Source organism: Actinoplanes sp. NPDC051343 (genome assembly GCF_044455125.1).
GTDB lineage: Bacteria > Actinomycetota > Actinomycetes > Mycobacteriales > Micromonosporaceae > Actinoplanes.
Genome location: NZ_JBITEL010000001.1, coordinates 343,768 through 400,586 on the forward strand (window position 1 = coordinate 343,768; position 56,819 = coordinate 400,586).

Here is a 56,819-nt window from a genome sequence, read left to right on the forward strand (position 1 = left end):
GGTGATGTCCGCGCCGGGCGCGGTGATGTCGGGCTTGATCGCATAGTCCAGCCGCCGGCTCGGCACCACCCGGGGGCCCTGGCTGGAGAAGTCGCTCAGCTTGTCGGTGCGCTTGTTGACGCTCCCCACGGTGAGGGCACTCGCGGCGGTTCCCGGCGAGCCGATCGTCTCCGGTGCACCGTCGTTGCCGGCGGCCACGACGAACAGCACCCTCTTCTTCGCCGTCAGATCGTTCACGGCGGCCTCCACGGGATCCCCGATCTCGTCCGGAGTCCCGCCGAGGCTCATGTTGATGACCTTGGCGCCGGAGTCAGCGGCCCATGCCATCCCGGCCAGGATCGCGTCATCGGCACAGCCGGCGGGCGTACACACCTTGGCCGCCACGAGCTGGGCGCCCTTCGCCACTCCCACGTATCGGCCGTTCGACGCGGTGCCCCGGCCCGCGATCGTGCTCGCCACATGCGTACCGTGGCCGTCCTCGTCCCGGACCCCGGACGCCGAACCGGTGAAGTCCTTGGCGGCCACGACGACGCCCTTGAGATCCGGGTGGATCATGTCGATCCCGGTGTCCACCACAGCGACCTTGGCGCCCTTGCCGGTATATCCGTGCGCCCACGCGACGGGGGCGCCCACCTGCGGCACGCTGACGTCGAGGCTCACATGGCGTTTGCCGATCAGCCATACCTTGTCGACGGACGGCGTACGCGCTTCGGACGGCGCCGTGAACGCCGTCCAGAAGTGTCCCTGGTCGCGCTTGGACTGGCGGACCGCCGTGATGCCCAGGGACGGAATCGTGCGTACCGCGCGGCTGCCGGTCAGCGCGTGCGGCGCCTTCCCGCCGCCGGCCGCGGTCAGCAGGGGCAATTCCCTGGTGTGCGCGTCGTCATAACCCCATTGCCGCAGCAACAGCACGTCGAACAGTCGCGGATCAAGCTGGTGCCGGGCGAGCAGGGGCAGGGCGTCGGCGGGAATCACCTTCAGACCGGTCTTCGTCCGGCTGATCGTGTAGGCGATGTGCTCGCGGCCTTTCCGCTTGAGCATCGAGACGGCGTAGGTGCCGTTGCCGGTGGGCGTCATGGTCGCCCGGTCGCCGGTGATCAGAGTGACGGTGAATGTATTTCCCGGCCGGGAGACCGGGGCACTCAAGGAGCGTGGCCGCACGCCGGCAACCGGCCCGGCAGAATGAGCCGGTGTGGCCGGCAACAAGGCCATGACGGTGAACAAAGCCGCCGCGACCGAACCGACGCGCCGAGCGAGCCGCTGTGGTGGTGATGACATGCAGGCCTCACAGATCTGGTCAGTGCCGGCTTGACACCGGCTACGGCCCAGGAGACGCATCGATCGGCCTGCTTGGTTGTCGGTCGAATATGGTTGGCATCGGACAGCGGCATTCATCCGGATAATCCCGATATGCCATTGCGTCGTCGTGCTACCGATCCCGGGATCTGGCCATTCGTGCATCAAGACGTACGCCTTCGAACGAAATGCAGCGTGGGCGTGCGACGCCCGGACAACATGAGCAAATGAGGCACGCTGACACCGGTGAATCCCCATTGGACTTGTTGGGGACGGTACGAACGAGTAATCCGGCGATGACTCCTCGTGACCGGTGACGTACATCGAGAAGGCGAAGGCCGCGTTCCGCAGCGGGCAGAACGAGTTGGTCGAGCAGTTGAGCCGGTCGGAGATCGCGCGCGCCCGATCGACCGGCGACGTACCGGCCGAAGTCGCCGCAGTGTGCATGCTCGCCCGAGCCTGCGTCCGCAGACGCGACTTCTTCGCCGCCGGGCAACTCGCGAGCCGAGGCCGGCGATTGGCGGAATCCCGGCCGGATCGGAAGCTTCTGCCGGCGCCACTGCACATTCAGGCCGCGGTGGCGCGGATGTCCGGAAATCTCAACGCCGCCCGGACTCTGTACCGCGAAAGCATCCACCTCAACGGATCGATCGGCGACGCCCGCATGGCCGTCCTGGAACGGCACAACCTCGCCTACGTCGAACTGCATCTCGGTGACATCGCCGCGGCGCACGAACTGTTCACCACCGCGCGTACGCAAGCAATCGAGCTCGGCTACACCGACAGTCTGGCCGAGATGGCCCTCGGCGCGGCCGTCATCAGCTGCGCCGAGGGCGACCCGGCGCGGGCGGCCAGCCTCCTCGCCGCCGCCGACATGGGATACGCCACTCACGGACAGATTCCGGACCCGGACGACGCGGCGGAACGCCGGCAACTCGTCGAGACGGTCATGCATGTCATGAGCCGCGACGCATTCGACTCGGCGTACGCGGCCGGCGCCGCCACCAGCCTTTCGAAGGCACTACGCGACTGGGCGCGCTGATCGAGTGACCGGACCACTGAGCCGTGCGGGACCTTCCCCCGCTCGGGGGACTTCATCAGGTTCGCCGATTCCTAGCATCGATCGCATGATCCTCAACGAGCTACACCGCCTCGGCACGGACTCCGCACAGCTTCTTGTGGGATTCCCTTTGGGGCTGGCCGCTTTGACGGTCTCGGTCGTCGGCCTCGCGGTCGGAACAAGCCTGGCCGTCGTCGGGATCGGTATCCCGATCCTCGTCGCGACGCTCTATGCCGCACGAGGGTTCGCGACTGTCGAGCGTCGCCGGATCAGCGCCGTGCTGGGCCGGGCCTTCACCGACCCGCCCTATCGCCGGCCGCAGGCGGACGCCGGAGCGGCGCGACGTCTGCTTGTCGGGCTCACCGACCCGCAGAGCTGGCGGGACGTGGTGTACAGCGTGCTGAGGGCAGTGCCGGCCACCGCAGGCTTCGCCATCATGGTGACGTGGTGGCTGGGCGCCCTCGCCGGGCTGACCGCGCCGCTGTGGCACCGCTGGCTTCCCGGCGACGCGTACACGATCGGGAGTCTGCTCGTCGATGGCGGCGGTTCGGCACAGGTGGCGGTCGACGTGGCCGTCGGCGTGGTTCTCCTGGTCACCCTGGTCCCGGTCGTGCGTGGCCTCGCCGTCCTAGACGCGTCCGTGGCGTCAATGCTGACGCGTGCTGACGAGCCGCACGCCTCATGAACATTGATCGTCTCCGCCGTGCGGCAATCTATACTTTCGGCATGCCCGGCCGCGGACACTTCGGATCGCGGCGCGTACGCCTCGCCGTCGATCGGCTGCGGGCGGTGCCCGCCGGACACCGCGATCTTGGGATCGCCGCGGTGGTGGCGATCCTGTCGTTCACGCCTGGCTTCGCCGATAAGGGTACGGCGCTGGGCTGGCCGACCGCACAGCGACCGTTCGACCTGCTCGCGGCCGGTCTCGTCGCGGCGCACGCGCTGCCGCTGGCGATTCGCAGCCGCGCCCCGGGACTGTGCCTCGTGCTGGTGTCGTCGGCGTTCTTCACGTACCAGGCGCTGGGCTACCGGCCGACCCTCGCGACGGCCGCCCTCTACGTGGCCCTGTACAGCGCCGGCATGCTGCAGGCCGGCCCCCGCGCGGCGACCGTCGCGCTGTGGACGGCCGGTTACGTCGCCGCCTGCACGTGGATGATCCATGCCAGTTCGCCGTTCCCGCCAAGGGATTTCGCGTTGTTCTTCGCGCTCCCGGCGGGATGCTGGGTGCTCGGTGCGTGGTCGCGCAGCCGTCTGCGAAACCAGGCCCGCCTGCACCGCCACCGGATCGACGCGGAGCTGACCGAGGAACGCGAGCGCATCGCGCGAGAGCTCCACGACGTCGTCACCCATCACGTGACCGCCATGGTGATGCAGGCCGACGCGGCGCAATATCTTCCGGCCGACGACCGCGCGAAGGTCAGCGACGGACTCGTCGCGATCGGCACCACCGGACGGCATGCGCTGGCCGACCTCCGGGAACTCCTGGGCGTACTCAGCCCGGGACACGATGCGCGGCCGGCCCCGACCGAACCAGCGGTCGGCGACCTGAGCGACCTGGTGGAGCAGACCCGGGCCGCGGGGCAGCCGGTCGAGTTCGTCCGGGACGATCCGCCGCCCGCGGTGGCCGGCCTGGCCGAGCTGGCCACCTACCGCGTCGTGCAGGAGGGGCTGACCAACGCGCTCAAGCACGCTCCGGGCCGGCCGACCCTGGTACGGCTGTGTGCCGTCTCCCCGGAGGAGGTCCTCGTCGAGGTGATCACCGACGGCAACGCCGGCGACACGCCGGTACTCCGGGGCCCTCGGCCGCCGTCGTCGGGGCGAGGGCTGGGTGGGTTACGCCGGCGGGTCGCGCTGGCCGGCGGGCGCTTCGAGGCGTCCGGCGGCGAGGACGGCAGCTTCCGGCTCGTCGCCCGCTTCCCGAAGCGAACGGGGTCGTGATGGGCGGCCCGTCCCCTGTCCGGATCCTCGTCTGCGAAGACCAGCCGCTGGTCCGTGCCGGCTATGTGACGATCCTGTCCGCACAGCCGGACTTCGAGGTGGTGGGTGCGGCCGTCGACGGCATCGAGGCGGTCGAGCTCGCGGGCCGCCTCACGCCGGACCTCATCGTCATGGACATCCGGATGCCGCGTCTGAACGGGATCGAGGCGACGCGCCGGCTGGCCGGGCCGGACTCTCCACGCGGTGCCAGAGTGCTGGTCGTCACGACGTTCAACCTCGACCAGTACGTCTACGAGGCGCTGCGGGCCGGCGCCAGCGGATTCCTGCTCAAGGACACCCCGCCGCCCGACCTGATCGCCGCGATCCGCACGATCGCGGCCGGCAACGCGTTGCTGGCACCCGAGGTGACCCGCCGGCTGATCGGCCACTTCGGCGAGCGAATCCGGCAGGGCGAGGCCCAGTCGAAGCGACGAGCCGAGACGCTGGCCCGGCTCACCGACCGCGAACTCGAGGTGCTGCGGATGCTCGCCACCGGCCGGTCCAACGCGGAGATCGCCGAGACGATGTTCCTCGGCACCGAGACGGTGAAGACGTACGTGTCCCGGGTCCTGACGAAGCTGCACCTGCGCGATCGCGTGCAGGCGGTCGTGCTCGCCTACCGCATCGGGCTGGCGCTGCCCGACGACTGATGACACCGGCCGCCGGGCGCTTGCCGCTGGTGGCTACGACGCCGGAACGGGCTCATCGAACATCGCGCAGGCGGCGGTGAGCGACGCGGTTCCCTCGGCCGTAGCCATCGCGTCCTTGATCGGGTTCGAGCCGGGCGACTGGGCATTGAGCTCGGTGTCGGTCGTGGTGTCGATGATCAGCGTGCGGTGTCCGTCGGCGGACCCGAACATGTAGCTGTCGTGGCCGAAGGTGCTGCCGGTGTGCCCCCAGACCGTGCCGCAGGGAGTGTCGGTGCGCAGGATGCCCAAGCCGTAGTCGATGCCGGTGCCGGCCCCTGCTGAGACGGTGGTCTTCATGGCGGCCAGTTGCGCGGGCGGCAGCAGGCGGCCGCCGAGGAGCGCCGACAGGAAGCGGCTCAGCTCGGGTGCGGTGGAGACGACCGCACCGGCCGTGCCGGCGAAGCTGCCCAGCGCCCAGGTCGACACGTCGGTGTAGTGGATCGTCGGCTGGGTCGGCGGTCCGGTGAAGGTGCCCATGTAGCCGTGTGCGTAGCCGGGGCCGGTATCCGACGCGGCGCCGGTGACGAGGTAGGTGTGGCGCAGGCCGAGCGGGCGGGCGATCCGGTCGCGGATCAGATCGGCGGGTGTCCGGCCGGTGACCCGCTGCAGGATCATGCCGACCACGATGTAGTTGGTGTCGGAGTACGCCCAACCGGTGCCCGGCGCGAATGTCAGAGGGTGTTTGAGGGCGGCCGCGACCAGTTGCTCCGGCCGGTAGTGCGCCCGGGGGTGGGCGATCACGGCGGTCATGAATGCCGGGTCGGTGTAGCTGTAGAGGCCGCTGGTGTGCTGCAACAGCATTCGCAACGTGATCGCGTTGCCGCCGGACGAGGCGGGAATCGTGCCGGGCAACAACTTCCGCACCGAGTCGTCGAGGTGCAGTTTGCCCTCGGCGACCAGTTGCAGGGCGATGGTCGCGATCATCGTCTTGGTGTTGCTGCCGATCTCGAATTGGTCGTTGCTTCGCAGGGGCCGACCGGTGGCCCGGTCGGCTCGGCCGGCTGCCGCCTGGGTGACCCGTCGGCCGTCGTCGGCCCGGGAGAGCTGTCCGACCGCACCGGCCTTGACCACCGCGTCGGCCGCGTTCCGCAATGCCGGTCTGGAGGCCGGGACGATGACGGCGGATTCGGAGGTCGCGGCGGATACGGGGACGGCGGCCGCGCCGATCAGCCCGAGCACGGCCGCGATGCAGGCGGGAAACGTCCACATCGCCCGCCGGCGAGGCGTGGGAACAATCGCGTCAGAAGTCATGATCAGAGTCTGGCCGGGAGAGCGTCGTCGGGCAGCCATGCCAGCATCCCAATCACGTCGGTAGCAGGCTCTACCTATTCGGGAAGCCGGTTGCCGTTCCGGTCGTACGCGGTCAGCTCGGTCAGGTGCGTCGGCTGCCGGCCTGCCGAGAAGTCGAACCAGAAGATCTTGGCCTTCTCGTCCTTCCCGAACCCGCTCCAAGCCGTCAGGTGCGCCTCGACCGTAGCGCCGGTCGCGTTGTCCCGGGCGGTGATCCGGGCCGGATCGCCCTTGTAGTACCCGAAAGTCGGGGTGGTCCGGCCGTCGAGCACCGTTCCCGCCCGTACCGCGTGGAAGCCCTCCGCCATCCGGCTGTGGCCGGTGTCGCTGCTGATGATGTCAGTGGAGAAATCGTTGATGTACCCGGTGGTCGTGCGCCCGAGTACGAGCGTCAGGTTCGCGTTCAGATGAAAGGAATCCACCGTCTCGGCGTAGATGATCCACTGCTTGCCGTCGAGCCACTGGCCGGTCTCCACGACCCGGCCGAGAATGCCGGGCGCCGACGAGTTGAGCGCAGACGGCACCGGATAGGACGAATCGATTCCCGACGGCGCCGGATAGGCCGCCGCGTCGGTCGTGGAACCGGCCGGCCTCATCATCGCCCCGCCGACCACGAGCACCGCGACCACCGCCACACCCGACGCAACGCCCCTCCCGGCCCACCGCCGGCGGCGCATGCGGCCACCGGCGGCCATCACGTAGCCGAGGTCCAGCGAGACCGGCTCGAAGTCCGGCGGCGAATCCAGTGCGGAATTGAGCTCATCCAAGTCGGTCATCGCTGTACCCCTAGTTCTGTCTCTATCTGCTGCGTCGGCGTGAGCGCACCGACGGCTGTCCTCAATTTCGCCAAAGCGCGGGAGTTCAGGCTCTTCACGGTGCCGAGCGGCATGCCCAGGTCGCGGGCGACGTCGGTCTCGCTCGCGTCGAACAGATGCCGCAGCACGACTACCGCACGTTCCTGCGGCGACAGCGCCCCCAGCGCACCGATCAGCCACCGGCGCCGGGCCACGTCGTCGGCCACATCACGCGGCGCCTGCTGCTCGGGCATGAACTCGGTCGCATATTCCCGGAACGGCCGCCGCCACTGGTCGTTGACCAGATTGGCGAGCGTCGCACGAGCGTACGAATAGGGGTCCCCGTGCCTGATGCGTCCCCAGGCCGCATAGACCCGCACCAGGACCGCCTGGGCGGCCTCCTCCGCCTGATACCGGTCACCGGTCAGCAGGTAGGCGGCCCGTTGCAGCCGCGCCGAGCTCGCCTTGGCGAACTCGACGAACTCCTCGTCACCGCGAGCCATAGGCACCCTCTCCCGACGTCATGCGGGTCAAGACGGGCGAGGACCCAAAAAAGTTGCGCTTACCGTTCAACAAACGCCCAGCCACACACCGAAGCGGCCGCCCGGTCGGCGGCCGCTTCGTGGTTTTCCTCAGCGATGGGACTTGAGCCAGTTCTTCACCGCAGTCACGACCTGCTGATCGGGCGAACCGAAGTCGGGGTGGAACTTCGAGGTGACGTTCATGGTGTGCGCCATGCCCGGATAGGTGATCAGCGTGTGATCCTGGTTGCCGGCCGCGGCGAGGGCGGCGTCGGCGACGATCGCTACGCGGGCCGGAGTCTGGATGTCGTCCTCACCGTTGAGCAACAGCACCGGGCCGGAGAACTTGGGTAGCGCCTGCGACACGTCCGGGAACCGCGCGATGTCCTTGGCGTAGCTGACCACGTACGGGGTCAGGCCCGGAATGTTGGGGTAGTCGTCGATGTCGGTGGCCTTGCGCAGCACCGGGCCGGCCTCGGCGTCGATGGCGATCTGACCGTCGTGGTCGGTGTCGGTGCCGGCCCGCACCTTCTTGCCGTCGAGCAGGACGGAGCGGAACTGGTCGGCGGTCTCCTTCGGCTGGCGGAGAAGGCCGTTGGCCGCCTCGGTGGCGGTCAGCCGACCGTCGCCGTTGACGTCGAATTCATCGTGCAGCTCCACCAGCAGGCGGCCGTAGATCTGGAAGGTCAGCAACTGTTTGACCGGCTGACCGACGACGCCCATCGCGATCACGCCGGCCGGCTGCGGGATCCCGAACTTCTTCGGGGCGGCGGACAGGTTGGCGGCCACGTTGGTGCCTTCGCTGTGGCCGAGGAGGAAGATCTTCGACGGGTCCACCTTCGGCGACCGGGCTCCGAAACGGATCACCGAGGCGGCGTCCTTCTGGATCTGGTCGTACGGGTTCTTCGGGTTCAGCTGGGCCGGATCGGTGCTCTCCACCGGCCCGACGTCGGTCACACCGCGCTTGTTGAAGCGCAGCGTCGCGTAACCTTCCCGGCCGGCCGCCTGTGCGAGCGGAACGAACGTCGAGCCCTTACCCTCCGGCATGGTCTGATCCATGTCGTTGAGTCCGCTGCCGTGCAGGAAGACGACGAGCGGCAGACGGCCTTCGGCGTTGCTCGGGTAGGTGAGCTCGGCCTTGGTGACCCAGCCCTTGCCGAAGTCGATCCGCACCTGCTCGCGGGTGATGCCCTCCCAGCCGGATCTCGCGGCGGCTGTGGCGGTCTTGACGTCGCCGGTGCGGGCGGTGCCGGTGACATCGGCATTGGCGACTCCCACGCCCGCGGCGAGGATGGCGGCGGTGGTGAGGCCGATCGTCAGCTTGCGGTAGTTGTTCGTGGTCATGCCGAAAACGCTATTTTCTGCCGCGGCGAGGATCCATCCCGGCAGCTACCCATCTACGGGTACAGCTGCCTGTACCCGTTCGGCGTTCCTATGGCCAGGCGAAGGGCGTCAGCTCGCCGGGATGGGCTTGCCGAGCATGGTGCAGACCGCCGCGTCGACGACGCGCTGATCCGCTACCGCGATGGCGTCGGTCTTGGCCCCGAACTGGGTGGTGGTGACGACCGAGACCGTCTTCTGCCCGGTCGCGTCGGTGTAGTTCTGGCTGCCGAAACCGGGGATGCCGCCGGTGTGACCCCAGACCGTCCCGCACCGGTTGGTGTACGTCATCAGGCCGAGACCGTAGCGTACGGTCCCCTGGCTGGTGGGATCCACGACGGTGGTGCGCATCTGAGCGAGTTGCGCCTTGGGCAGCAGCCGGCCGGACAGCAGCGCGGACAAGAAACGATCCCAGTCGCGCGGCGTGGCGATCATCGCACCGGCCGCCCACGTGTAAGTGGGGTCGTACCCGGTGACGTCGACGTGTCCGGGCCGGGCCGGGCCGTAGAACTGGGTGCCGGCGGGCGTGCCGAACTTCTTCAGGATCGGCGCGACGTTGGCGGCATCGGGCTCGTAGCCGTGGGCGAGGTGGTCTCCGTCGCGGGACCGGCCGTCGGTCGCCAGATAGGCGTCGTTGAGGCCCAGCGGGCGCAGGATGCGGCTCCGCAGCAGGTGGCTGACACTGTCGCCGGTGACCCGCTCGAGGATCAGCCCGACCGCCACGTAGTTGGTGTTGCTGTACGAATAATTCGTCCCCGGGGCGAACAGGACCGGATACTTCGCGGCGGTCGCGAGCAACTGCCGAGGTGCCCAGGCGCGCTGTACCTTGCCGGTGACCGCGTTGAGCACATCCGTATCAAAGCGGCCCCTCTCAAGGTCGAAGAAGTAGTCGGGCAAGCCGCTGGTGTGGTTGAGCAGCATCCGCACCGTGACCTTCTGACCGTTGGCGACGGCACCGGGCAACCACTTTTCCACCGGATCGGTCAACTTCAGACGGTGTTCGGCGACCAGCTGCAACGCGACCGTGGCCACCATCGTCTTGGTGTTGGAACCCATCCGGAACTGGTCATCGGCCGACAGACGGTGATCCGCCCGCGTCCAGTCCGCCTGTTTGGCGACAGTCACCGGCGGCCGCCGGCCGTCGTCGATGCGGATGACGACCCCGGGCGCCCCCGCGTCGACGTCGCGCTGAGCCAGCGCGTCCAGCGCCGCGCCCGGTACGACATGGCCGGCCGGCGCCGTCGACGTGCCCGCCGCGGAACCAGGTGTACGGTCTGCGGCCGCGCATGCGCCCAACCCCAGCAACCCGGTCAGAGCCACCGCAGCGGTAGCCGCCCTGACCGTCTTCGTCACGCGCTTGTACGAGCTCATGTCCCTGCTCCCTACTCATCGTCGGGCTACGGTCGGCGGGTCGCTCACTCGTAACCACGAATCCGAGACTAGGAAGCAGCGAGCCGTGTGAAGTCCCCCGCCAGCGGGGCCTCGACCGCCCGGCATTTAGCTCGCACGGGGGAACCGCCGACGGGCGCCGGCTCTCGGCCTATCGACGTTCGAGGGCAGCGAGCCAGGCCGGCACCGGGGATCCGGTTCGTACGTGAATGCTGTCCGGCTCGATCCGGCGGACGTGCCAATTCGGCCGGAAGGTCTCGATGATTTCGGCTTCGGTCAGCTTGTAGGGCGTGGTCGGTGTCGTAATCCGGTCGTTGAAGCCGAGCAGAAAGTATTTGCCGCCGGTCGGTACCGTAGCGCTGAGGACGGCCTGGAACACTCCGCGGTCCCGGGGATGGAGATTGTGGAACAGGCCGCAGTCGAGCACCGTCTCGTACTGTTCATCCAGCTGGTCCAGTTCGAAGACCGAACCGACGACGAAGCGGGCGGCCAGGCCCCGCTCGGCTGCCTTCCGGCCGGCGATCTCGATAGCGTTCCGCGACAGGTCAATCCCGGTGGCGGGAAAGCCAAGGGAAGCAGCCAGCAGGGCGTGTTCGCCGGTTCCGCAGCCAACGTCGAGCACGCGCCCGGTGAGCAGGCCCTGGTCCGCTAGGCGGCGGAGGGCCGGCTGGGCGCGCCCGATGTCCCACGGCGGTGGTGGACCCGCATAGTCGTCGGCAACCGTCGAACCGTTGGCATCGTCAGGCACGTACGGACTCCGAATTGCCATGAGCTCGCGACCGGCGCCGCGACCCGTCGGGGCCTGCGCGGCGCCGGTCGGCGTCTCTACGGATGGAATACGTTGAAGTAGTCAGGCGGGAGTTTGTTCAGCCAGGTGTGAGTCACCGCGGTCCAGCCGACCCGGGAGATGTCGGCCTTGCCGTCGCCGTCCATGTCGGCGAATTGGATGTCCGCGGGTGGCAGGCCGCTGTCCGGAGCGATGCGGCCGATGTCGCGGAACGTCCCGCTCGCGCCCCGGGGCCCGTCGTTGATCCACGCCCGCGCGCCGCCGGCGGCGGTGATCAGAATCCGGTCGGCGCGCTTGTCGCCGTTCAGGTCGGCGTACCGGATCTGGCGTGGGCTGGCCAGGGCATCACCGATGTGGATCGGCGGGGCCCAGTTGAGATAGTCGATTTTGTCCGGGCCGTTCTCGTCCGGCGCGTCGGGGTTGGTCCAGGTCGTGAAGTCCCGGTTGGCCCACATGCTCGTCGAGTCGTCGGGCCCGATGAGGATGTAGTCGTCGCGTCCTCCGCCGGTGACGTCGGCGAAACGGATCCTCGAATTCGGATCGATGTCGAGCGGCACGCCCGGCTTGCCGTCCTTCGACCCTTGCGCGTACACGTTGGCGTCCCCGGCGTAGGTCTTCATGCACATCCGTTGCCCGGACGGTGCGTCAGCCTTCCACGTATGCACCTTCACCCGGCCCTTGAGATCGATGACCATGCAGTCCGGGAAGCCGTCCCCGTCGACGTCGCCGAAGCGCAGGGCGTTGCCGACCGCGCCCGCGGCCGGGACGTAGGAGTTCTGCCCCTCGACGAAGGGCGTCCATGTCGACGTACCCGAGGGCCCGCTGTTCCACCAGAATCGGAAGTGCTGGCTCGGGTCGACGGTGACCAGCTCCGCCTTGCCGTCCTTGTTGATGTCGACGAGCCAGTGGCTCTCGTTGTTCGGATGATTCTCGGCCTGGATGACGCCGTGGTCCTCCCAGTTGGGCCCGAACTTGTTCGCTGCGGTGCCGCCGGCGCCGTCGTCCTTGAGCCCGCACGGGTTCGATGCCGCGTTGGCGGCCTGCGGGTTCGGTGGCGCGATCCACCCGGCGTCCAATGCTCGGGTGGCTGCTTTGACGAACGCGTCGGAGATCTTCGCGTAGCCCTGATCAGTGGGATGGATACCGTCCGGGCCGACGTCGGAGGGCTGCAGCCCTGTGGTGTCGGCGTAGACCACGGACAGGCCGTCGGTGACCAGGCGGTCGACCAGCCCGGGAATCTGGGCGGTGAACGTCTTCGCCTGGGCGTCGACCTGCTGCCAGTCCTTGAGCGGGGCGTGGAACGGCTGCATGCCGGCCACCAGCACAGTGACTCCCGGAGAATCGGCGCTGACCTGCCGGATGAGGCTCTCCAGCCGGGCCGGCGCCCCCGCCACGTCCACTGAATTGATCATGTCGTTGCCGCCCGCGATCAGCGTGATCAGGTTCGGCTGATAGGCCGGCACGGCGCATTTCGCCTTGCCGGCGATGTCGGAGAGGATGAAACCCGGCCAGCCTTCGACCTCCCGATCCGTCATCGTGCCGACTCGGACCGAACCGACCCAGTCCACCGTCTCGGGGTCATCGGTCGGGTTGTCCCGGTTGATCAGATCGGTCAGGCCGTTGCCGGCCATCTCCCGATAGCCGTTGCCGTCCGAACTACCCTGGCCGTACGTCGTCGACGACCCGAGACCCATCACCCGCAGTTGGTTGGTCGGCCCGACTCCGCTGATGCGCTGAATCCACGGCGCGACGTCCTCGACCGGCACCGCCAACTCCAAGCCCTCGTCGTCGTCGAATCCGACGTAGACCGCGAAGATCCGTCTTCCCGCCTTGATACCGCCCCCGGAGTCTCCAGGCTGAGGGCCGCCCTGCTGGATGTCGTCCAGGGACATCCGCTCGTTGGGGAGGTTCGGCTCGCGGGTGTTGCGTACCCGCAGTGTCGCTACCTGCAGGGTTGGTTGCGGCTGGGGCCCGCCCGTCGCCCAGCCGCGCAGGGCGACGTCCGCGCCCACGGCCGGCACACCCAGGCCGTAACTCTCCACCCAGTTGGGTTGGCTCACCGGCGCCGTCAGTTGCACCAGCGCGACGTCATGGTCAGGCTCGTAATAGATCGCTTGCACCGTATGCACTTCGCCCTGTCCGCCTCGCCGGTTACCGGCGAGGACAAGCGAGTTGGCCGGCGAGCCGCCCGTGAGGGTGAAGCAGTGCTGAGCGGTCAGCACCCACTGCCGACCGATCAGCGTGCCGCCGCACTCGAAATCCGGGGGTGCGCCGATCTGCCCGGTCGTCTCGACATAGATCTGCACCTGGCCGTCGAGCGTGGCCGAGTTGCGCCCGCCCACGATGGCCCGCGCCGGCGTCACGGTGCCGAACACCAGGGTGATGACGGTCAGGCAGACGGCGAGCACACGTCTCCGGATGCCGGCCGGAGCCGTCCGCCACGGTGAATTGCCTACGCCGGTGCGCCGGTTGTGCCCGGCCCCCGTTTCCGTATCCATGCGGCCGACGCTCCCAGCCGGTCTCTACTGGTGCGAGGAAGTCAGAGCTTCGGGCACGGGATCGTCCCGTAAGGACAGCCGAAGGGGTCGGCGACGTCCGGTCGCGTTGCCTCAGGCACCGGCGACGGCGGTGACGCCGGCGCGGGTCCCGACGTAGGCGCGGCCGCCGGACAGGGTGGGCGACGCGAAGTTCGGAGCCTGGCCGACGCGTACCTGTGCCAGCACCGCCCCGGAGCCCGGGTCGAGGGCGTACAGCACGCCACCGAAGTAGTCGACGACCCAGACGGCGCCGCCGCCGATGACCGGCGAGCCCTCCGCGGGTACGTTGATGCCGGCTCGCCAGAGCTCACGTGCCGTGCCGTCGGAGCCGATGGTCACCGCCCGCGGCCCGGTGGTGCACGGCAGATAGATCGTGTTCCCGGCGACCGCGCTGCCGCCGAAGGCGTCACATCCGTTGTTCAGCTGGGAGACCTGACCGCCGATGCCGCCGAGGTTGTCGCGCCGCAGCACGTAACCGATGCCCGCCTTGCCGTCCGCGTAGACGAACTGACCGACCAGGGCCGGGCTCATCGACCCGAGATCCGCGTCTCCGGCGTTCTGGGTCGCCCAGTCGGAGGGGGCGAAGAAGTCGGTCCGCTGCAGGTCCGGCGAGAGCGCGATCACCGAGTCGCTGCCGTCGTACGTGGTGGTGGACTCGCCGTTCCCGACCGCGTACAGCAGGTGGTTGCCGTCGACGACGCCGCCGGCGGTCCCCCAGATGCCCGCCTCGCGGCTGGTCGGAATCGCGTAGCTCAGCTTGCCGGTGCCGGCCGTGGTCAACGAGACCACCGAGCCGATGTAGTCGCTGCAGTCGCCGAGCAGGCCGCCGTAGCCGATGTAGACGCGTCCGTTCAGCAGGGTGAGCGCGCCGCGCTGCTGGTGTGCCTTCGGGGTGCCCAGCGGCGGCTCCGCCGCGGCTCGCACCTCGACCACCCCGGTGCCGGCGTTGATCCCCAGCAGCGTGTGCGCGCCACCGGCGGTCTCGGCGAGGGCGAACACCCGGTTGGTGGCCGGGTCGTACACCATCGTGCTGGTGATTCCCAACGGGTTGATGTTGCCGCAGGGCAGGTCGGACAGCGGCTCGGGCTGGCCGACATGCGCGGACCACACGACGGCCCCGGTGTCCGGGTTCAGGGCGTAGACCGTGTCGTTCTCGGTGGCAGCGAAGATCCGGCCGCCGACCACCAGCGGCTGACCGTAGACGGCACCGTCCAGCGCAGCGTTCCAAGCCACCGACAGCGTGGAGAGGGGCGCGAGATGGGTGGCGTTGCCGTCGCGCGTGTTGTTGCCGTGGTAGGTCGCCCAGTCGTCCGCGCCGGTCGGCGGCGTGGTGGGCGGCGTGGTCGGCGGCGTGGTCGGCGGCGTGGTCGGCGATGTCGGTGTGGGGGAACCGGTCACGCCGCCGGTACAGAGGACGCCGTTGAGCGTGAAGCCGGCCGGCACGGGGTTGCTGCCGGTCCAGGAGCCGTTGAACCCGAACGCAACCCCTGCGTTGGTGCCGATGCCGGCGTTGTAGCTGACGTTGCGGGCCGTGACCTGGGTGCCGCTCTGCGACACCGATGCGTTCCAGGCCTGGGTGACCTTCTGACCGGCCGGGTACGCCCAGGTGAGCGTCCAGCCGTTGACCGGCTCGCCGAGATTGGTGATGGACACGTTCGCCCCGAAGCCGCCCTGCCATTGCGAGGTGACGGTGTAGGACACCGAGCAGCCGGCGGTAGCGGCGTGCGCGGACAGCGCGACGCCACAGACCCCCAGCAGCGTACCGGCGAGGACGGCGGATCGAGCCCGGATGGAGGCGTGCATTTCGTGGGGTCCTTTCGACGCACGGGCAACTCAGCAGAACGCACAGTCGACGCGTGTGTGGTCCTGAGGTCGCCCACGTCGGCCGCAGGCATCGACACAAATCACTATCCTCGGACGGCTCCGTCCCGGCAACAAGCCGCCCGGGCCGTTCCTTGTGAGCCGGTGTCCCACCGGTGATGACGAGCGTGCAGTGACCGTAAAGGCAGAAGTTCATGCACGAGACGCGCGAGGCCGGATCAGATCGCCCACGTGTACCCGTTCCCCGGGGCGACGACCGCCACTGCGCCGGCGATGATGTGCGCTCGGATGAGCCCGCGAAGCGCCGGCTGGCTGGAGTTCGGTGAGGCACGGGTCCGGGTGCACCTCGCCCATCTGACCGACCACGCCGACCGCGGAGCCCGTGTCGTCGATCAGCAGCTCAACGTGCACGGGGTACTTGACCTGCTGGTCGCGGACGCCTCAGTGATGCCCGACATCCCCGGGCCCAGACCAACCTGCCCGCCATGATGATCGGCTACCGGGCCGCCGAATTCCTCGGCCGGTGATCAGTGACGAGATCCGGGCTCGGGCCCAGGTCCGGGGTGTTCGTGGGCGAACAGATAGCGGTGCCGGGACGGGGAGATGCTGGTAGAGCGGCGGAAGTGAGCGCGTAGGTTGGCCGGTGTGCCGAGACCGACGCGGCCCGCGATCTCCTCGATCGGCAACGTCGTGGTCTCCAGTAGTTCCTTGGTGCGAGCGATCCGCTGGGCGTGTAACCATGCCAGCGGCGTCGCCGCGGTCCGCTCCTGGAAACGGCGGTGAAAATGCCGAGGCGACAGGTTCGCCCGCGCCGCCATCTGGGCCACCGTGATCGGCCGGTCCAGGGCCGAGAGCATCCACTGCTGGGCGGCGGAGATCGCGTCGTCGCCGGGCGGGACCGGAGCCGTCTCGACGTACTGGCTTTGTTCGCCGTCGCGGCGAGGGGCGGCGACAATGCGCCGGGCGACATGGTTGGCGACAGTCGGGCCCAGATCCTTGCGCAGCACGTGCAGGCACAGGTCGACGCCCGCGGTGACACCACCCGAGGTGAGCACCCGGCCGTCGTCGACGAACAGCGCCGTTGAATCGACCGTGACGTCCGGGAACTGGCGGCCCAGCTCGGCGCCGAGCGACCAGTGCGTGGTGGCGGTCCGCCCGGTCAGGATGCCGGCCTGTGCCAGCGCGAACGTCCCGGAGCAGATCGAGATCATGCGGGCGCCGTGGGCGTCGGCGGCACGGAGAGCATCGAGCATTCGCGGATCGAGCCGGCGGCTCGCCGCCTCGGCGTAACCGGGAATTATCACGGTATCGGCCGCGCGCAGCAGACGCAGATCGCCTTCCGGGTTCAGGGTCAGGCCGCCGGCCACGGCGACCTGAAGACCATCGACAGTGGCCGTGACCACCTCGTAGAACTCTGGCGTTTCGCGGGCGAACACGTGCATCGGGATGGCGAAGTCCAGCGGCAGAACCTGATCGAGCAACAGTACGGCGATCCGATGCCGAGCCATGGCACGATCCTATCGCCGGAGGGCAGAACTGCCGCTGTCGAGCCGCCGACCAGCTGCGGAAGCTGATGCTATGAATTCCACGAAACCTACTGTGGTCCTCGTTCACGGGGCTCTCACGGGCCCGGACATCTGGCACCGCGTGATCGCCGAGCTGCAGCGACGGAGCTTCACTGTTCTCGCTCCGGTGATGCCGTTGCGCTCTCTTGCCTCAGATGTCGCGTGCCTGCGAAGTTTCCTCGAGTCCGTCGAAGGGCCGGTCGTGGTCGCCGGCCATTCGTACGGAGGATCCATCATCTCCGACCCGGCGGCGCTCACCGCGGCCGTGCGTTCGCTGGTGTTCGTGACAGCGTTCCAGCAGGATCACGACGAGTCGGCCGGCGAACTGAATTACCGGTTCCCGGGAAGCCGGCTCACCGCGGAAAACACCATGACCCGCCGGTACCCCGGCGGCGCCGACATGTACCTGCGTCCCGAGAAGTTCGCTGAGGTGTACGCGGCTGACCTCGATAACGCGACCGCGGCGGTACTCGCCGCCGCTCAGCACCCCATCGATCCGGCTGCCCTGGGCGAAAAGCTCAGCGGCCCGGCGACCTGGCGTTCCTTGCCGTCCTGGACACTCATCGGAACCGCGGACGTGTCGATCCCCACCGAGCTGCAGCGGTTCATGGCCGAGCGCGCCGGATCAACCGTCGTCGAGGTCGCCTCCACGCACGCCGTGCCGCTGGTGCACGTGGAAGAGACCGCGAATCTGATCGTCTCGGCAGCGAGCTAGCCACTTCGACCGTCGATCAATGGCCTCCGCCGGCCGGGCCGTGCCGGCCCGGACCGGGCTTGGTCACCTTGCCCTTGCCCTTGCTCGGCTGGATCGTCACGCCGCCGTTCTTGATGGTCCGGCCGCTCGGGTCGGTGCCGGCGGCCGTGCCGGCCGGGCAGTCCGAATCGATCGGGTCGCCGATCGAGACGTCGAAGCCGGCGCCCTCGATCTCGGACTTGGCCGCGCCGATCGCCTGGCACGACACGTCCGGGATCGACCGCTGATCGCCCAGGGCGATCTTCTTGTCGCCGGGCTTCTTGAACTGCACGCTCGGCTTGCCCTTCATGAAGTCGCGCAAGGTGTCCATCACCGCGGTGTTGACCATCGGGTGCGACATCTGGTCGGAGTGGTTCTGATAGTCGGGATTGACCATGTAGCCGGCGACGACCAGGGACGTCGTGCCCGCGATCAGCGCGGCCGTCTTGCTCTTGTCGGTCGTGCCGGTCTTGCCGAACACCGGATGCCTGACCGTTCCCCGCACATCGCCGGCCGTGTGGTAGCCACCGCAGCTGCCGAGCTGGGCCGAGTCACCGACCGGGCAACGCGCCGCGTCGAGCGCCGCCCGGGCCACGTCCGAGCTGGTCGCCCGGATGCAGGACGGCTTACCGATGTCCAGCTTCTCGTTGTGCTGGGTGGTGATCTGCTCAACCGGGGTCGGCGAACAGTACATGCCGTCGCCGGCCAGCGTCGCGTACGCGTTGGCCACGTCGAGCGGAGTCGAGGCCGACACGCCCAGCGTGAAGGCGCCCCACTGGTTGGCCGAGGCGGGATCGTTCGCGTAGCCGGCGTCCTGCGACGAGCGGAACTGGATGCCGAACCGTTTCGCCACCGCGACCGCGTTCTGCGCTCCGACCTTCTCCTCCAGCGGCACGAAGAACGTGTTCACGGAGCGGCCGAACCCGGTCCACATGTTGTATCGGCCGGCCTCGCCGGGATCGGAGTTGGTCGGGCACCAGAAGTGGGTGCCAGGGCAGGCCGAGTCGCTACCGGCCTGGATGATGTAGTGCGTCTTGGCCTGCACCGGCGCGTTGATCTGGTAGCTGAGCGGATAGCCCTTCTCCAGGGCCGCCACCATGGTGAAAATCTTGAACACCGAGCCGGCCTGGTAGCCGTCGATGTCACCGCCGCCGGTGATCAACGGGTTGGTCGTGTTCGGATATGAACCGCGCTGGTGGTGGCGGGCCTTGGCCGGGTCGGACGAGATCCTGTTGGCCGGATGCGACGGGTCGTCGAGCTTGTATTTGCGGTTGGCCGCCAGTGCACGGACCTTGCCCGTACCCGGCTCGATGCCGGCGATCAGGATCGCGTTCTTGCTCGTGTCCTTGATCTCGTCCGAGACCTCCTTGCGCGCCGAGTCCTGCGCGGTGACATCCATCGAGGTCACGATGCGGTAGCCGCCGCTCTTCAAGCGGCGCTCCCGGTCGTACGCCGTGGCACCGAACTGCGGCTGACCCATCCACCACCGGTAGAAGTAGTCGCAGAAGAAGCCCCAGTTGTTCTTGGCCACCGAGACGCAGCCGTTGCCGACCGGCGTGACCTTCTTGGGGATCGGCTCCTTGAGCGCCTTGTCGGCCTGAACCTGCGTGATGGCACCCGCCTGCACCATGCCCGGGATCACGTAGTTGTTACGCCGGTCCTTGATCTGCTTGTAGCCCAACGGGGTGGTCGGGTCGAAGCCACTCGGCGCCTTGACCATGCCCGCCAGCATCGAGGCCTGACCGATCGTCAGATCCTTCGGCTTCTTGTTGAAGTAGACCTGGCTCGCGGCGAACACCCCGTACGTCCGGTTGCCGAACGGCGCGATGTTCAGATAGCGCTCCAGGATCTGCGCCTTGGACAGCTCCTTCTCCAACTGCAGCGCGTACTTCATCTCGGTGACCTTGCGCTTCGGAATGTCAGCGGTCGCGGCCACGACCTCATGCGAGTCGGTCGCCGAGTATTCCAGCGACAACCGCACGAGCTGCATCGTGATCGTCGAGGCGCCCTGCTTCGAGCTGCCGTTGTTGTTGCTCACGAAGGCGCGGGCGACACCCTTCAGATCCACGCCCTTGTGGTGGTAGAACTCGCGGTCCTCGGCGGCGATGATCGCGCCCTGCATGTACGGCGAGATGTCCTTGAGCGGGACATCGCTGCGGAACTCGTCGTAGAACTGCGAGATCTGGGTCTTGCCGTCGGACGCGTAGATGCGGGTGATCTGGGGCGAGGTGTAGGCCTTCAGCTCGCTGGGCAGGTTTTGGAACGTCGTCCCGCCGGCCTTCGCGGCCAGGCCCGACATGGCGGCAGCCGGGAACACCGCCGCCGCGACGACGATTCCGGTCAATAGCCCGCAAATCGCCAACGCACTCGCATTGGCGAAGATGTTGTGATCGCGTCTGCGCATCCAGGAGCTCACCGGTGCAAAATACTCATTGAACACAACCCATGGAAGGTCGTGTTCTCCTTGAGACGATTTCGTCATCCGGCGGCACCGGGAACGCTCAGGCCGGGACGACGATTCCGCGGCCGACCGCGCCGCCGATCAGGTCGCTCACCGCGTCGTTGATCCGGTCCAGCGGATAGTGCGTCCCGACGAGTTGGTCGATGGGCAGGCGCCCGGCCTGGTACAGCGCCAGCAACTTCGGTACGTCCAGCTGAGGGTTGGACGACCCGTACAGACTGCCGACCACCCGGCGCTCCCGCTGCACCAGCGGATTCAACGGCAGGCTCAGCTCCTGACCGGCCGTGCCGAGGCCGATGGCCACCAGCGTGCCGCCGGGGCGCAGCGCGTCGAAGGCCTGCCGCAGGGTGGCCGGCCGCCCGATCGCCTCGACCGCGTAGTCGAATCCGTCGGCGTCGATGTCGGCCAGCGCACCGGCCACGTCCTCGGATCCGGCGTGCACCACGTGCGTCGCGCCGAGCCGGGTGGCCGCCTGCAGCCGCTCGGTGACCATGTCGACCGCGACGATCGGGTACGCCCCGGCCAGCACCGCGCCCATCACGACGGACAGGCCGACTCCTCCGGCGCCGAAGACGACCAGGCCCTGCCCGGCGCACGGTCCGATCGCGTTGAGCACGGTGCCGACGCCGGTGATGACCGCGCAGCCGGTGATGGCGGCGATGTCGGCGGGCACGCCCGGCGGGATGGGCACCACGGCCCGTTCCGAGACGATCGCGTAGTCGGCGAAGCAGGAGACGCCCATCAAGTGGTGCACGGTGGTCCCGTCGGGCCGGCGCAGGCGGGTGGTCCCGTCCTGTAGGCCACCGGACGCGGCGTGGATGGCGCCGGACTGGCACAACGCCGGCCGGCCGGTGAGGCAGTAGCGGCACCGTCCGCAGCGCGGCCGCCACATCAGTCCGACCATGTCCCCCGGGCGTACGGCGGTGACGTCCGGCCCGACCGCCACGACCTCGCCCGCGCCTTCGTGCCCCGGCACCACCGGCATCCGGCTGGGCAGGTCGCCGGTGAGGTAGTGGTAGTCGCTGTGGCACACCCCGGCCGCGTCGATCCGCACCAGCACCTCGTCCCGGGCCGGGTCGGCCAGGTCCAGTTCCTCGACGGCGAGCCCGGCGCCCGGTCGCTCGAGCACGGCCGCCCGGATGCGCCTCGTCATCGGACTGCCCCTTGGTGCTGGACCTGCCCGGCCGTACGGGAAAGGAAGTACCCGGAATCGGTGCCGTCGCCCTGCCAGATCGCCAACCGGCTCACCCGTTCAGAAAGTTTTCGTGGTTGTTGCGAAAACGTTGCCCTGGACGGCAGCATATGAGCGGGGAAGATCCGGGGTCAAGAGAGCTCTCTGCTGCTAAGTGACGGTCCGAAAAGTTTCCGAACTCCATGGAGAATGCACATGACGAGCGAGTACGCCACCTACCCGTCGTTGCGTGGGCGGGCCGCGTTCGTCAGCGGTGGCGCGTCGGGACTGGGCGAGGAGTTCGTGCGGCAGCTGGCCGGCCAGGGCGCGCGGGTGGCGTTCGTGGACATCGACGGGGACCGCGGCACGGCCCTGCAGCGCGAACTCGGCGAGGACACCCTGTTCCGGCCGTGCGACGTCCGGGACATTCCCGCTCTGCAGTCCGCGCTGGCCGCGGCGGCCGACCGCTTCGGCCCGGTCCGAGTGCTGGTGAACAACGCCGCCGACGACCGGCGCTACCGGGTCGACGAGTTCGACGTCGCGCTGTGGGACGACCGGATGGCGGTCAACGTCCGGCACCACTTCTTCGCCGCCCAGGCGGTCGCGCCCGGCATGCGCGACGCCGGCGGCGGGTCGATCATCAACCTGGGCTCGATCAGCGCGCACATCGACCTGCTCGAGCTCCCGGCGTACATCACGGCGAAGGCCGGCATCGAAGGCCTGACCCACACCCTGGCCCGCGAGTTCGGCCCGTGGCAGATCCGGGTCAACTGCATCGTCCCCGGCTGGATCATGACCCAGAAGCAGCTGAACCACTGGGTCACCCCGGAGGCGGAGGCCTCGATCGTGCGCAATCAGTGTCTGCCGGGCAAGCTGTACCCGGACGACGTGGCCCGGATGATGCTGTGGCTGGCGGCCGATGACTCCCGGTCGTGCACGGCGCAGCAGTGGATTGTGGACGGTGGGTGGATGTGACGACGGCGCAGCAGGTGACCGAGGTGGTCACCGATCATGGCGAGGGCCCGTTCTGGGACGCGGCGGCCGGTCGGCTCCTGGTGGTCGACATGCTGGCCGGGGCGGTGGTCGCGGTGGTGCCGGGCGGTGACGTCTCCCGGTACGAAGTGGGCGGGGTGGCAGCAGCCGTACGGGCCCGGGAGGCCGGTGGTTACGTGCTGGCCACCGAACGCGGATTCCAGCTTTTCCAGGCCGACTTCACGCCCGACGGCCCGCCGATCACGGCGTTCGACGACCCGGCGATCCGGATGAACGACGGCGGCTGCGACCCGCAGGGCCGGTTCTACTGCGGCACGATGGCGTACGCGGCGACGCCCGGCGCCGGTGTGCTCTACCGGCTCGACCCCGACCTGACCGTGCAGAAGGTGCTGACCGGCGTCACCATCTCCAACGGCATCCAGTGGCCGGCCGACGGACGCCATGTGTGCTACAACGACACCCCGACCGGCCGGGTCGACCGGTACGCCTTCGACCCGGAAGCGGGCACCTTCGGGGCCCGCGAGACCCTGGCGGCCATCGACCCCGCGCAGGGTCAGCCGGACGGGATGGCCCTCGATGCCGAGGGCGGCATCTGGGTGGCCCTGTGGGGCGGCGGCGCGATACACCGGTACGCGAGCGACGGCACACTGACCGAGCGGATCGCCGTGCCGGCCCGGCAGACCACCGCCTGCACCTTCGACGGTGGCACCACGCTCTTCATCACCACGTCGCGGGACGGCCTGGGCAACGCGGCGGAATCCGGGGCCGGTGCGGTGTTCGCCGTCGATGTCGGGGTGGAGGGAGCCCGGCCGTACGCCTTCGCGGGCTGAGCCCGCCGGAAAGCGCGAGCATGTACGGTGCCGGCGTGAAGGTTGTGACTTTCGCCGACCGGCCGGATCTGCACGACATGGCTGACGACGTGTTCAAGGAACGCTGGCCGGAGTTCATCTTCCACGACGACGTACCCAAGAAGTACATGGGCCGGGTCCGGCAGCACTTCGGGCACTTCGACATCATGGTGCTCGACGACGATGCGGTGGTCGCCGGCGGTTGGGGCGTACCGATTCCGTGGACCGGCGACGCCACCGATCTGCCGTCGGGTTATGACGATGCGCTGGTCCGAGCCGTGCAGGCACGGGAAGCCGCCGTTCCGGCCACCACGCTGAGCTTCATGGCGGCCGCGGTCGGATCCGCGCATGACAAGCGTGGTCTGGCCACGGTCGTTCTTCAGGAGCTGACGCGACGGGCCCGCGAAGCCGGCCTGGTCCATGTGATCGCTCCGCTGAGGCCGACGTGGAAGCACCGGTACCCGACGGTTCCGATGGACGAGTACGCCGCGTGGACGCGCTCGGACGGGCTCTCGATCGATCCGTGGATCCGTACCCATCAACGGATGGGCGCGCGCGTGCTCGGCCCGGCAGCGAAGTCCATGGTGATCGAAGGCACCGTCGCGGAATGGGAGCAGTGGACGGGCATGGCCTTTCCCGTCACGCGGGAATACGTCGTCCCGGACGCGCTGAACCTGGTCTCGATCGACCGGGAACGGGACCGCGGTGTCTACGTCGAGCAGAATCTCTGGGTTCAGCACTGCTGAACCCGGAGACCGTCGAGTCAAGCGGCGTCGGCGGCGAGGTATGCGTCGTGCGCTTCCCGGCCGTAGTACGGGTGCCATTCCCGCCCGCTGCCGGAGACGCTGATGTTGCCCGTCTGCGTGCCGATGCCGTTGGAGGTGTTGAAGTTCTGCAGGAAGGGGCCGCCGCTCGACCCGCCGGTCTGAATGCAGTCGATGCCCCAGATGCCCCCGCCCGGGTGCCCGCCCTCGAAGGCCTCGGTTCCGGCGCACCAGTTGAGCCGTTCGCCGTTGCCTTCGGCGTCGGAGCCGCCGTAGCCGAAGGAGTACACGTACTGCCCCGGGCTCTGGTCGAAACCGATGCCTTCACCGCCCACGGTGTCGACGAGGCTGCGCCCGTTGAGCGCACTCATGGTGGCGAAGGCGGCGTCCCAGGTCGGGTCGCTGTTGCCGATGCGCTGCGACATCCAGTGCAGGGAGCGGGCCGTGAACGTGCCGTAAGGCCGGCTTCCGCTGTGGTAGCCCGGAATGAAGACCCAGTTGCGGTACACCTCGCCGGTATTGGCGTCGACGACGCAGTGTCCGGCCGTCGCGACGACAGATCTGTTGCCGCTGTTGACCGCGTCGCCCGAGCAGGCGTACGTGCCGGAGTTGTTGCTGAAGAAGACCTTGCCGGCCGTCGTCGAGATGAGACCGCCGGAGTTCCATGCCTGCGGCGAGGTGCTGTTCAGGTGCGGGCTCTGCGTGGAGCGCACGGATGCCCTCGGTAGTGCCGGCGGCACCACGCTGGGCTGCAACGGTTTGATCTGACTGGGGTGCGGCGAGGCCACCGCTTCGGCTGCGGGGACTGCGAGAGCATCAGCGTCCTTGGCCGCAGCCAGCCGTTGCGGGGTCCAGAACGCCAGGGCGGCCTCCTGCTCGCCGGACGAAACGGTGACATCGTGGGCCCGGCTTCCGGGCGCGGCTGACGCCGCCGGGGGTGCGTACGCCATTACACCGATCACGATCCCGGCGAGGCAGAGCGGAGCCAAGCGTCTCATCACAACTCCTCCGTTGAAGGCCCGGCATGGATGCCATTCGATTCATCAGCATCGATGTATTGGCAATGTTGCGACCGGATGACAACGATGTCAAGAGTTCGCGCCTTCGCCGCGTGTACGGCATGCGCGGCCTGATTCGGCGGTTATGTGAGTTTGCCGGACGGCCCGTGCCACTGCAGGAGCAGGACGGTGGCGTCGTCCTGAAGGCAGTCGTCCTGATGTTCGAGGATGGCGTGAACGAGCCGGCGGGCGGTCTCCGCAGCGGGAAGGTGGTCGGCGAGGGCTCGCCGGGCGTATTCGACGAGCCGGTCGACGCCGAAGCTGTTGCCGTCGCGATCACGGGCTTCGGTGATGCCGTCGGTGTAGAGCAGCACCTGGTCGTCCGGTTCGAGCGCCTCCTGGACGATGACCGGCGGCCGGCGGTCGCCGAGGGTGACCGGCAAGGCGGTGGGGGTGGGCAGGACGGTGACGGCGCGGCCCTGGCGCAGCACGATGCCGCCGGGATGGCCGGCCGAGATGACCTGCAGGACGCCGGTGTTCTGGTCGAGTTCGGCGAGGACCGCGGTGATCATGCCGGTGCGGTCGTGGTTCCGGACGGCGTCGTCGAGGTGGTGGTAGGTGGCGGTGAGGTCCATGCCGGCCCGGCGGGCGTTGCGGTAGGCGGCGATGGCGATGGACGCGAGCACGACCGCGCGCATGCCGCCGGCGGAGCCGTGGCCGACGGCGTCGAACAGTGCCAGGTGGGCGGTGTCGCCGTTGACGGCGTAGTCGAAGGCGTCGCCGCCGACGTCGTAGCAGGGCTCGAGGATGCCGGCGATGACGGTGCGGCTGGTGGCGAACGTCAGTGGCGGGAGTTGGGCGCGCAGCATCTCGGCGGCCAGTCGCATGGGTTCGCGGCGACGCAGCCGTTCGATGGTGTCGCTGTAGAGGTCGCAGGTGACGACGAGTTCCCCGACCAGGGCGGCGACGGTGGCGCAGTCGGCGACGGCCTGCTCGGTCAGCGGCTCGTCGGCGAAGACCTGCAGGACACCCATACGTTCGCTGCCGTCGAGCAGCGGAACCCACACCTCCTGGCCCGTGGTGTCCGGTTGGCTCGAAACGGGGACCAGGGTGCGGTAGGCCCGGCCGGCCAGGGTGCCGTCGATCGGCATCGGCCGGCTGACCGGCGACCGTTCGCCGGCCAGGGGCATCAGTTCGCGTTGCTGGTGGTCGACGACATAGATCACCATGGCGGTCACACCCAGCAGCGGAGCGGCCTGCATGACCATGTCTGCGAGATCTTCGGCGCGGGCACGGTAGCCCTGACGGATCAGCTGCCGCACCGCATCGAACGCACTCACCGTGACCTGCTTCCCGGGGCTGGTCCGGCACCTGCCCAGCCGCCGATTCAACCAGAACCTGGTCAGTTGTGCCGACGGCATGGTGTTGCCATGGTCACGGTGCCGGCCGGGAACGAGCCGGCGTTGCACCCGAACCGTCGCCGATGACCGCTAGTAGCTTTCCAGCATCTCCCGCCGCTGCGCGATCAGTTGTTCCTGGTGGGCCAGCCGGTCACGGACCTGCCGGACCCGGTCGTGAAGCGCGGCGCAGTCGCCGGTCGGGTGCTCGCCGCCTGCGCACGGAAGGATCTCCCGGATGACCTCCGACGGCAGGCCGGCGCTGTAGAGGTCCTGGTTGAAGGCGACCCCGAGTACGGCCTGCTGGTCGTACTCCCGGTAGCCGTTGCCGAGCCGCACGGCGGGCAGCAGACCCTGCTCCTCGTAGTAGCGCAGGGCCCGGGTGCTCACGCCGGTGACATTTACCAGGGTGCTTTCCGGGAGACCGGCGCACCGTAGTCGGACAGCGTCATGGTGACGTCCCGGCGGATGGCGGGGGTGTCGCCCTTTCCCGGTTTGTCGATGTGCAGCCTGATCGAGCTGACCCGGCCCTCGAATAATGTGACGGTTCCGGTGATCCCGGGACTGCGGAACGCGTACGTCGGGTTGCCGCCCGCGCCGCCCTGTTGCACCGAGGAGACGTGCTTCAGGTCGTCCAACAGGCTGAGGGGGTTCGCAGTCAGTAGCCCATGCGCGGCTGTCGTGCCACTGCACGTGAGGAACTCGGCCGCGTCGCCCTTACCGATGACGTAACGGTGATTCCCTTCCTTGAGGTACCGCACTCCGTTGATTACCCAGTGCTCGGTCAGCCCGTACTTCGAATACCCGGTCTGGGTGGCGAGGTCGATGACACCCGTACATTTCGACTTCTCATTGCCCGTTTCACCGGGCAGCTTCGGCTGTACCAGGTCGGATTCGTAGCGGAAGCTGGTCGACGTAGTCAGTTCGATCGCGGCAGCCAGTGTCAGGGCCGGCCGCACCGGCACCGCTGACGTCGGCGCGGCGGCCGGCTGACGGCGGGCTGAGGCATTGAGGCCGATGCCGACAGTCGTGGCCACAGCAATTGTCAGCAGACCGGCGATGGACATAACCGTGGCGTTACGGCGGCGGCGCCGGCGGGTCCCTCGGGCGATGAGGTCGTCGATCGGCGGTTCCCCGGTGGGAGCCTCTTGCGCCCAGTGCTGCAGCGACGTCCTGAGCTGGTTCTCGTTCATCGGATTTCGTCCCCTGATCAGCCGTGGATCTCGATGTGGGAGGTCTCCGCGCGCAACTTGGCCAACGCGCGGGAATGAGTGGACTTGAGTGCGCCGACCGAACAACCCAGCACGGCGGCCGCGTCCTTCTCCGTCAAATCCTCGAAGTACCTCAGGAAGATCACTGCTCGTTGCCGGCGAGGAAGGCGAAACATCGCGCGGTGCAACGCGTCGTCGGGTTCGACGGGCACCGAACGCCGGTCGGCCCGGTCCGGCGCCTCGGCCACCGGTTGTTCGCGCTGCCACCGGCGCCACCGGCTGACATTGCCGTTGACCAGCATCCGTCGCAGGTATGCGTGCGGGTCGCCGCGGCGCGCCACGGATCGCCACCTCGCGTACAGCTCGACCAGGCAGCCCTGCAGCAACTCCTCCCCGTGCTGGCGGTCACCCGTCAGCAGAGTCGCTGTCCATAGGTAGCGATCCCAGCCCGCCCGGACGAAGGCCGCGTAGCCGGAGTCGGATGGGGCGAACAATTCGCGTTCCTTCACATCTCCTCCACGCAGGAGCGGGCTCTATGGTTTACCGCTCGATTCATCGAATTTCGCGGACAGAGCCATCCGGATGGCAGGATCAGGCCCATGAGCTCTGAGGTGGTAGGGGTCCACGTGAGCCCGGCGCATACGTTCAGCAAGCAGTCGGTGCAGTCCATCACGCTGCGCGAGGGGCTCGGCGTCGAGGGCGACGCCCACTTCGGGGCCACCGTGCAGCACCGGTCCCGAGTGGCCGCGGATCCCTCGCAGCCGAACATGCGCCAGGTTCACCTCATCCACGCGGAGTTGTTCGACGACCTCGCTGAGGCAGGTTTTCCCGTGATGCCCGGCAATCTCGGAGAGAACATCACGACGCGTGGCATCGACCTGCTCGGTCTACCCGTCGGCGCACGCCTCACCATCGGGTCAGCGGTCATCACCGTCGCCGGCTTGCGCAACCCGTGCCAACAGATCAACAACTTTCAGCCGGGGCTGCTCAAGCACGTCGTGCACACCGACGATGCCGGGAACGTGGCACGCCTCGCCGGTGTCATGGGCATCGTCTCGCGCAGCGGCCGGGTCAGCGTCGGCGATCACCTTCAGGTCGAGCTTCCGCCCCCGCCGCATCACCCGCTCACGCGCGTATGAGGTTCGACTCTCGACAACGAGACCGCCCCACAGGCGCCGAAGCATGCTGAGGCCGAAGCCGCGCCTGGATGCGTGCCGCATGAAGTTTCGGGCGTCCAGGTACGAAAGACCACCTCGCCGACCGGACCGGCTCAACCCGAGCTCGGCAAAGTCTGCCTGGGCTGATCGCCGGCCTTGGTCATAGCTAATGGGTCACCCCGGAACATCGACAGCGATCTCGGCACTGCTCCGCCCAGCGAGCAGCAGCCAAGGCTCACGGCGAGCTTTTATGCTGTCACCGTGAAGGTTCCCCGGCCGGTACGCCGGCGCTTGACTGCCGTACGGCTCAGCGTTTCCGGCGCGATATCCGTCGTTCGCTCAAAGATTGCCACACGCGGCACCAGCAGCGATTTGCGCACGCGAATAAGTGATCGTAACCGAATTTTTCTACTCGTATCCAACATCTATCCCGCGATTCTCGGCACAATGATATGGGAGCTGATTTCTCACGCGCCCTCAAATTTCTTGTCCTGGGTTGCAACACTGTTCATTGTCGCCCACTTCTCGCTTGACCTGCTCTATCTGAAGGTAAATCTCGACGACGCCCGAGACCACTTCCAGTACGGCTGGCTCCTGTTCTTTACCGACGTCGCCATCGTAGGCCTGATCCGGCTCGCCTTCGGAACGATCTCCGGCCTGTCCCGCTCGCCGAACGCCGTCGTCAACCCGATCTCCGCGTTCGCCATGATCTACCTTCTGTACGTGCTGTGGGAGTACATCTACTATTGGTTTAACGGTGACGAAAAGCCTTCTCCCGCCTCATCTGTCAAGCACTACTGTTATCTCGCCGTGTGGTTCATACTGTGGGCTGCCATCTATGCCGTCTGCATCGACGCAGGTTGGCTCGGCTGGGTCCGCACCGTCGCGGTGACCGCATTCCTCGCGGGCGTCGCTGTAGCGTGCGCCGAGCTCTACTGGAGTGTCTTCCTGGCCGTCAAAGATGCGCAGAAAGGTGCGACGGACGTCCGAGAAGAGGTAAACCGATGATCGGTTATCAGACCCTCAGTATCGAGCTCGTGGGACCCGAATCGACGCCCGCCGCGGCGGCGAAGCTGTCGTCGTCTGTGCGCTGGCGGGACGAATCCGATGCCCGCACGCTCGTCGTCAACGTGCTGGTCCGGCATGCGGCAGCAGTGCTTGAGGTGCGGCACCTTGTCCAGCAGGTCGACGCTACCGCCGCCACACACCGCGACCGGCCCATCCTCCGTGTCTACTGCTTACCCCGGGACGATCTCCATCAGCTGATAGCCGTGCTGGCGGAGACTGACACCCGGACACCACGGATCGAGGTCGTACGCGTTCTTGACCATCCGCTCGAGCCTCGGCGTCTCGCGCAGCTCACGCGCGAGGCAGCCGCCGCGGAGGACGCGCTGCTGCAATTCTGGGCCTATCTGGCACTCCCCTCGGCCAGTGAGCTCGTCGGGCTGGCTGGTCTACTGCGTGACGACCACCGCATGTTCCGACGGTTCCCCATAGTCGAGGTTCCGGGTCCATTCACGATGGCGGACGCCGACCCGATCGCCGCCTTCTGGCGGCGGTACCCGCAAATGCAGCAGGCGTCCGCCCGGAGCCTGAACGGCCGGGTGGCGACTTTCTTCGAGCTCTTCGAATACGCTCGCCTCACGCGACTCGGCTTGATGCTCGCCCACGACGTCGACGATGGACTGTCTTCGGCGTATCACCGCTGGCTAGACGGCAACAACCTGCTGGCCACGGAACCGCGCCTGGACACGGGCGTTCTTGAACACGACGTCGATCTGCTCTCTGACAGCCACGAATGTCAGTCGCCGGTCTTCGCCTTCGCCGGCATCGCTGCACCCGAGGACTCCCGATGACGACGACGGTCCCGCTCAGGCGCAGCAGGCGTACGGGCAAGCAGGCCGATGTTTGTCTCATCAAGCTCCCCAACCACAACATCGACTATCCACACCTTGCGACGCCGACGCTCGCCGCCCGGCTGCGGTCCCAGCAGTTCACCGTCGAGCAGGTCGACATCAACGTGGAACTTCACGACTACCTGCTGACATCGGATGCACTCCAGCGTGTCGAGAAGGAACTCATCCCGCAATTGCTCCGAGCCGAACGCGGAGAGATCACCGAGGTGCGCCGCCTGCGCCGGTTTCTGGAACAAGTCAACAACATCGGCCAGACGATCGGCTTCACCGCGATCGAGCAGCAGAAGGAACTCATGCAGCGGCGCGATTACGCCGCCGTCTTCGGGCATGACGCCACGCTGCCACCGCTCGCAGTGTTCAACGTGGCCAGTATCAACAGGATCCTCGTCGACCGTGCTCTCGCCCTCGACACGCTGGGCGAGCCGAACCTTGTCTCGCAGTTCCTACACGAGCAGGCGGCCCGGCTGGCCGCAATGGAACCAGCCGTCGTCGGCATCTCACTTCTCCAGATCCAGCGTCGTGCGGCGATCTGGTTCGCGAGAAGGCTCAAATCGATGGGCGACATGACGATCGTCATCGGCGGGCCGGACGCAACCAGTTTCGGCGCCGACTACCTGCGCGCCTACGAGTGCTTCGACGCAGCCTTCCAGTTCGAGTCCGAAGAGAGCTTCGCTCGGTTCATGAACGGTGTTCCGGTCGCGGAGATCCCGGGGATGGCCTATCGCGACTCCGCCGGCGAGGTCCGCGAGCATCCTGCTGACCATGACAAGGCACGGTCGACGTTCCTGCCCGATTTCGACGGCCTGTCACTCAATAAGTACCTGCTGCCGACCCTGCCCCTCAGCGCGTCCCGTGGTTGCGCGTTCGCAAAGTGCAAATTCTGCAATCACTTCCGCACATATTCTGATTATTACGAGAACGATGCACGAGCGACAGTTGACAATCTACAAACACTCTCGTCGCGCTATGGCACGCGTTATTTTCACTTCGTCGACGACATGCTCGAACATAGCCTCGGCACCGCGGTAGCGAACGAGATAGTGCGACGTGGCCTTGATCTGCGCATCATGACGTACGCCCGATTCGAGGCGAGATTCACGCCGACTGAACTCGACGTCTGGTCCCGAGCGGGCATCCGTTTGATCGAGTGGGGCCTGGAATCAGCGAGCCGTTCCGTGCTGAGGTCGATGAGCAAGGGAATAGCTCTGGGGAAGGTCGATGAGCTTCTTTCCGCGGCCAACCGCGCAGGTATCCTCTCTAAAGTGTTGATGTTCCACAACTATCCCGGTGAGTCGGTCGAAGATCTGCGCGAGAGCATCGACTTCCTGCGGCAGCGAACCATCGACCGGACGCTGCGCCCGTTCTTCGCAATTCGCGGGCGCTTCGAACTGCGGCTGGACACCCCGATCGAAGTGACGAGCCGCGATGACCCGGCCTTGATCCCCAAGCGCTTCGAGCGCAGCAGTTCACTGTCAAGCCTGATCGACTATCATGATGGTCCCGAATACGACGTCAAACGGACTGAGCTTGAGCGATTCCTGCATGAGATGGGCGCGCTGGTCGAAGCGCGTACGGTCTTGCCGGCGAACGACGACTACGTGTCGCTTGACCTCATCCTCCAGGACCTGAACAGCAACGGCGCCGATCTGGTCTGGCGACCCATCTGACGGATGAAGTCAGTTCGGCCAATGGACTCCCTCGGGTAAGGAAGCCGGGTCACGCGGGACCAAATCGGATAGCCGTCAGTGCTGACGGCTCGTACCGACCTCGGCAAGACCACGCACCAGCATGTTAGATGCCGCCGTCGTGCTGTATCGGCGCGACGGATGACGGCCCAGAGCCAGGTGCCGACCTTGGATACGCGGGCCGCCGAGCGGGGTGGAAACACCGGCACGCACCGGCGCGTCGTCGCGCAAACGCGGGTGCAACGCCTGGTCGTAGGGAGGTGCGGCCATCGTCGGGAGCCCATCTGCATCCGAGCCCTTCAGGGCAACCCCGGAAACCGGAGGGTCGTAAACATGCAGCGACTCACGCCGGCCCAGCTTCGCGCACCCTTCACCCCGACGGGCGGGACTGGAACCGGTCAAGACGATGGTCGGATCGGTTTGGAGATCGAGTGCGGCATCGTCCGGCCAATCACCGGCGCGGCCGTTCCCTACGGCGGCGCCGACGGAATCGAGTCGATCCTGCTCGACATCAGTCAGGCTGTCGACGGCGTCCCGCAGTTCCTGGACGGCCACCTCTACGCCATGCAATGCCCCGACGGCACACGGCTCAGCCTCGAACCGGGCGGCGCGATCGAGTACTCCTCCCCACCGGAGCCAGATCTGATCGCGCTGGTCGACCACGCCATGACCGCGCTTCAGCTGGTAGCTAAGGCGGCCGCGGGCCGCGATGCGGCGGTGCTCTGCGACGCACTCCTTCCGTTCACCGAGTTATCCAAGGCGCCGTGGATACCCAACCGTCGGGTGTGGCTGATGCGGGAGTGGTGGGAGGAGAGGGGCGCGGCCGGCGAGGCCAGCAAGGCGATCTCGGTGCTCACCACGTCGACGCAGTTGTCCTTCGACTTCGACGGTGGACGGGACTTCACTGAGAAGGTTCGCATGCAGATGGCGGTCTCGCCGATCGTTGCAGCGCTGTGCGTGAACTCGCCCCTGGCCGAGGGAAGGCTGACCGGTGTTGCCTCACGCCGAATGGAGTTGCTGCTGGCGGAGGACCCGGAACGGTCCGGTTTTCCCTCGTTCGCCATGAAACCGGATCTCGGCATAGACGACTTCGTCGCCTGGGCGCTATCTCGACCGATGCTCTATCGGTATCGGAACGGGCATTACGGACACGCGCCGAAGATGGCCCTCAAGGACGCAATGTCCACCGGCTTCCCGGACGGGACCTTTCCGACGGACGCGGATTGGGCATCGCAGCAATCGCAGTTGTGGCCATTCGTCCGTCCACGGCACACGCTCGAGGTGCGTTTGGCCGATGGGCCGCCTTACCCATATTTCGGTGCGTTGGCCGCGCTCTGGACCGGACTCACCTATCACCCAGAGTCGAGGGACTCGGCTTGGCGCCTCATGCGTGATCGTTCGCAGCCCGAGCAAATGGAGCTGACGGCCGAGGTGGCAAAGACCGGCCTGGAGGCCTTCTGCGGTCCGCGCCCCGTAAGGGACGTGGCGATCGAACTCGTCGAACTGGCTCGGGCCGGTATCGAGGCGCGGATTCGGGCGGGGCGGGAAAACAGGCGGGCGGTAAAGCTGCTGGAGCCGTTCGCTGACATTCTGCGGACCGGGGTTACATTCGCGGAGCAGAAGCAGAAGGCTTGGAACGGTGAACTTGGCGGGCGACCTGACCGCTACGTTGAGGCCTACCGCGTGCCCGTTGGCTGAAGAAGCGGCCACCAAGCGAGTGTGAGAGCACGGTGATCTGCAAGAGTTTGCGCCGGAGCGAGGCCGCCGTAAACGGCGCTGGCCAACGCCAGTAGGAGTCGTTCGGGAGCACTCCCCCACCGCCGGGAGGCAATCAGGACGTCGGGCGGCGACCTGCCAGCAGGAGGTCGAGCACGCTCTCGGCGAGCCAGGCCTCGTATCGCTCCAGGCTCCAGCCGGCCTGCTCGCACAGCCGGAAGTACTGGTCGGGTAGCGCCAGCAGCCAGAGCAGGTCGGCCAGTTCGTCGATCGGCCGGTCATCGCGCAGGTCGCCTCGCCCGGCGAGCACCGTCAGCGCGTCCCGCAGCTCACTGCGCATCCGCGCGATCAGGTCCGCGTACTCGGCGGCGATCTGCGGATCGGCGGCGGCCGCCTGCTCGAACACCCGCCACAGCGGCGTCACCCGCGTGTTGAGCCGGGTGACGAACTCGGCCAGGCGGCGCAGCCGGCGTACCGGGTCGGGATCGTCCAGGATGGCCTTCGGCTCGGGGCGCTCGAGCAGCCGGGCTGGTCCGTCCTCGCCGGTGACGGTGAGCGTGAACACCGCCAGCAACAGTTCGCGCTTGGCGGCGGTCAGGTGCACGGTCTCGACCGAGACCTGCGCGCGCTGGGCGATCGCGCGCATGGTTGTGGCGACGTATCCGCGTTCCTCGAAGCACGCCTGCGCCGCCGACATCACCCGGCGCCGGGTGGCGCTGGACTGCGCCTGACGGGTCGGCGAGTGGTACGCGCGTGTCGCCATCGGGACAGTTTACGTTACATTAGGACTGTAGTGATTACAGTGGCACTGTAGCGAAAGGAGGCCGCCATGGCCCGGTACCTGCTCGCCAGCACACCGGTGCACGGACACGTCGCGCCGATGACAAACATCGCCGCCGGACTCGTACGGGCCGGCCACCGAGTGCGATTCCTGACCGGAGCGCTGTTCCGCGAGGCCGTCGAGGCGACGGGCGCGCAGCACGTCGCCCTTCCCGCGGCCGTCGACTACGACGCTCGCGACATAGACGCCGCGTTCCCGGGCCGCACCAAGCGCTCCGGACTGCGCAAGCTGACCTTCGACGTGCGGTACACCTTCATCGAGCCGGTGCGGGCACAGGCCGAGGCATTGCGGACGATGCTCGACGCCGAGCCTGCCGACGCCGTACTCGCCGAGACCACGTTCTTCGGTGTGCTGCCGCTGCTGCTGGATCCGCGACCGCGCCCGGCCGTGGTCAGCGTCGGGATAACCGTGCTGCCGCTGCTCAGCCGGGACACCGCGCCTTTTGGCCTCGGCTTGCCACCCTCGTCGAGCGCCGCCGGCCACGTCCGCAACCGGCTGCTCAACTTCCTCGTACGCCGGGTCGTGTTCGGCCCGAACCAGCGACGTCTCCATCGGACACTGCACGACATGGGGCTGTCCGGCTCGCCGCCGTTCTTCTTCGACTGGCCGAAGACGGCCGACCGCTTCCTGCAGCTGAGTGTGCCGGGCTTGGAGTACCCGCGCAGCGACCTGCCCGCCCAGATACGGTTCGTCGGCCCTCCCCCACCGCACGAGGCGATCCGCAACCAGACGCCTCCGCCCTGGTGGGACGAACTGCTCGCCGCACGCCGGTCAGGGCGCCCCGTGGTCCACGTCACCCAGGGCACCCTGGACACCTCCGACCTGACCCGCGTGATCACCCCCACCCTGCGTGCCCTCGCCGGCAAGGAGGTCTTCGTCGTGGTCACCACCGGCGGACGTGACCCGGCCCGGATCCCGGGCGGACTACCCGCGAACGCCCGAGCGGCCACCTACCTGCCCTATGCCGATCTGCTGCCGCACGTCGACCTGGCTATCACCAACGGCGGATTCGGCGGAGCGCAGCTCCTGCTTGCCCACGGCATTCCGCTGATCGTCGCCGGCGACACCGAGGACAAACCCGAAGTCGCCGGCCGGGTCGCAGCCAGCGGCGCCGGAATCAACATGCGTACCGGCAACCCCACCGCGCCGGCCCTCGCCGCCGCGGTCGAGACCGTCCTGCGGAACCCCACCTACCGGCAGCGGGCCCGCAGCCTGGCCGCCGAGTACGCCGGCCACGACACCATTGCCCTGGTCGACGCCGAACTCGCCGACGTCACCCGCCAACGATCGACACCCGTGCAACCGTGACAACGAGCCCTCGTTCACGGCCCCTATTGCATCAAATTCGTTTGATGTAATCTGCGTGGCGTGACGCCGGAGACAACCGGCACTCTCGCGCCTCCCGGGTTCGCGACCGCCGCGGGCCGACCGGCCCGGTGGCGGTTGCCCAGCGAGCCGGCCCGCGGCGAGGAGAAGGCATCATGACCAGTCCTATCGATGACGGCACCGTCAGCGTGCGCTACCTCGTCGACGACGTCGCCGCCACGCTCGACTTCTACACCACCCACCTCGGTTTCACCCCGATCACCACTTTCCTTCCGGCGTTCGCCGACATCCGGCGCGGCAACCTGCGGCTGCTTCTCTCCGGCCCGGCCAGCTCCGCCGGCCGCGTCATGCCCGACGGACGCCAGCCGCACCCCGGCGGCTGGAACCGCATCCACCTGCTCGTCACCGACATCCACGCCGAGGTGACCCGGCTGCGCGCGGCAGGCGTCGCGTTCCGCAGCGACGTCATCACCGGTCCCGGCGGCCGGCAGATCGTCATGGACGACCCGGCCGGCAACCCGGTCGAGCTGTTCGAGCCTGCCCGGGCCTGACCGGCGGCGCACGTTCCCGGTCCCGCGTTTCGGTAGCTGCCGGGAATTACCAGCTCATGGCAGCGGGACGACGTAGGAGTCGACGCGAGCGATGACTCCGTTGTGGAACGTGAACAGGTCGTTGAAGGCGAAGCGGAATTGCCCGTGTTCAACGCTCACCCCACGGCCCTCGCCGGTGGTGACCACGACGGACCCGTCCTCGTAAATGCGTTGAACGTCGAGCTGGGGCCACCGGAAGGTGGCGGTGGGCGATCAGCTGGTCGCCGTGCAGGTCGGCGCGGGTCAACGTGCCGTTTGCCAAGCGCCACGGCCGATCAGTAGCGGAAGTTGTTGACCAGGGTCGTCAGGTCGGTGGACATCCGGGCCAGTTCGGTGGTGGCCTGCTGGGTCTGGCCGACGCCTTCGCTGGTGAGGCGGGCGGCTTCGGCGACGCCGGTGATGTTCGCGGCGATCTCGTTGGTTCCGGTGGCGGCTTCGGCGACGGAGCGGTTCATCTCCGCGGTGGTGGCGGTCTGCTCCTCCACGGCGGAGGCGATGGTGGTCTGGAAGTCGCTGATCTGGGCGATCACCTGGGAGATCTGTTCGATCGCGGTGACCGCGCCGTCGGTGTCGGCCTGGATCGCTTCCACCCGCCTGGAGATGTCCTCGGTGGCCCGGGCGGTTTCCTGGGCCAGGTCTTTCACTTCGGAGGCGACCACGGCGAAGCCTTTGCCGAGCTCGCCGGCTCGGGCGGCTTCGATGGTGGCGTTCAGTGCGAGCAGGTTGGTCTGTTCGGCGATCGCGGTGATGGTCTTGATGACGTTGCCGATCTCGGCCGACGACGTGCCGAGCTTGTTCATGGTGACCGAGGTGGCCGCGGTCAGGGCGACGGCGTCGGACGCGACCTGGGCGGCCTCGGCGGCGTTCTGCGAGATCTCCCGGATGGCGGCGCCCATCTCTTCACTGCCCGCCGAGACGGTGGACACGCTGCGGGAGATCTGTTCGGCGGCGGCGGACACCGCATGCGCCTGCGCCGTGGTCTCCTCCGCCGATGAGGCGATCTGCTGCGCGGTGTCCGACATCTGCTCCGATGCGCCGGCCAGCGACGCCGCCGACCCGTCAATCGTGGAGACTGTCTGGCGCAGCCGGCTCAACGCCTCGTCCAGGGCCCGGCCCATCAGCCCGGGCTCGTCGCGTGAGGTCAGGCCGGTCGTACGGGTGAGATCACCGGCGGCCAGTCCGTCACAGACGTTCTTGACCTTGCTCAACGAGCGCACGACCTGCCGTGCGACCCAGAAGCCCAGGATCAAGGCGAGCAGGGACCCGACGATCAGCATCACGATCGAAGCGGTGCGGCTGGACCGGTAGCCCGACTTCGCCGAGGCGGCGTTCTGCCGGGCGTCGGCGGTCTCCGCGTCGCTCAGCGTGCCGAGATCCTGGGTCACCTTACTGAACACCGGCGTGACCTCGGTGTCCCGGGTGTGCTGCCAGGTCTTCAGGTCATTGGCTCGGCTGGCCGGTATCTGCTTGTTCTTCGCGATCTGTTCGTAGGCCTGCCAGGTCGTTCGCAGGTCGTCGATCACCGTGCGGTTCCCGGCCGGGCCGCTGTCCACGTACGCGGTGAACCGGCCGGCGACGGTTTGCAGGTCGGCGGTGAAAGCCTGCTCGTACTTGGCCATGTTGGCCTCGTCGGAGGAGATCGCGTGGTTGGCCAGATCCAACCGCGCCTGGAGCATCGCCGCTTCCAGGTCGCCGACGGCTTGAGTGCCGTTCACGTTGCTGAAGTAGATCATTTGCGCGGAGCCGCTCGCGGCGCTCAGCGCCCGTAGGCCGGTGACCCCCACGACGACCGCGACCAGCACCGCGATGCTGATCGCCGTGAGGATCTTGACGTTGACCTTGAGGTCAGCGAAGGACCGCCGAATCCGTACGGGCGTGGCGCTGCCGGTAACCGTAGCCATATCGCGTCTCTTCTCCAGAACGTCTATCGGGCGCCCTCGAACACAACCGGTGTCACTTGGAGTTCCGGCCCCCACTTCCGGCATCCTCATCGGCGCCTTCGCCGACCGTCTGAGCGGGAACGCCGAATCCGGCTGGTCTGACATCAGGAGAGCGCCATCGTCGGATTCCCGCCGCGCCGACCCCCATCAGCCGGTTGACCGATCGCCGCCCCTCGGCAATAGTAAGGCTCGTGCCTAAGTATCACGATGAGCTCTTCGCCGTGCTCCGCGCTCTCGCGGACCCCACGCGCCTGGCCGTCGTGGAACGGCTGGCGAAGTCCCCAGCCGTCGTGTCCGAACTCGCGGCGCCGTTCTCGATGGCGTTGCCGTCGCTCATGCAACACCTGCGGGTCCTCGAGAACGCGGGACTGGTCACGTCGCAGAAGCACGGACGCGTCCGCACCGTGAGCCTGCGGCCGGGCGCCCTCGACGTCGTGCACCTGTGGCTCGACGAGCAACGAACCCCCGCAGAACGCCAGGCCGACCGGCTCGGCATCCACTTGACCCGCACCAAAGACGAAGGAAACTGACATGACCCGCGTACGCATCGACCTGTTCGCCTCGCTGGACGGCTACACCTCGGCCGGGCAGACCCCGGAAAATCCGATGGGTGACGACTGGGGGCGCCTCACGGCGGCCAACTGCGCCACCCGTACGTTCCACGAGCGCGTCTTCGGCGACACCAGCGGCGCCGGCACGACCGGCATCGACGACGCCCACGTCGCCGGGCACTTCGAGGGCGTCGGCGCCGAGATCATGGGCTCGGCCATGTTCGGCCTGCACACCTTCCCCGACGACCCCGACTGGAAGGGATGGTGGGGCGACCAGCCGCCGTTCGGCACCCCGGTCTACGTCCTCACCCACACCGCACCGCGGCCGCCGATCCCGATGGCGGGCGGAACGACCTTCCACTTCCGTAACACCGCGATCGAGGAGGTGCTCGCCGAGGCGAGCGAGGCCGCCGGCGGCCTGGACGTACGCGTCGGCGGCGGGGTCGGCACCGCGCGCGACTTCCTGCGCGCCGGCCTGGTCGACCACCTGCACGTCATGATCGCCCCGATCCTGCTCGGCCGGGGCACTCGGCTGTGGGACGACCTGCGCGGCCTCGAGCTCACCCACAAGGTGACGACGGAAGTGGCCGAGAGCGGCACCATCCACGTCACCTTCACGCGATAGGACACCCAGATGACGATCGAACGCCGGCTCGCCCGCGCGGAGTTCACCCTGACCCGCGACTATCCCGCTGCCCCCGAACGCGTCTGGGATGCGTTCGCCGACGAGCAGCAGAAGCTGGCCTGGTGGGGCGCCGGCGACGCCATTGAGCCCGGCGAGTGGGCGTTCGACTTCCGCGTCGGCGGACGCGACGTCGCCGAGGGCAAATTCCACAACGGCCCGGTCTCCCGGTACGAGGCGACGTACACCGACATCGTCGAGCACGTCCGCATCGTCACGACGGCATCCACATGTCGACATCGGTGGCGTCGCTCGAGTTCGAGCCGATCGGCGCGGGCACCCGGTTCACCCACGTCGAGCACGGCGTCTTCTTCGACCAGTTCTGGGCCGACGGACCCAACCGCGAGGCGGGCACCCGGGGCCTGCTCGATGCTCTGGGCAACTACGTCGCGTGACCCACCTTCCCCGGCCGGAGATCCAAGTGCGGATGCCCCGAGGCGGGAACACAATGGCCGGATGACCGAGCCGATGCCTCGACGCCGGATCCTGACCGCGGCCGCCGGCGCCCTGGGTCTGATGTGGACGCCCGTACCCCCCGCCGCGGCGGCTTCGGCCGACGAGGGCTGTCCGGTCCCGCCGGACTTCCCCGCGGGCGTGGAGCACTACCGGCAGGCCTACCGGAACTGGGCGGGCGAGTTGCGGGTCGACGACGTCTGGATCGCCGTCGCCCGCAGCGCCCAGGACGTGGTGACGCTGGCCAACTGGGCGTACGGCCACGGGTACGCGTTGCGCGCGCAGGGCTTCCGGCACGGCTGGTCACCGCTGACCCTGACCGCCGGCACCGATTGCGGCGGCCGCGTCGTGCTCGTCGACACCCAGCACCTCAGCGCGATGACGCTCGACGGCCCGGGTGCCGAGCCCGGCTCCGTGACCGTACGCGTCGAGCCGGGCGCGGCGATGGAGACGCTGCTCGGATTTCTGGAGGCGGCCGGCTACGGGCTGACCGCCACCCCGGCCCCCGGTGACCTGTCGGTCGGCGGCGTCCTGGCGGTGGACGCGCACGGCACCGCCGTACCGGCCGACGGGGAGACCCGGCCGCCGGGCACCACCTACGGGTCGCTGAGCAACCTGGTCCTGCGGCTGACCGCGGTCGTCTGGGACCAGGACGCGGGCGCCTACGTCACACGGTCCTTCGAGCGCACCGATCCGGACTGCGCGGCGCTGCTGACGAACCTGGGAAGGGCCTTCCTCACCGAGGTCACGCTGCTCGCCGGGCCGCTCGCGCGACTGCGGTGCGTCAGCCGGGTCGACATCGGAGCGGCGGAGCTGTTCGCGGCGCCCGGCGCCGGCGGGCGCACCCTCGAGAGCTTCCTCGCGGCAACCGGACGCGTGGAAGCCATCTGGTTCCCCTTCACCGCCCGTCCCTGGCTGAAGGTGTGGAGTGTCAGCCCGCAGCGGCCGCCGACGGCGCGGCCGGTCACCGGGCCCTACAACTACCCGTTCAGTGACAACGTTCCGACGCCGGTGGCCGACCTCGCCGGGCGCATCCTGGCCGGGCAGTACGAGCTGGCCCCGGCCCTGGGTCAGGCGCAGTACGCAGCGACCGCCGCCGGGCTGCGCGCCACCGTCTCCGCCGACCTGTGGGGCGCGGCCAAGAACCTTCAGCTGTACGTGCGGCCGACGACCCTGCACGTGCACGCCAACGGGTACGCGGTGCGCGTCCCGCGCTCGCAGGTTCAGGTGCTCGTCCATGCGTTCACCGGTTTCTTCACCGCCCGGCTGCTGGCGTACGCGGCCCGGGGCCAATTCCCGGTCAACGGCGCGGTGGAGATTCGGGTGACCGGCGTCGACGACCCGGCCGACGTGGCCGTCGCCGGAGCCCGGGCGCCGGCCCTGTCCGCGCTGCGGCCGGACCCCGACCGCCCGGCCGAGCAGGTGGCGGTCTGGTTCGATGTGCTGACGCTGCCCGGCACGGCCGACGCCGACCGCTTCTATCGGGAGCTGGAGCGCTATCTGTTCGCCGCCTACCCCAGTACGCGGGTGGAGTGGTCGAAGGGTTGGGCTTACACCGACCAGGCGGCTTGGAGCGACCCGGATGTGCTCGGCCGGGCCGTGCCGTCGTCGCTGTGCCCGGGCTGGGACACCGCGGTGTCGACGCTGGACCGGCTGGACCCGGCGCGCGTGTTCAGCAATCCCTTCCTCGACCGGCTCCTGCGCGCCTGACCCCCGGGCGTACGGTCACCGCGGCTGCAGCGTCGTCGTGCAGCCCTTCACCAGCGCTGCCGGGTCCTGCGCGAACCGGACCGGTTGGCCGTAGTCGAGCGCGCCGCCGGTCCACATCGCCAGCACTTTGACGCCGAGTGACGGCGCGCTGTCGGGGTCGTCGCGACGGTAGTCGCGGGACAGCATGGTGACGACCCGGCCGTCGAACTGCAGGCAGCCGCCGGTGAAGTACGGCCCCGGCATGGTGGCCGGCCGGGTCCCGAGCAGCTGCGGAGCGGCCGGGTCGGAGGCGCCGTCGTAGATGAAGATCATGTCCGGGCTGCGGCCGGCGCCGACGACGCAGTCCAGGAGTACGAAGGAATCGGGTACGCCGTCCCGGGTGATGTCGTAATACACCGTCTTGAAGAACTGTTCCACCCCGGTTTCCCCGCAGCGCATGCGCTCGCCGGCCACGGCGACCCAGTTGACGCCGGTCAACCGGCTCTGCGGGAGCGGCCTGGTCAACGTGACCTTCGCCTTGGACGTGTCGGTCCGGCCCAGGCTGAGCGTGTCGACGAGCCCGGAGAAGCTGACCGCGATCGGGCTGCGCAGGTCCAGTGCCTGCTCGACCAGGCCGGTGGCCAGGTCGCCGGCCCGTTTGAGCTGTTCCGTCGGGTCGAGCTTCGCCATCTCGGCCCGGTACTGGTGCGTGACGCTGGCCCGGGCGAAGACCGGGAAGCATTTGCCGAACATGTCGTCCAGCAGCGCGTCGACCTGCTTGGAGAACGACAGCCCGGCCTCCTTCGCCTTCAGCGTCGAGGTCGTGCCGCAGGCGATCAGGTCGACCCAGTCGAAGAACCCGTCGATCGCGTCGGTGGCCCTCGAATTGCTGGTCTCCTGCCGCAGGGCCTTCTTGCGCAGCCCCACCAGGCCGTTGTCCGACTGGGTGTCGGCCAGGTACTCGGCCATCGTGTAGGCCCCCGACCGGTTCTTGCGGGCGGCGATGAAGCCGTCCTCCAGGCCCTTCTGCACCGTCACCAGCTCGGCGCGGGCGGCCGAGAGCTCCTCGGCGGACAGGCCGTCGGTCAGTACGGTCGCCAGCACGCCGAGCAGCTTGGCCGCGGTGATCCGGGCGTCGAGGCGGGCATCGAGGACCAGCGTCCGGGGCGCGTCGCCGGCCAGCTTGAACGGCACGGTGTCGCCGGCCGGCACCGAAAGTTTGTCGTCGCGCGACAGCACCATGGCCATCGCGAGCTCGATCGGGTCGAAGCTGTCCAGTAGATCGGCCGCGCCGGGGCCGATCGCGCCGTCGGGAAGATCAACCAGCAACGGGTACGGATACCGGTCGTTGACCTTGGCCGGCCACATCCCGCCCTTCTGGGCCGCGACGCAGCCGGTCATCCCGGCGCTGTCGGTGACCGTCCACTCCTTGGCCGTCGACTCACACTTGACCGTGTCCAGGGTTCCGCCGGTCACGCCGACCGCGGCGGACGCGACCAGCTTGGCGGCGTCGGCGCTGCGATCGGCCACCCAGGCGGCGCCGTCCTTCGCCTTGACCATGGACCAGGAAATGGTGTTCGCGGCGGCCTGCAGCGGGTTGAAGTAGGCGATGTGACCCCAGGAGAAGTGCGGCCACGATCCGCTGATGGTGTGCGCGCCCGCGTCGACGGTGCTGGGCACGAGCACCCAGGCGCCGTTCTCCTCGACGAACATGACCACCCGGCCCGGGTCGACGGCGAACCCGGGCGGCGGCTGCCAGGCCGCGGTGACGGTGCCGCCGCGCGCGCTGTGGTCGAGCTTGATGTCGAACGGCCGCGTCAGCGGCAGGAACCCTTGCACCGGCGCCGGGCCGTCCCCGTTCTCGGTGATGGTCACCCGGGTGTCCTGCGACAGCTGCCCGGAGCCGAAGGTGACCTTCACCTTGCCGTCGTCGGAGGTCACGCTGCCTCCGGACTTGTGGACGCGGTGGCCGCCGCCGAACAGGCCGCACGAGGTGGTGGCGAGCAGGATGAGCACAACCAGCAGGGTGGCCCGGAACCGGTGCGGCATCGAACGGTGTCCTCTCCGGTCGTCCTGTCCTGCATTCTGACCGTCTGACGTGCCGAAACGGCATCCGTTCGCCGGCCGGCGCCAGGAGACCATCGGACGACCCGTTCCGGCTCCGGCACACCGCCGCCGGTCGCCTCCGGGCTCGGGGAAGGCGTGGCCAGGCGCTGGGCGGTCACGATCCTGCGGCGCGAGCACTGCGACAAGACGTCGAGAGGCCGGCGCACCCCGGGCCCGGGCTCCAGGCTACGGCGTTACCCGACCCCGCCAGGCGGATATCGGGTACCGCCGGCATCAGGGCGGCTTCGTAGCTCAGGCGGCCGCGGTCACGTGGGCGACGACCATGTCGCCCAGCATCTGCCGCAGGTGCGCCCGCAGCTTGGGATCCAGCAGATCGCGGTCGAAGATGGCCTGGAAGGTGTAGCGGTTGGCGCCCCGGAAGACGCAGAACGCACTGATGATCATGTGTACGTCGAGGGCGTCGAGGTCGTCGCGGAACAGGCCGGCGGCGCGACCACGCTCCATGATGCGCGACAACACGTCGAGCGCGGGCGCGGCCAGCACCTCACGGGACTTCGAGCGCCGCAGGTGCTCGGCGTTGTGGATGTTCTCGATCGCGACCAGCCGTACGAAGTCCTGATGGGACTCGTGGTGGTCGAAGGTGAGCTCGGCCAGCTGACGCAGCGCCTCGACCGGCTCCAGGTGGTCGACGTCGAGTTGCTGCTCGAGCGAGCGGATGTGCCGGTACGCCTGCTCCAGCACCTCGAGGAAGAGGCCTTCCTTGCCGCCGAAGTAGTAGTAGATCATGCGCTTGGTGGTGCGGGTCTTGGCCGCGATCTCGTCGACCCGGGCGCCGTCGTAGCCCTGCCGGGCGAACTCCTGCGTGGCCACTTCCATGATCTCGGCGCGGGTGCGCTCGGCGTCCCGTACCCGTTCCTTCGCCGTCTCGGCCGTCATGTGACCCCTTCCCCGGGTCGACTCTAGCGGGTGAGATGGCTACCGTGTACGTACCGGTTCGTACATTACCCGTACGGGGAGGGCGTCTTGGCTCGCACCAGCATCGCCACGGTATGCCTGTCCGGCGCCCTCGAGGACCGGCTGGACGCCGCGGCAGCGGCCGGTTTCGACGCTGTCGAGATCTTCGAGAACGATCTGATCGCCTCCGACCGTTCTCCGGCCGACATCCGCCGCCGGGTCGCCGATCTCGGTCTGTCCATCGATCTGTACCAGCCGTTCCGGGACGCCGAGGGCGCACCTCCCGACCGGTTCGCCACCGTACTGCGCCGCATGCGGGCCAAGCTGGACGTGATGGAACGGCTGGGCACCGAGACGATCCTGGTCTGCTCATCGGTCGCCCCGGACACCGTCGACGACGACGCGCTGGCCGCGGAACAGTTGCGCCGTCTGGCCGAACTGGCCGCCGAGCGCGGCATGCGTATCGCCTACGAGGCACTCGCCTGGGGCCGGCACGTCTCCACCTGGCAGCACTCGTGGGAGATCGTGCGCCGGGCCGCCCATCCCGCCCTGGGGCTGTGCCTGGACAGCTTCCACGTGCTCTCCCGCACCGATGACTACGCCGCGATCGCCGAACTTCCCGGCGACCGCATCTTCTTCCTGCAGCTGGCCGATGCGCCGCGGCTGCACATGGACGTGCTGCAGTGGAGCCGCCACCACCGGCTGTTTCCTCTGCAGGGCGGCCTCGACCTGGCCGGCTTCACCCGGGCCGTGCTGGCCGCGGGCTACACCGGCCCGCTGTCGCTGGAAGTGTTCAACGACGTGTTCCGGCAGGCCGATCCGCGCCGGACCGCCATCGACGCCCGGCGTTCGCTGATCGCCCTGCAGGACGGCATCGAGGCCGCCCTCACCCCGGCCCCCGGCCTGTCCGGCATCGCCTTCGCCGAGATCGGCGTCGACGGGCAGTCCGGTCCCGCCCTGGAGCAACTGCTCCGGGCACTCGGATTTGCACACACCGGGCAGCACCGTTCCAAGCCGGTCCAGCTGTGGGAGCAGCAGCGCGCCCGCATCCTGCTCAACTCCGGCACCGTGCACCTTCCCGAGGCCTCCGCGGCGATCCGTGCCTTCGCGCTGGAGAGCGACCGGCCGGAGCAGTCGGCCCGCCGGGCCGGGCAGTTGCTGGCTCAGCCGCTCCCCCGGCGCCGCGGGCAGCGGGAGGCCGACCTGACCGCGGTCGCCGCACCGGACGGCACCGAGGTGTTCTTCTGCCGCACCGAGCAGGCCGGAACCGGGTGGCTCGGCGACTTTCTGCCGACCGGGGAGTCGCCCGCACCGGGCACCGGGATCACCGCGATCGACCACCTGTCGCTGGCCCAGCCGTTCGACCGATTCGACGAGGCGGCTTTGTTCTACCGCAGCGTGCTCGGTCTGACCGGCGACGAAGCGGGCGAGTTCGCGGCGCCGTTCGGACTTGTCCGTACGCTCGCCGTCCGCGACCCGGACCGGCGGGTGCGACTGGCGCTGAGCGTTCCGGTGCTGCGCCGCGGCGACTGGGCGCCGGCCATCACCCATCCCCAGCACATCACGCTCGCCAGCGACGACCTGGCCCGGACCGCCGCGGCACTGCTCGATGCCGGCGTCTCGCCCCTGCCGATCCCGGACAACTACTACGACGACCTGGAGGCCCGGATCGAACTGCCGGCGGACCTGGCCCGGACGTTACGCACGCTCGGCGCCATGTACGACCGCGACGAGTACGGCCACTACCTGCAGCTGTTCACGCCGATGGCCGGCACCCGGGTCTTCGTCGAAATCGTGCAGCGGGTGTCCGGCTACCGCGGTTACGGCTTCGCCAACGAGCCGGTCCGGATGGCCGCCCACCGCTATCAACGCTTGCGGGCCGAGGTCACAGCCTGATCGCGGCCGCGAGCCGGATCGCCTCGGCCGCCGAGGGTGTCTCGTCGAGCACCACGGCGCGCCAGTCACCCGGGCCGAGGTCGACCGGCCGCGGCACGGTGCCCTGCGAGACCAGCACCGGTCCCCGCACCGGCACCGGTTCGAGCCGCCCGTCGCGACCCAGCAGCAAACCCTCGTCCTCGATCGACTCCACCGTCGCGCCCAGCCGGATCTCCACATCCGGGTTGCCGGCCAGCCGCCGCACCACCAGCACCTTCTCCCGGAAGCCGGCCTCCGGCGCCGGCTCCTCGCCGGCACCGATCAGCAGGACGCGCTGCCCGGCCGCGGCGATCGCGTCGGCCGCCGCGATCCCGGCCCGGTCGGCTCCCCAGACGGTGACGACATCGGCGCGGTCCACCGGCGGACTCGTGGCGAGCCACTCCAGCAGGCCGGTGACGCGTGCCCGGTCCGCGCCCGGCACCGGCGGGATGAGGCTTACGCCGCCGGCCGCTACCACGACCAGATCGGGCGCCAGCGCGGCAACCGACGCCGGGGAAGCCGCGGTGGACAGCCGCAGGTCCACTCCGAGCCGCTTCAGCGCCGCGTCGTACCACGTGAGCAGCCGCCCGAACTCCGGCCGGCTGGGCAGCTCGGACGCCAGCCGGAACTGGCCGCCGATCCGCGACTGCGCCTCGAACAGGGTCACCCGATGGCCCGCGGTGGCCGCTCGGCGCGCCGCCTCGAGACCGGCCGGCCCGGCACCGACAACCACGACCCGGCCGACCCCGCCCGACGGCGGAACCGGTGGCTGCCATTCGTGGCCGGTGGACGGGTTCACCACGCACCAGATCGGCCGTTGAGTGTGCAGCTCGTCGATGCAGCCCTGATTGCAGCCGATGCACGGCCGCGGCTCAGCACCGCGCAGCACGGTCGCCGTCCATCCGGGGTCGGCATGAAGAGCCCGGCCCACGGCGACAAGGTCGGCGGCACCGGAGCGCAGGACGTCCTCCGCCGCATCGCCGGTAGGGATCCGCCCGGCGACGCAGACCGGCTTGCCCAGGGCCCGGAACGCGGACGCCGCCGAGGCGAGCACCCCACGGGGCACCTCGCCCGGCTGCACCATCCACTCCCCCGCCTCGTAACAGCCGGCCGAGACGTCGATGACGTCGACCAGCTCGAGCCGCAGACGCCGGGCGAGCGCCAGGGTGGCCGTCCGGTCGAGCCCGCCCGGTACGCCCTCGAAGGCGGACAGCCGCAGGAAGAGAGCCGGCGCCGCGGAGCGCACCGCGGCAAGGACCTCGTTGAGGAACACGACCGGGTCGGCGTACCGGTCGGTGCGGTGGTTGGTGCGCGGGGACAGGAACTGGTGGATCAGGTAGCCGTGCGCGCCGTGCACGGACAGCACGTCCACTCCGGCTTCAGCGCATCGGGCGGCCGCCGCGCCGAACGCGGTGACGATCATTTCGGCCTCGCCGGTGGTCAGCTCGCGCGGCGTGTGCCCGCGAAACGGCACCGGCGACGGCGCGACGGGCTGGAACCCGCTGACGACCGGATCGGCGACCCGCCCGGCATGGTTGAGTTCCACGCCCAGCCACGCACCCTCGGCGTGCACGGCGTCGGACAGCGCCCGCAGCCCCGGAACGACGCGGTCGTCATGGGCGCCGAGCTGCCGGATCCGGCCGCGTCCGTCCGGCCGTACGAAGGTGGCCTCGGTGAAGACCAGTGCCGTCCCGCCCGCGGCTCGCGCCCGCAGATAGGCCTCGTAGCGGGCGGTCGACCGGCCCTCGCGGTCGGCGTAGTTCCGTTCCATCGGCGCGGCGACCACACGGTTGCGCAACCTCAGCGGGCCCACCTGCAGCGGCGAGCCCAGCAGCGGAAGCGTCACAGCCCGAGGTAGATGCGCCGGACCTGGGGGTTGTGGCGCAGCTCGGCCGAGGTCCCGGTCATCGCCGCCTCGCCGTTCTCGACCACCAGGCAACTGCTGGTGGCCTCGAAGGTGAGTTTGGCGTTCTGCTCGACCAGCAGCAGGCTCAGCCCGTCCGCGCGCAGGCGCTGCAGCACCGCCAGGATGTCCTCGACCAGCTTCGGCGACAACCCCATGGACGGCTCGTCGAGCAGCAGCAGCCGCGGCTTCGACATCAGGGCCCGGCCGATGGCCAGCATCTGCTGCTGGCCCCCGGACAGCGCACCGGCGAGCCGGAGACGCATCTCGCCGAGCACCGGGAACAGCTCGTAGACCTCGGCCAGGGTCGCCCGGGTCTCGGCGTTCCACTTGCGGTGGTACGCGCCGAGCAGCAGGTTGCGCTCGACCGACAGCCCGGCGAAGACGTGACGGCCTTCCGGGACGTAGCCGATGCCGTGCCGCACCATGTGGCGGGCCGCGACGCCGGTGAGGTCGGTGTCACCGAACCGCAGCGTGGTGATGCGTCGCGGGATCAGGCCCATGACGGCCTTGAGCGTGGAGGTCTTGCCGGCACCGTTGGCGCCGATCACCCCGACCGCGTCGCCGGCCGGCACGGTGAAGCTCAGGTCGTTGACGGCGCGGACACCGCCGTAGTGCACCGTGAGTCCCTCGACGGTCAGCGTGGTCATCGGGTCACCTCGGGGATCGGTGGCATGTCGTCGTTCATGGAGTCGCCCAGGTACGCCTCGATCACCGCCGGCGTGGCGACCACCTCGGCCGGGGTGCCCTCGGCGATGATCCGGCCGCCGGCGAGCACGGTGATCTGCTCGCAGAGCGACATGACCAGTCCCATGTTGTGCTCGATGATGACGACGGTGATGCCGCTGTCGCGGATCGACCGGACGATCTCCGACAGCTGGCGCACCTCCTCGCCGTTGAGGCCGGCCGCCGGCTCGTCGAGCAGCAGCAGCGCCGGCCCGGCGGCGACCGCGCGGGCGATCTCCACCCGGCGCTGGATGCCGTACGGCAGCGCCCGCGGCTGCAGCTCGGCGAACTCGGTCAGGCCGTACCGCTCGAGAATGGCGTCGGCCTCGGCGCGCCGGGTCCGGTCCCGCCGCCAGACGCTCAGCGGCCGGATCACGTACCGCCAGCTGGACAGCGTGCCCGTACGGTCGAGGGCGACCATGACGTTCTCGCGGACGGTGAGGTCACCGAAGAGCCGCAGATTCTGGAACGTCCGCGCCAGACCGGCCCGCGCCAGCCGGTAGGGCGCTCGGGCAGTCATGTCGCGGCCGCGGAACTCGATCCGGCCGCGGCTGGGCCGGTACAGCCCACTGACCACATTGAACAGTGTGGTCTTACCGGATCCGTTGGGCCCCACCACGCCCCGGATCTCGCCGGCCGTAACGCTCAGCGAGACGTCGTCGAGCGCGCGCAGCCCGCGGAACTCCTTGGATATCCCGTCGACCCGCAGGATCGTGGTCGAGGAGCCGGCGGAGGCTTCCCCTTCGTACGGTGTGAACGGCCGCATGCGGGCCGCCGAGACCGTGTGCCCCCGGCGGCGCGCCAGCGCCGCCTGCCACCGCATCGGCAGTCCGGCCAGCCCGCTCGGTGCGAAGACCACGACCAGCACGACCACGCCACCGTAGGCGAGCTGCGCGATCGTCGGATGGTCGGACAGCACTTCCCGCACCACGGACAGGCCGATCGCACCGGCCACGCAGCCGACGAGGCTCTGCCGGCCACCGATGATCACCATGGCGAGCAGCAGGAACATGGTGGAGATGCTGAAGGACTCCGGTGAGACGTACTGGATGAGACCGGCGTAGAGGACGCCGGCGACGCCGCCGTAGATGCTGGCCAGCAGGAAGGCGGTCATCCGCAGGACGGGGACGTCGGCGCCGAGGGCGCCGGCCGCCAGGGCGTCGTCGCGGGTGGCGCGCATCCGCCGGCCGAGACCCGTACGCACGATGAACAGCCCGAACACCAGCATGACGGCGAAGACGACCAGTTCCAGGTAGTAGTAGAGGTATTCGCTGGTGAGGTCGATGCCGGGGATCGTCGGCACGGCGATCCCCGAGATGCCCTCGGCCCCGCCGGCGATCTGCGCGTTGGTCACCCAGTTGGTGAAGGCCAGCGCCAGCCCGAGCGTCACAATGCCGAGGTAGTGCGACTGCACCCGCAGCGCCGGTGTGCCGACAATCAGGCCGACCACCATGGTCGCCAGGACGGCGAGGACCGCACCGAGCCAGAACCCCAGGCCCGCCTTGGTGGTGAGGATCGCCGTCGCGTACGCCCCGACGCCGAAGAACGCCACCTGCGCGAGGTTGACCTGGCCCCCGATGCCCATGCACAGACCGAGCCCGACGGCCAGCACCGAGAAGATGAGGATCACGTTGGCCACGTGGATGGTGTAGGAACTGAGCCCGTACGGGAGCAGCCACGCCAGCACGGCGATCAGCGCGAGGATCAGAAGCCGGTAGCGCGTTCTCATGCCCGGTTCACCGTCCGCTCGCCGAAGATGCCCGTCGGCCGGATCATGATGATCACCGTGAAGACCAGGAACGTCGCCAGCTCGGAGTAGCCCTGGAAGTGGCCGGCCGCATAGGAGTCCAGCACACCGATCGCCAGGCCGCCGACGATCGCGCCGGGAATGCTGCCGAACCCGCCCAGGATGGCGGCCGCGAAACCCTTGATGCCCAGGGTGCTGCCGAGGGCCGGGCTCACGTACAGCAGCGGGCCGATCAGGCCGCCGGCCAGCGCCGCCAGGCCCGCGCCGATCATGAACGCGATGGCGTTGCTGCGTCCCACGTGGATGCCGACCGAGGTGGCCGCCTCGTGGTCCATGGCAACGGCCTGCATGGCGGTGCCGCGCTTGGTGCGGGACAGGAAGAGCACGAGCAGGACGGTGGCGATCGCGGCGATGGCCAGCACCACCAGGTCGTAGGTGCGGATGCGCAGACCGGCGACGTCGAGCGGCGCGGCGGGAACCGGCGACGGCACCGCCCGGCCGGTCGCACCCCAGACCAGGATGACCAGCGCGTCGAGCACGATGCCGAAGCCGATCGTGCCGATCAGCATGAGGTCGAAGTCCTTGTTCTCCAGCGGCCGCAGGACGCGCTCGATGACCAGTCCGATGATGCCGGTGACCACGATGGCGACCACCATCGCCACCGCGAACGGCAGCTTCGCCGACAGGTAGAACGTCGACGCCAGGTACGCGCCGACCGTCACCACGTTGCCGTGCGCGAAGTTGACCAGCCCCATGGTGCGATAGACCAGCGAGAAGCCGAGCGCGATCAACGCATAGACGGCGCCCAGGCTGATCCCGCCGATGATCGTCTGAAGGAATATCTGCATCGCTGCCCCTCGGCGCGGTTGTCTGAGCCGGCCGGCTCGGTCGCCGGCCGGCCGGGTGTCAGCTGGATGCGGCGACCAGCTTGCCGTTCTGGATGGTGCCGATCGAGGTGGCGGAGATCCCGACACCGGTGTTGTCGAAGCTGAAGTTGCCGAGCAGGCCCTGATACTTGGTGGCCCGGATCGCGTCGGCGAGTTTCTGACCGGTCGCTCCGTTGCTGGTCTTCAGCGCGGTGAGCAGGATCTGCGCGCCGTCGTACGCCTTGGCTCCGTGCAGCTCCGCGTCCTCGCCGTACGCGGCCTTGTAGTCGGTCGCGAACTGCTTCGAGGCGGCGGAACCGTCGTTGCTCAGGTACGGCGAGCTGACGATGGTTCCCTCGACGTTCCTGGCGCCGGCCGTGTTGAGGAAGACCGGGGTGCCCTGCGGCGCGGCGCCGGCGAACGGGGCGGTGATCCCGAGGTCGCGGGCCTGCTTGACGATCAGGCCCGACTCGACCTCCTCGGCGCCTAGGAAGATCAGCTGCGGCTTCTTCTGACGGATCGTCGAGAGGGCGGCGCTGAAGTCCTTCTGATCGGTGGTCACCACCTGGTCGGCGACCGGCTTGATGGCCCGCGCCGACAGGGCCTTGAGGAAGGCGTCGTGCTCGCCCTTGCCGTACGACCCGTTGTTGCTGATCATCGCGATCGTCTTCAGGCCCTTGGCGTCGACCACGTACTTGGCCAGGGTCTCGTCGTAGGTCGTGCTGGTGGGGCCGTTCAGGAACAGGAAGGGACTGCCGACCGCGACCAGGCCCGGCGACTGGCCGGAGGTGATGTTGGGGATGGACTCCGACTTCAGGATCGGCGCCATGGCGATCGTCACCGCGCTCTCGGCGGTGCCGAGCAGCGCGACGTTGCCCTCGGAGGAGATCTTGCGGGCCAGGTTGGTGCCGGTGGTGGGGTCGCCCTGGGTGTCGTAGACGGTCAGTGCGATCTGCCGGCCGTTGACGCCGCCCTTGGCATTCCACTGGTTGACCGCCAGCTTGACGCCCTTGAGCTCCCACGCGCCCAGCGAGCTGAGCTGGCCGCTCTGCGCGTCGGCGACCGCTATCTTGATCGGGCCGGAGCTGTCGCCGCCGGCGTCGTCCTTCTTGCTGCCGGGTGCGCTGCAGCCGGCCGCGAAGAGAATGCCCAGCGCAGCGAGGGCGGCCCATCGTCTCATCATGTGCGTCACCTCGATCATTTCAGGGGATTATTCGAAGACGCCTTGATAGATGTCCTTGATGTTCCAGTGCCCAGGCGTCGGCACCGGCTCGTTGACCATCGGCACGTCGATGACCGCCGGTCGGCGGCGCTCGACGGCCGTCCGCAGCACGGTCGTCAGCTCGGCCGCCGCAGAAATCAGGTATCCGTCGGCCCCGCAGGCCCGCCCGAGGGCGGCGAAGTCGGGGCTGTAGGGGTTGCCGTCCGGGTCGGTGAAGTCGCAGCCGTAGCTGCGGCCGAAGTTGCTCGCCTGCAGGTCGGAGATCGTGCCGTGGGACCGGTTGTTCATCACCAGGAAGATCACCGGCAGGCCCTGCTCGACCGCCATCGGCAGGGCCGGCAGCTGGGCGCTCATGCCGCCGTCACCGACCAGCGCGACCACCACCCGGTCGGGCTGGGCGAGCTGCACGCCGAGGGCGGCGGCCGGGCCGAAGCCCATCGTGGAGGCGCCGCCGGGGGTGATGAACCGGCCCTCGGGCGGCAGCGGGTAGCACTGGGCGACACCGTTCTTGTTCCAGCCCACGTCGGTCACGAGCACCGTGTCGGCGGGCAGCGCGGCGCGCACGTCGGCGAGGATCCGCTCGGGCCGCAACGGGAACTGGTCGCTGCGGCCGCGCTCGGCGCTGGCGGCGAAGAGTTCGTCCCGAGCGGCTTTGATCCAGGACTGATTCTTGCGCGTGGCCGGCCTGCGTCGCGCGGCTTCGCAGATGGCCGCGATCGCCGGGCCCGCGTCGGCGACCACACCGATCTCGACCGGGTAGTTGCGCCCGATCTCGGCCGGGTCGATGTCGATCTGGATCAGGCGGCTCGGCGGGAAGCGCCACGTGTAGGCCGGATTCCAGGAGCTGGCGTCGGTCTCGGCGAAGCGGGTGCCGATGGCGAGGACGAGGTCGGCCTCCCGCGCGTACTTGTTGGTGACCTCGAGACCCCAGAACCCGGTCATGCCCAGTACGAGCGGATGCTCGTCGGGCAGCGTGCCCTTGGCCATCAGCGAGTGCGCCACCGGGATGTCGAGGTGCTCGGCGAGCTCCCGCAGGGCCGTTCCGCCGGCGCCGCCACCCACATAGATCAGCGGCCGCTCCGCTTCGGCCAGCGCGGTCGCGATCGCCTCGGCGTCCGCCTCGGAGATGACCGGCCGGGTGCTGGTCTCCGGTAGCGGATAGGCCGGCACGCCGTCGGGCATCGGGCGGGAGAAGATGTCCATGGGCACGTTGAGCAGCACCGCGCCCGGCCGCCCGCTGGTGGCGGTCCAGAACGCCCGCTCGGTGAACCGGGTCAGGTCCTCCACCCGGTGCACCTGCCAGGCCCGCTTGACGAACGGGCGGTAGATGGCGGTCTGGTCGGCGTCGTGGTGGAGGTTGACCTCCTGGTGCGGGTGCCGGCCGTACATGTAGGACGGTATGTCGCCGGAGATCGCGACCAGCGGCACCGAATCGAGCGCCGCGGTGGCCACGCCGGTGACCGCGTTCATCATGCCGGGGCCGACGTGCATGAGCAGCACGCCCGGCTTGCCGGTGGCCCGGGCATACCCGTCGGCGGCGTGGGCCGCGGTCTGCTCGTGGCGGGCGATGACGAAGTCGATGTCGCTGCGCCCGATCGCGTCGAGCAGGGCGATGTTGGTGTGCCCGCAGGTGCCGAAGACGCGGTCGACGCCGTACGAGCGCAGCTGTTCGACGAGCGCGTCGGCGGCGGTTGGCGTACCCATCAGTTGTCTCCCCAGATCGACATGCCGCGCAGCATCAGCGTCTTCACCACCGTGTAGTCCTCGACCATGTAGTGCGGCGACTCCCGGCCGAATCCGGAGTCCTTGACTCCGCCGAACGGCACGTGGTCGAGCCGGTAGTTGGACGATCCGTTGACCACCAGGCCGCCGACCTCGAGCTCGCGCCAGGCGGTCAGGATGCGGCCGATGTCGCGGGTGAACAGGCCGGCCTGCAAGCCGAACCGGCTGGCGTTGCAGGTCTGCAGAACGGTGTCGAAGTCGTCGAACGGCAGCACGGTGACCAGTGCGCCGAACACCTCGCGGACCACGACGGACGCGTCGGCGGGCGGCTCGGCGACCACGGTCGGGTTCAGCGTCGCGCCGTCGCGGGTGCCGCCGACGGTGATCCGGGCGCCGCCCTCGACCGCCTCGGTGGCCCAGCTCAGCACGCGCTCGGCCGCGGCCTCGTCGACCATCGACCCGACGTCGGTGGCGGGGTCGAGCGGATCGCCGACCTTGAGCGCTTCGACCTCGGCGGTGAGCAGGTCGACGAAGGTCTCCAAAAGGGGTCGCTGCACATAGACGCGCTGAACCGAGATGCAGCTCTGCCCGGAGTTGGAGTAGCCGGTGCGGGCGCAGGTCTTCGCGGCGGCGGCCAGGTCGGCGTCGTCGCAGACGATGGTGGCGGCGTTGCCGCCCAGTTCCAGCACGAGTCGTTTCGCACCGGCGGCGCGGGCCACTGCCTCTCCGGTCTCGGCGCTGCCGGTGAAGCTGATGACCGCCACCTCGGGCGCGGCGCAGAGCGCGGCGCCGATCTCGCCGCCGCCGTGCAGCAGCTGGACGGCCTCGACCGGCGCGCCGGCCTCGAGCAGGAGCGCGACCACGGCCGCCGACACCGCGGGGGCCTGCGGCGGCGCCTTGACGATGGTGCTGTTGCCGGCCGCGAACGAGGCGCCCAGCTTGTGGGCGAGCAGGTTGGCCGGCGCGTTGAACGGGGTGATGGCCAGCGCGACGCCGGCCGGGGCGCGGTAGGTCAGCGCGGTGTTGCCGATGCCGCGAGCCCAGCCGGCCACCGGCAGCACGTCGCCGCCGATCCGCCGCGCCTCGGCGGCACAGACGGCGAACGTGTCGGCGACCCGGTCGAGCTCGCCGAGCCCGTCCTTGAGCGGCTTGCCGAGTTCGAGGGCGAGCAGGCGGGCGATGTCCTCGCGACGCCGGGCGGCCAGTGCCGCGGCCCGGTCCAGGATCTCCGCCCGGGTGGCGGGCGCGAGACGACCCACGCTGCGCGAGGCGGCTCGGGCGTATTCGGCGGCGGCCGCGGCGTCGGCCGGCTGGGCCACGCTGGCCCGGCTGACCGCGAGGCGGGTGAACGGGCCGATCCGCTCGGCGACCGGTCCGTCGTCGATCCATTTGCCACCGACCAGCGCGGGCGCGACAGCCACGCCGTCCGGCGACGGGTCAACGATCGTGTCGAGCATCCATCCTCCTCGG

49 protein-coding genes and 1 pseudogene (1 of these 50 running past the window's edge) are annotated in these 56,819 nt (G+C 68.9%); 22 read left to right on the plus strand and 28 right to left on the minus strand.

From position 1 onward, the window contains the following. Positions 1-1,161, minus strand: the 5' portion of a protein-coding gene (locus tag ACIA5C_RS01480) for a S8 family peptidase (protein ID WP_396050063.1). It extends 2,067 nt beyond the left edge of the window; only the first 1,161 of its 3,228 coding nucleotides appear in the window; the start codon lies at positions 1,159-1,161; its stop codon lies off the left edge, out of view. Positions 1,162-1,609: 448 nt separating this feature from the next. Here ACIA5C_RS01480 and ACIA5C_RS01485 point away from each other — a divergent pair, with 448 nt between their 5' ends. The 4 genes from ACIA5C_RS01485 (at position 1,610) to ACIA5C_RS01500 (ending at position 4,983) form a co-directional block, all read left to right on the plus strand. Continuing rightward, positions 1,610-2,338, plus strand: a complete 729-nt coding sequence (locus ACIA5C_RS01485) for a hypothetical protein (RefSeq protein WP_396050065.1) — start codon at positions 1,610-1,612, stop codon at positions 2,336-2,338. An 85-nt stretch (positions 2,339-2,423) separates the two neighbouring features. Then, complete coding sequence (locus tag ACIA5C_RS01490; protein WP_396050066.1) at positions 2,424-3,041, plus strand: sensor domain-containing protein; 618 nt, start codon at positions 2,424-2,426, stop codon at positions 3,039-3,041. A 41-nt stretch (positions 3,042-3,082) separates the two neighbouring features. After that, a complete protein-coding gene (locus ACIA5C_RS01495; protein ID WP_396050067.1) occupies positions 3,083-4,294 on the plus strand; it encodes a sensor histidine kinase in 1,212 nt (403 codons plus the stop codon). Continuing rightward, positions 4,294-4,983 carry a response regulator gene (locus ACIA5C_RS01500; protein WP_396050069.1) on the plus strand — a complete coding sequence of 230 codons (690 nt, stop codon included), beginning with the start codon at positions 4,294-4,296 and terminating at the stop codon, positions 4,981-4,983. The genes ACIA5C_RS01495 and ACIA5C_RS01500 overlap by 1 nt, the downstream gene beginning before the upstream one ends. A 33-nt stretch (positions 4,984-5,016) precedes the next feature. Here ACIA5C_RS01500 and ACIA5C_RS01505 read toward each other — a convergent pair whose 3' ends face one another. From ACIA5C_RS01505 to ACIA5C_RS01540, 8 genes are all read right to left on the minus strand, one after another. Continuing rightward, entirely contained in the window at positions 5,017-6,273 is a 1,257-nt protein-coding gene (locus ACIA5C_RS01505; protein WP_396050071.1) for a serine hydrolase domain-containing protein, read from the minus strand. Positions 6,274-6,347: 74 nt separating this feature from the next. Beyond that, positions 6,348-7,088: a hypothetical protein gene (locus ACIA5C_RS01510; protein ID WP_396050073.1), complete on the minus strand. Its 741-nt coding sequence runs from the start codon at positions 7,086-7,088 to the stop codon at positions 6,348-6,350. Further along, positions 7,085-7,609 carry a SigE family RNA polymerase sigma factor gene (locus ACIA5C_RS01515; RefSeq protein WP_396050074.1) on the minus strand — a complete coding sequence of 175 codons (525 nt, stop codon included), beginning with the start codon at positions 7,607-7,609 and terminating at the stop codon, positions 7,085-7,087. The genes ACIA5C_RS01510 and ACIA5C_RS01515 overlap by 4 nt, the downstream gene beginning before the upstream one ends. A 129-nt stretch (positions 7,610-7,738) precedes the next feature. After that, positions 7,739-8,971, minus strand: coding sequence for an alpha/beta fold hydrolase (locus ACIA5C_RS01520; protein WP_396050076.1), 1,233 nt, complete (start codon positions 8,969-8,971; stop codon positions 7,739-7,741). 108 nt (positions 8,972-9,079) lie between these two features. After that, positions 9,080-10,378, minus strand: a complete 1,299-nt coding sequence (locus ACIA5C_RS01525) for a serine hydrolase domain-containing protein (protein ID WP_396050078.1) — start codon at positions 10,376-10,378, stop codon at positions 9,080-9,082. Between the two features lie 169 nt (positions 10,379-10,547). Further along, positions 10,548-11,144 (minus strand): class I SAM-dependent methyltransferase, encoded by a 597-nt coding sequence (locus ACIA5C_RS01530; RefSeq protein WP_396050079.1) that lies wholly within the window; start codon positions 11,142-11,144, stop codon positions 10,548-10,550. 77 nt (positions 11,145-11,221) lie between these two features. After that, positions 11,222-13,681 carry an FG-GAP-like repeat-containing protein gene (locus ACIA5C_RS01535; RefSeq protein ID WP_396050081.1) on the minus strand — a complete coding sequence of 820 codons (2,460 nt, stop codon included), beginning with the start codon at positions 13,679-13,681 and terminating at the stop codon, positions 11,222-11,224. Between the two features lie 111 nt (positions 13,682-13,792). Then, complete coding sequence (locus ACIA5C_RS01540; RefSeq protein WP_396050083.1) at positions 13,793-15,523, minus strand: cellulose binding domain-containing protein; 1,731 nt, start codon at positions 15,521-15,523, stop codon at positions 13,793-13,795. Between the two features lie 306 nt (positions 15,524-15,829). Here ACIA5C_RS01540 and ACIA5C_RS01545 point away from each other — a divergent pair, with 306 nt between their 5' ends. After that, on the plus strand, positions 15,830-16,030 hold the full coding sequence (locus tag ACIA5C_RS01545; protein ID WP_396050085.1) for a GMC oxidoreductase: 201 nt from the start codon (positions 15,830-15,832) through the stop codon (positions 16,028-16,030). Between the two features lie 38 nt (positions 16,031-16,068). Here the strand turns inward: ACIA5C_RS01545 and ACIA5C_RS01550 are convergent, their stop codons facing one another. Beyond that, a complete protein-coding gene (locus tag ACIA5C_RS01550) occupies positions 16,069-17,049 on the minus strand; it encodes a GlxA family transcriptional regulator (protein ID WP_396050087.1) in 981 nt (326 codons plus the stop codon). A gap of 91 nt (positions 17,050-17,140) precedes the next feature. Between ACIA5C_RS01550 and ACIA5C_RS01555 the strand changes: the two genes are divergently transcribed. Continuing rightward, entirely contained in the window at positions 17,141-17,821 is a 681-nt protein-coding gene (locus ACIA5C_RS01555; RefSeq protein ID WP_396050089.1) for an alpha/beta fold hydrolase, read from the plus strand. A gap of 16 nt (positions 17,822-17,837) precedes the next feature. Here the strand turns inward: ACIA5C_RS01555 and ACIA5C_RS01560 are convergent, their stop codons facing one another. Together ACIA5C_RS01560 and ACIA5C_RS01565 are read right to left on the minus strand one after the other, a co-directional pair. Beyond that, positions 17,838-20,243, minus strand: coding sequence for a transglycosylase domain-containing protein (locus tag ACIA5C_RS01560; protein WP_396050091.1), 2,406 nt, complete (start codon positions 20,241-20,243; stop codon positions 17,838-17,840). A gap of 97 nt (positions 20,244-20,340) precedes the next feature. Next, positions 20,341-21,453 (minus strand): zinc-binding dehydrogenase, encoded by a 1,113-nt coding sequence (locus tag ACIA5C_RS01565; RefSeq protein ID WP_396050093.1) that lies wholly within the window; start codon positions 21,451-21,453, stop codon positions 20,341-20,343. 234 nt (positions 21,454-21,687) lie between these two features. Between ACIA5C_RS01565 and ACIA5C_RS01570 the strand changes: the two genes are divergently transcribed. The 3 genes from ACIA5C_RS01570 to ACIA5C_RS01580 are packed head-to-tail and all read left to right on the plus strand — an operon-like array spanning position 21,688 to position 24,058. Then, positions 21,688-22,446, plus strand: a complete 759-nt coding sequence (locus tag ACIA5C_RS01570; protein ID WP_396050095.1) for an SDR family NAD(P)-dependent oxidoreductase — start codon at positions 21,688-21,690, stop codon at positions 22,444-22,446. Then, positions 22,443-23,294 carry an SMP-30/gluconolactonase/LRE family protein gene (locus ACIA5C_RS01575; protein WP_396050097.1) on the plus strand — a complete coding sequence of 284 codons (852 nt, stop codon included), beginning with the start codon at positions 22,443-22,445 and terminating at the stop codon, positions 23,292-23,294. Before ACIA5C_RS01570 ends, ACIA5C_RS01575 begins: the two co-directional genes overlap by 4 nt. A 35-nt stretch (positions 23,295-23,329) precedes the next feature. After that, positions 23,330-24,058, plus strand: a complete 729-nt coding sequence (locus ACIA5C_RS01580) for a hypothetical protein (RefSeq protein ID WP_396050099.1) — start codon at positions 23,330-23,332, stop codon at positions 24,056-24,058. 17 nt (positions 24,059-24,075) lie between these two features. On the opposite strand, the gene ACIA5C_RS01585 is transcribed toward ACIA5C_RS01580, so the two are convergent. The 5 genes from ACIA5C_RS01585 to ACIA5C_RS01605 form a co-directional block, all read right to left on the minus strand. Continuing rightward, positions 24,076-25,074 carry a trypsin-like serine peptidase gene (locus ACIA5C_RS01585; RefSeq protein ID WP_396050101.1) on the minus strand — a complete coding sequence of 333 codons (999 nt, stop codon included), beginning with the start codon at positions 25,072-25,074 and terminating at the stop codon, positions 24,076-24,078. Positions 25,075-25,217: 143 nt separating this feature from the next. Further along, positions 25,218-26,414, minus strand: a complete 1,197-nt coding sequence (locus tag ACIA5C_RS01590; RefSeq protein WP_396050103.1) for a PP2C family protein-serine/threonine phosphatase — start codon at positions 26,412-26,414, stop codon at positions 25,218-25,220. A gap of 150 nt (positions 26,415-26,564) precedes the next feature. Next, positions 26,565-26,861: a MerR family DNA-binding transcriptional regulator gene (locus ACIA5C_RS01595; protein ID WP_396050105.1), complete on the minus strand. Its 297-nt coding sequence runs from the start codon at positions 26,859-26,861 to the stop codon at positions 26,565-26,567. Positions 26,862-26,872: 11 nt separating this feature from the next. Next, positions 26,873-27,664, minus strand: coding sequence for a hypothetical protein (locus ACIA5C_RS01600; RefSeq protein ID WP_396050107.1), 792 nt, complete (start codon positions 27,662-27,664; stop codon positions 26,873-26,875). Between the two features lie 17 nt (positions 27,665-27,681). Next, a complete protein-coding gene (locus ACIA5C_RS01605) occupies positions 27,682-28,176 on the minus strand; it encodes a SigE family RNA polymerase sigma factor (RefSeq protein WP_396050109.1) in 495 nt (164 codons plus the stop codon). Between the two features lie 105 nt (positions 28,177-28,281). Between ACIA5C_RS01605 and ACIA5C_RS01610 the strand changes: the two genes are divergently transcribed. From ACIA5C_RS01610 to ACIA5C_RS01630, 5 genes are all read left to right on the plus strand, one after another. Then, on the plus strand, positions 28,282-28,821 hold the full coding sequence (locus tag ACIA5C_RS01610) for an MOSC domain-containing protein (RefSeq protein WP_396050111.1): 540 nt from the start codon (positions 28,282-28,284) through the stop codon (positions 28,819-28,821). 279 nt (positions 28,822-29,100) lie between these two features. Then, complete coding sequence (locus ACIA5C_RS01615) at positions 29,101-29,847, plus strand: hypothetical protein (RefSeq protein WP_396050112.1); 747 nt, start codon at positions 29,101-29,103, stop codon at positions 29,845-29,847. Next, positions 29,844-30,695, plus strand: coding sequence for a hypothetical protein (locus ACIA5C_RS01620; RefSeq protein WP_396050115.1), 852 nt, complete (start codon positions 29,844-29,846; stop codon positions 30,693-30,695). The genes ACIA5C_RS01615 and ACIA5C_RS01620 overlap by 4 nt, the downstream gene beginning before the upstream one ends. Then, positions 30,692-32,422 (plus strand): B12-binding domain-containing radical SAM protein, encoded by a 1,731-nt coding sequence (locus ACIA5C_RS01625; RefSeq protein WP_396050117.1) that lies wholly within the window; start codon positions 30,692-30,694, stop codon positions 32,420-32,422. Before ACIA5C_RS01620 ends, ACIA5C_RS01625 begins: the two co-directional genes overlap by 4 nt. Before the next feature lie 351 nt (positions 32,423-32,773). Further along, positions 32,774-34,138 carry a glutamate-cysteine ligase family protein gene (locus ACIA5C_RS01630; protein WP_396050119.1) on the plus strand — a complete coding sequence of 455 codons (1,365 nt, stop codon included), beginning with the start codon at positions 32,774-32,776 and terminating at the stop codon, positions 34,136-34,138. Positions 34,139-34,271: 133 nt separating this feature from the next. Here the strand turns inward: ACIA5C_RS01630 and ACIA5C_RS01635 are convergent, their stop codons facing one another. Next, a complete protein-coding gene (locus ACIA5C_RS01635; protein ID WP_396050121.1) occupies positions 34,272-34,919 on the minus strand; it encodes a TetR/AcrR family transcriptional regulator in 648 nt (215 codons plus the stop codon). Between the two features lie 66 nt (positions 34,920-34,985). Between ACIA5C_RS01635 and ACIA5C_RS01640 the strand changes: the two genes are divergently transcribed. Both ACIA5C_RS01640 and ACIA5C_RS01645 read left to right on the plus strand, forming a co-directional pair. Then, positions 34,986-36,305 (plus strand): glycosyltransferase, encoded by a 1,320-nt coding sequence (locus ACIA5C_RS01640; RefSeq protein ID WP_396050123.1) that lies wholly within the window; start codon positions 34,986-34,988, stop codon positions 36,303-36,305. 173 nt (positions 36,306-36,478) lie between these two features. After that, positions 36,479-36,874 carry a VOC family protein gene (locus tag ACIA5C_RS01645; RefSeq protein WP_396050125.1) on the plus strand — a complete coding sequence of 132 codons (396 nt, stop codon included), beginning with the start codon at positions 36,479-36,481 and terminating at the stop codon, positions 36,872-36,874. A 314-nt stretch (positions 36,875-37,188) separates the two neighbouring features. Here ACIA5C_RS01645 and ACIA5C_RS01650 read toward each other — a convergent pair whose 3' ends face one another. Beyond that, the gene (locus ACIA5C_RS01650) at positions 37,189-38,814 is read right to left on the minus strand and encodes a methyl-accepting chemotaxis protein (RefSeq protein WP_396050127.1); all 1,626 of its coding nucleotides are present in this window, start codon (positions 38,812-38,814) and stop codon (positions 37,189-37,191) included. 230 nt (positions 38,815-39,044) lie between these two features. On the opposite strand from ACIA5C_RS01650, the gene ACIA5C_RS01655 reads away from it, so the two are divergent. From ACIA5C_RS01655 to ACIA5C_RS01675, 5 genes and pseudogenes are all read left to right on the plus strand, one after another. Then, on the plus strand, positions 39,045-39,383 hold the full coding sequence (locus tag ACIA5C_RS01655; RefSeq protein ID WP_396050129.1) for an ArsR/SmtB family transcription factor: 339 nt from the start codon (positions 39,045-39,047) through the stop codon (positions 39,381-39,383). A gap of 1 nt (position 39,384) precedes the next feature. Then, entirely contained in the window at positions 39,385-40,029 is a 645-nt protein-coding gene (locus ACIA5C_RS01660; RefSeq protein ID WP_396050131.1) for a dihydrofolate reductase family protein, read from the plus strand. Positions 40,030-40,038: 9 nt separating this feature from the next. Then, positions 40,039-40,272 (plus strand): annotated as a pseudogene (locus ACIA5C_RS01665) (ATPase); the annotation flags it as partial. A 44-nt stretch (positions 40,273-40,316) separates the two neighbouring features. Then, entirely contained in the window at positions 40,317-40,481 is a 165-nt protein-coding gene (locus ACIA5C_RS01670; RefSeq protein WP_396052062.1) for a hypothetical protein, read from the plus strand. Positions 40,482-40,542: 61 nt separating this feature from the next. Then, positions 40,543-42,249: a cholesterol oxidase substrate-binding domain-containing protein gene (locus tag ACIA5C_RS01675; protein ID WP_396051990.1), complete on the plus strand. Its 1,707-nt coding sequence runs from the start codon at positions 40,543-40,545 to the stop codon at positions 42,247-42,249. Positions 42,250-42,264: 15 nt separating this feature from the next. Here the strand turns inward: ACIA5C_RS01675 and ACIA5C_RS01680 are convergent, their stop codons facing one another. Both ACIA5C_RS01680 and ACIA5C_RS01685 read right to left on the minus strand, forming a co-directional pair. Further along, positions 42,265-44,277 carry a hypothetical protein gene (locus tag ACIA5C_RS01680; RefSeq protein WP_396050133.1) on the minus strand — a complete coding sequence of 671 codons (2,013 nt, stop codon included), beginning with the start codon at positions 44,275-44,277 and terminating at the stop codon, positions 42,265-42,267. A gap of 309 nt (positions 44,278-44,586) precedes the next feature. Beyond that, positions 44,587-45,231 (minus strand): TetR/AcrR family transcriptional regulator, encoded by a 645-nt coding sequence (locus ACIA5C_RS01685; protein ID WP_396050135.1) that lies wholly within the window; start codon positions 45,229-45,231, stop codon positions 44,587-44,589. 87 nt (positions 45,232-45,318) lie between these two features. Between ACIA5C_RS01685 and ACIA5C_RS01690 the strand changes: the two genes are divergently transcribed. Continuing rightward, on the plus strand, positions 45,319-47,145 hold the full coding sequence (locus ACIA5C_RS01690; protein WP_396050137.1) for a TIM barrel protein: 1,827 nt from the start codon (positions 45,319-45,321) through the stop codon (positions 47,143-47,145). Here the strand turns inward: ACIA5C_RS01690 and ACIA5C_RS01695 are convergent. From ACIA5C_RS01695 to ACIA5C_RS01725, 7 genes are read right to left on the minus strand one after another with little or no spacing between them, the layout of a single operon-like run. After that, entirely contained in the window at positions 47,135-49,009 is a 1,875-nt protein-coding gene (locus tag ACIA5C_RS01695) for an FAD-dependent oxidoreductase (RefSeq protein ID WP_396050139.1), read from the minus strand. The genes ACIA5C_RS01690 and ACIA5C_RS01695 overlap by 11 nt on opposite strands. Then, positions 49,006-49,716 carry an ABC transporter ATP-binding protein gene (locus tag ACIA5C_RS01700; protein ID WP_396050141.1) on the minus strand — a complete coding sequence of 237 codons (711 nt, stop codon included), beginning with the start codon at positions 49,714-49,716 and terminating at the stop codon, positions 49,006-49,008. The genes ACIA5C_RS01695 and ACIA5C_RS01700 overlap by 4 nt, the downstream gene beginning before the upstream one ends. Beyond that, positions 49,713-51,521 carry an ATP-binding cassette domain-containing protein gene (locus ACIA5C_RS01705; protein ID WP_396050143.1) on the minus strand — a complete coding sequence of 603 codons (1,809 nt, stop codon included), beginning with the start codon at positions 51,519-51,521 and terminating at the stop codon, positions 49,713-49,715. Before ACIA5C_RS01705 ends, ACIA5C_RS01700 begins: the two co-directional genes overlap by 4 nt. Then, positions 51,518-52,387 carry a branched-chain amino acid ABC transporter permease gene (locus ACIA5C_RS01710; protein ID WP_396050145.1) on the minus strand — a complete coding sequence of 290 codons (870 nt, stop codon included), beginning with the start codon at positions 52,385-52,387 and terminating at the stop codon, positions 51,518-51,520. The genes ACIA5C_RS01705 and ACIA5C_RS01710 overlap by 4 nt, the downstream gene beginning before the upstream one ends. A gap of 58 nt (positions 52,388-52,445) precedes the next feature. Next, positions 52,446-53,588 carry an ABC transporter substrate-binding protein gene (locus tag ACIA5C_RS01715; protein ID WP_396050147.1) on the minus strand — a complete coding sequence of 381 codons (1,143 nt, stop codon included), beginning with the start codon at positions 53,586-53,588 and terminating at the stop codon, positions 52,446-52,448. A gap of 27 nt (positions 53,589-53,615) precedes the next feature. Beyond that, on the minus strand, positions 53,616-55,331 hold the full coding sequence (locus ACIA5C_RS01720) for a thiamine pyrophosphate-binding protein (RefSeq protein ID WP_396050149.1): 1,716 nt from the start codon (positions 55,329-55,331) through the stop codon (positions 53,616-53,618). After that, on the minus strand, positions 55,331-56,806 hold the full coding sequence (locus tag ACIA5C_RS01725) for an aldehyde dehydrogenase family protein (protein ID WP_396050151.1): 1,476 nt from the start codon (positions 56,804-56,806) through the stop codon (positions 55,331-55,333). The genes ACIA5C_RS01720 and ACIA5C_RS01725 overlap by 1 nt, the downstream gene beginning before the upstream one ends. Between the last annotated feature and the right edge of the window lie 13 nt (positions 56,807-56,819).

What these genes read in the sequence shown, in the direction of transcription:
- ACIA5C_RS01500 (WP_396050069.1), top strand. Translation starts at nt 4,294, where the DNA reads ATGGGCGGCCCGTCCCCTGTCCGGATCCTCGTCTGCGAAGACCAGCCG.
- ACIA5C_RS01560 (WP_396050091.1), bottom strand. Translation starts at nt 20,243, where the DNA reads ATGCGCAGACGCGATCACAACATCTTCGCCAATGCGAGTGCGTTGGCG.
- ACIA5C_RS01710 (WP_396050145.1), bottom strand. Translation starts at nt 52,387, where the DNA reads ATGCAGATATTCCTTCAGACGATCATCGGCGGGATCAGCCTGGGCGCC.
- ACIA5C_RS01640 (WP_396050123.1), top strand. Translation starts at nt 34,986, where the DNA reads ATGGCCCGGTACCTGCTCGCCAGCACACCGGTGCACGGACACGTCGCG.
- ACIA5C_RS01540 (WP_396050083.1), bottom strand. Translation starts at nt 15,523, where the DNA reads ATGCACGCCTCCATCCGGGCTCGATCCGCCGTCCTCGCCGGTACGCTG.
- ACIA5C_RS01570 (WP_396050095.1), top strand. Translation starts at nt 21,688, where the DNA reads ATGACGAGCGAGTACGCCACCTACCCGTCGTTGCGTGGGCGGGCCGCG.
- ACIA5C_RS01715 (WP_396050147.1), bottom strand. Translation starts at nt 53,588, where the DNA reads ATGATGAGACGATGGGCCGCCCTCGCTGCGCTGGGCATTCTCTTCGCG.
- ACIA5C_RS01650 (WP_396050127.1), bottom strand. Translation starts at nt 38,814, where the DNA reads ATGGCTACGGTTACCGGCAGCGCCACGCCCGTACGGATTCGGCGGTCC.
- ACIA5C_RS01620 (WP_396050115.1), top strand. Translation starts at nt 29,844, where the DNA reads ATGATCGGTTATCAGACCCTCAGTATCGAGCTCGTGGGACCCGAATCG.
- ACIA5C_RS01515 (WP_396050074.1), bottom strand. Translation starts at nt 7,609, where the DNA reads ATGGCTCGCGGTGACGAGGAGTTCGTCGAGTTCGCCAAGGCGAGCTCG.
- ACIA5C_RS01635 (WP_396050121.1), bottom strand. Translation starts at nt 34,919, where the DNA reads ATGGCGACACGCGCGTACCACTCGCCGACCCGTCAGGCGCAGTCCAGC.
- ACIA5C_RS01720 (WP_396050149.1), bottom strand. Translation starts at nt 55,331, where the DNA reads ATGGGTACGCCAACCGCCGCCGACGCGCTCGTCGAACAGCTGCGCTCG.
- ACIA5C_RS01610 (WP_396050111.1), top strand. Translation starts at nt 28,282, where the DNA reads ATGAGCTCTGAGGTGGTAGGGGTCCACGTGAGCCCGGCGCATACGTTC.
- ACIA5C_RS01505 (WP_396050071.1), bottom strand. Translation starts at nt 6,273, where the DNA reads ATGACTTCTGACGCGATTGTTCCCACGCCTCGCCGGCGGGCGATGTGG.
- ACIA5C_RS01585 (WP_396050101.1), bottom strand. Translation starts at nt 25,074, where the DNA reads ATGAGACGCTTGGCTCCGCTCTGCCTCGCCGGGATCGTGATCGGTGTA.
- ACIA5C_RS01510 (WP_396050073.1), bottom strand. Translation starts at nt 7,088, where the DNA reads ATGACCGACTTGGATGAGCTCAATTCCGCACTGGATTCGCCGCCGGAC.
- ACIA5C_RS01545 (WP_396050085.1), top strand. Translation starts at nt 15,830, where the DNA reads ATGAGCCCGCGAAGCGCCGGCTGGCTGGAGTTCGGTGAGGCACGGGTC.
- ACIA5C_RS01550 (WP_396050087.1), bottom strand. Translation starts at nt 17,049, where the DNA reads ATGGCTCGGCATCGGATCGCCGTACTGTTGCTCGATCAGGTTCTGCCG.
- ACIA5C_RS01660 (WP_396050131.1), top strand. Translation starts at nt 39,385, where the DNA reads ATGACCCGCGTACGCATCGACCTGTTCGCCTCGCTGGACGGCTACACC.
- ACIA5C_RS01685 (WP_396050135.1), bottom strand. Translation starts at nt 45,231, where the DNA reads ATGACGGCCGAGACGGCGAAGGAACGGGTACGGGACGCCGAGCGCACC.
- ACIA5C_RS01700 (WP_396050141.1), bottom strand. Translation starts at nt 49,716, where the DNA reads ATGACCACGCTGACCGTCGAGGGACTCACGGTGCACTACGGCGGTGTC.
- ACIA5C_RS01495 (WP_396050067.1), top strand. Translation starts at nt 3,083, where the DNA reads ATGCCCGGCCGCGGACACTTCGGATCGCGGCGCGTACGCCTCGCCGTC.
- ACIA5C_RS01520 (WP_396050076.1), bottom strand. Translation starts at nt 8,971, where the DNA reads ATGACCACGAACAACTACCGCAAGCTGACGATCGGCCTCACCACCGCC.
- ACIA5C_RS01625 (WP_396050117.1), top strand. Translation starts at nt 30,692, where the DNA reads ATGACGACGACGGTCCCGCTCAGGCGCAGCAGGCGTACGGGCAAGCAG.
- ACIA5C_RS01630 (WP_396050119.1), top strand. Translation starts at nt 32,774, where the DNA reads ATGCAGCGACTCACGCCGGCCCAGCTTCGCGCACCCTTCACCCCGACG.
- ACIA5C_RS01705 (WP_396050143.1), bottom strand. Translation starts at nt 51,521, where the DNA reads ATGAGAACGCGCTACCGGCTTCTGATCCTCGCGCTGATCGCCGTGCTG.
- ACIA5C_RS01565 (WP_396050093.1), bottom strand. Translation starts at nt 21,453, where the DNA reads ATGACGAGGCGCATCCGGGCGGCCGTGCTCGAGCGACCGGGCGCCGGG.
- ACIA5C_RS01490 (WP_396050066.1), top strand. Translation starts at nt 2,424, where the DNA reads ATGATCCTCAACGAGCTACACCGCCTCGGCACGGACTCCGCACAGCTT.
- ACIA5C_RS01645 (WP_396050125.1), top strand. Translation starts at nt 36,479, where the DNA reads ATGACCAGTCCTATCGATGACGGCACCGTCAGCGTGCGCTACCTCGTC.
- ACIA5C_RS01675 (WP_396051990.1), top strand. Translation starts at nt 40,543, where the DNA reads ATGACCGAGCCGATGCCTCGACGCCGGATCCTGACCGCGGCCGCCGGC.
- ACIA5C_RS01525 (WP_396050078.1), bottom strand. Translation starts at nt 10,378, where the DNA reads ATGAGCTCGTACAAGCGCGTGACGAAGACGGTCAGGGCGGCTACCGCT.
- ACIA5C_RS01670 (WP_396052062.1), top strand. Translation starts at nt 40,317, where the DNA reads ATGTCGACATCGGTGGCGTCGCTCGAGTTCGAGCCGATCGGCGCGGGC.
- ACIA5C_RS01680 (WP_396050133.1), bottom strand. Translation starts at nt 44,277, where the DNA reads ATGCCGCACCGGTTCCGGGCCACCCTGCTGGTTGTGCTCATCCTGCTC.
- ACIA5C_RS01535 (WP_396050081.1), bottom strand. Translation starts at nt 13,681, where the DNA reads ATGGATACGGAAACGGGGGCCGGGCACAACCGGCGCACCGGCGTAGGC.
- ACIA5C_RS01725 (WP_396050151.1), bottom strand. Translation starts at nt 56,806, where the DNA reads ATGCTCGACACGATCGTTGACCCGTCGCCGGACGGCGTGGCTGTCGCG.
- ACIA5C_RS01600 (WP_396050107.1), bottom strand. Translation starts at nt 27,664, where the DNA reads ATGAACGAGAACCAGCTCAGGACGTCGCTGCAGCACTGGGCGCAAGAG.